The sequence below is a fragment of the Sinomonas sp. T428B genome (assembly GCF_056780155.1).
In genome coordinates this window covers 1,286,531-1,344,201 of record NZ_JBRAZR010000001.1, presented here as the reverse complement: position 1 = coordinate 1,344,201, position 57,671 = coordinate 1,286,531, and the positions used below count along the sequence as shown (strand labels likewise).

Here is a 57,671-nt window from a genome sequence, read left to right as displayed (position 1 = left end):
GAACCACTCGATGAGGGCGTCGGCGATGGTGGGGCCGACGCCGTCGACGTGGGAGAGCTGCTCGCGCGCGTCCGGGGCGTCGAGGACCTTCCGCAGGGCCTCCATCGAGCCGTACCGGGTCGCGAGCGCGCGCGACGCCGTCGGCCCGACGTGCCGGATCGAGAGGGCCACGAGCACGCGCCACAGCGGCTGCGACTTGGCCTTCTCGAGCTCCCTGAAGAGCCTCTCGGTGTTCGCGGTGGGCTTCGAGGGGGTCTTGGCCGTGGGTTTGGTCCAGAAGTACGGCACGAGCTCCCACTCGCCCGTGCCCACGCCCTTGGCGCGCTTCTCGCGGCGGATCATGACGTCGCGCAGGGACTCGGGCGTGAGGTCGAAGATGCCCGCCTCGTCCTGAAGCGGCGGCACCTCGGGGGCGGCCGGCCGGGTGAGGGCGATGGCGGCCTCCCAGCCGAGCGCCTCGATGTCGAAGGCGCCGCGGCCGGCGAGGTGGAAGACCCGCTCGCGCAGCTGCGACGGGCACGAGCGCGCGTTGGGGCAGCGGACGTCGACCTCGCCCTCCTTCGAGGGCGCGAGGGGGGTGCCGCACGAGGGGCACTCCGTGGGCATGACGAAGTCCCTCACGGGCGGGTCCTGCTGATCGCGCAGGGCGAGGACGGGCCCGACGATCTCGGGGATGACGTCCCCGGCCTTGCGCAGCACGACGACGTCGCCGATCTTCACGCCCTTGGCCTTGACGACGTCCTGGTTGTGCAGGGTGGCCATCTCCACTGTCGAGCCGGCCACCTTGACGGGGACCATGACGCCGTACGGGGTGACGCGTCCGGTGCGGCCGACGTTGACGCGGATATCGAGGAGCTTCGTGTGGACTTCCTCCGGCGGGTACTTGTACGCCACCGCCCAGCGGGGCACGCGGGACGTGTGTCCCAGGGCGCGCTGGGTCGCGAAGTCGTCGACCTTGACCACGATTCCGTCGATCTCGTGGATGAGGCTGTGCCGCTTCTCGCCGTACTTCTCGATGAACGCGAGCACCTCCTCGTAGGAGTCGAGGACCTCGACGTACGGGCTCGTGGGCAGGCCCCACTCCTTGAGCAGCCGGTAGGTCTCCTCCTGGCTCGCCGTCTCGAGCCCCTCGCGCGCTCCGATGCCGTGGACGAACATGCTCAGCGGGCGCTTGGCCGTCTCGGCCGGGTCCTTCTGCCGCAGCGAGCCCGCGGCCGCGTTGCGGGGGTTCGCGAGGGGGGCCTTGCCCTCGGCGATGAGGGCGTCGTTGAACTCGTTGAACGCCTTCGTCGGGATGTACACCTCGCCGCGGATCTCGACCTCCGCCGGGTGTCCGTCCCCCGCGAGGCGCCGGGGGATGTCCTTGATGGTCAGGACGTTGTGCGTCACGTCCTCGCCCGTGCGCCCGTCGCCCCGCGTTGCTGCCCGGACGAGCTCGCCGTTGCGGTAGAGCAGGTTGACGGCGAGGCCGTCGATCTTGAGCTCGGTGAGCCACTTGGCCGGCGGGAGCCCGGCCGCCGCGACGCTCGCCTCGGCTCGCCGGACCCAGGCCTCGAGCTCCTCGACAGAGAAGACGTCCTCGAGGCTGTACATGCGGGCCACGTGCTGGACGGGCGCGAATGCCGCCGTGGCCTCGCCGCCGACCTCCTGCGTGGGCGAGTCGTTGGAGACGAGCTCCGGGTGCAGCGCCTCCATCTCCTCGAGCCGGCGGAAGAGGGCATCGTACTCCGCGTCCGAGATGACCGGGGCGTCCTGGTTGTAGTACAGGGCGCGGTGGCGCCGGACCTCGTCCGCGAGGGCGTCGTACTCCTCGCGGAGGGACTCGGACGGGATGGTCTCGGACGGGGTCACGGGTTCTGCGCTCACAGGCTCTATCTTGCCCTACGCCTCCGACACCCCAAGGGCCCGCAGCACATGCCGGGAGGCCCTGCTCGGCGGCAGGCCGGTCGACGGCCCCACGGCACCTGCTCAAAGGAGGGCCGGTCGACGCCGCGCCGCCACGGGCCGTGGACTGCGTATCAGGCGACGGACGGCACAACAGGCGCTGGACGGCACAGCAGGCGCTGCCGCGGGCCTGTCCTGCCGCCCCGAGCCTGCCATGCCGCTCAGGGCCTGTGGTGTCACAGGCCTCGTGTTCCGGACCTGCCATGCCGGCTGGACGGTGACACGCGCAAGGGCCCCGCAGCGTGTGCTGCGGGGCCCTCGGGCTCGTCGAGTCGGGCTCAGTTGAGCGTGTTGGAGGTCTGCTCCTGGGCGGTGGCATTGGCGTTGATCTTCTTGGCCGCATCGCGCAGCTGGTCGATGAGCTTGGCGAGGGACTTCATGCTCTCGGACTGCCACTCGTTCTTGAACTGCTCGGCGTCGCGGCCGGCCCAGTTCGCCGGGATGTTGTTGTTGATCAGCCCGTTGAGGTTGTTCTTGATCTGCTCGACCTCGGAGGCCTTGCTGTTGAACTGCTTCGCGACCCCACGCAGCTCGTTGACATTGGCACCCTGCTGAATGGCCATGGCTCTTCCTTTCGATACGTCCCCGGCGTGTCCAGGAATCTGCGCTGCCCGGCCCTCCCAGCGGCCCGGACGCTTGCTCCAAGCTATCGGCCCGCGGGAAAGGGCGTCGATGGGGAGGACTCCCCTGACCCGCACCGTCGGCTAGCCCTGGGACGCCTGCCCCTGCCCGCCGAGGTCCTCGTACGCCGCCTGCACCTTGAACGCCCTCCCCCGGGCGATGTAGTAGCCGCGGCCCGGGACGTACTTGGGGTTCCGGATGCGGCCGAGGGACGTGTTCAGGAGGGAGTCGCCGTCGTGCTCGGCGGGGTTGAGCAGGAGGCCGCGGCGGCCGTTCTTGAACGGCTGCGACAGGCTCCACGCCGTGCCCCATGCCGAAGTCTCGGCCTCGCCCACGACCCACAGCCCCTCCCGGCCCATGGCCGTGATGAGCCCGGTCAGCGAGCTCTCCGCGAGGGACGAGTCGAACTCCGTGATCCCCTCGGCGAAGAGCGCGAACTCGCGCACGCCCACGTCGAGCTGGAGCTCCTCCGCGGCCTCCGAGACGGCGTCCTCCCCCGTGTAGCTCGCGTCCCACAGTGGCAGCGACGCGATCGCGGACTTGCGCGCCCCGACGTACACGCGCCGGACGCCGGGCCGCGCCCGCCGCAGCGCCGCCGCGAGGGCGACGATCGCCGTCGTCCGCCCCGATCCGGGCGGGCCGGAGAGCATGAAGGCGCCCGCCGGGTCCACGAAGAGCGGCTCGAGGGACGTGTCCTCGATGCCGATCGCGATGCGGCCGCTGTCGAGCGGCAGCGCGTCCCCGGACACGACGTCGGGCAGGCTCCGGATCCCCGGCGCCTGGGGCACGCTCTGGCGGCGCATGGCCGCGGCGAGGCGGCCGATCTCGCGCGCCTGAACGGCGACGTTCGCGTTGCCGCCGAGGATCGCGAGCTGCAGCTCGAGGCCGTCGACGACGCCGCGCCCCGGCGGCGACTGGGGCGTCACGACGTCCTTGGGCTGGTTGAACATCATGTAGTCGTCCTCGCCGGTCATGCGCAGGATGATGCGCTTCTGTACCGAGGAGGCGATCGAGGCCGGGATCGAGTTGGTGCGGTCGCCGGTCATGACGAGGTGGACGCCGACGGCGCGCCCGTCCGAGGCCAGCTGGGTGAGGATGTCGAAGACGTTGCTCTCCGAGGAGTACTCGTAGAGCTCGCGGAAGGCGCCCATGCCGTCGATGAGGACGATGATGCGCGGCTCGTCCGGCGCGTCCGCGAGGCGGCGGTACTCCCCGATCGTCCCGGCGCGGGCCGCGGCGTACCGGTCGGAGCGCTCCTCGACGAGGGCGCCGAGGTGCCGCATGAGCCGGCCGACCCGCTCGGCGTCGTCGGCATCGATCACGGCGCCCACGTGCGGGAGGTCGGCGAGCATGTGCAGGCCCTGCGAGCCCGCGTCGATGCCGTACACCTGCACGGGCCCGCCGCGCACGGTCACGGCCGAGGCGACGGCGACCGTGCGCAGCGCCGCCGACTTGCCCGAGCCGCCCGTGCCGTAGACGGCCATGTTACCGTCGCGGTCCGGCTCGTAGGAGAACGTGGGCTGCGACTGGCGCGCCGGGTTGTCGACGACGCCGAGCAGCAGCCGCTCGTCGGTGCGCGGGTTCGGCAGCTTCGTGAAGTCGTACGTCTGCGGGAGCTCCTCGAGCCACGGCTTGCGCGGCAGGCCGATCGCGAGCCGGTCCGCGGCGGTCGAGATCGTCCGGACCATGCGCGCGATGTCGTTGGGCCCCTCAGGCTCGGGCTCCGGCACCGCCCCGGACGCGGGGGCCGGCTGCTCCCAGGCCGGGCCCGAGCCGAAGTCCATCTCGACGATGTCGATGCGCGGCTTGGCCGGCCTGTCCGTGGTCCAGCCCGAGGCGTAGCCGGTCTGGAAGCCCTGGATCCGCCCCGGCCCGGTCTTCGCGGCGCCGCGGCCCGGGATGGCCGGGTCGAAGTACGCCGCGGTCTTATCCCCGAGGATGTCCTCGGAGTCGGCCTCGTCCGCCATGCGCAGCGCGATGCGCAGGTTCGTGTTGGCCCGGAGGTTGTCCTTGATGACGCCGGCGGGCCGCTGGGTCGCGAGGATGAGGTGCAGGCCGAGCGAGCGGCCGCGCGCGGCGACGTCCACGACCCCGTCGACGAACTCGGGCACCTCCGTCGCGAGGGCCGCGAACTCGTCGACGACGATGATGAGGTACGGCGGCGTGTCCGGGTCCGCGGCGCGCTCCATTGCTAGCAGGTCCTTGGCCTTCTTGCGGTTGAACAGCTGCTCGCGGTAGTGCAGCTCGGCGCGCAGCGAGGTCAGCGCCCGGCGCACGAGGTGCGGGGACAGGTCGGTCACGAGGCCCACCGTGTGCGGCAGGCTCACGCAGTCGGCGAAGGCCGCGCCGCCCTTGTAGTCCACGAACAGGAACGTGACCCGGTCCGGGCTGTAGGCGTTGGCCATGCCGAGCACCCAGGACTGGAGGAACTCGGACTTGCCCGCGCCGGTCGTTCCGCCGACGAGGGCGTGCGGGCCCTCGTTCTTGAGGTCGAGGAAGAACTGCTCGACGCCTTTCGAGCCGACGAGCGCGCGCAGCGTCCCCTTCGCCTTGGGATTGGCGACGGCGGAGACGCGCACCGAGTTCGACTGCTGCCAGCGCTCGGCGACGGTGCCGGGGTCGTCCGCGATCTCCCTGCCCGCGAGCGTCACGTAGCTTACCGCGCGCGGGAGGTCCGAGTCGTCGTCGACCGGCTTGCCGACGTCCACGATCGGCGTGAGCATGCGCCCGAGCTGGACCGCGAGGGCCTCGTCGACGCTCTCGCAGCTGACCGGGTACGTGTGCCGGCCGAGCCGGACGTGCCCGCTCGTTGCGCCGTGCTCGCCGTCGGCCACGACGAAGTCGCGGCAGCACTGCGGGAGCTGCTCGACCCGCGCCGCGACCCACACGACATGGATCCCCACGTCGGGCCCGAGCTCGGCGAGCCGGGTGATCCGGCCGCGGTCCACGGGCGCATCGTCCTCGACGATCACGACGACGGTGGGCACGATCGGCTCGCCCGCGCCGTCGTGCTCCCCGGCGACGGCGCCGCGGCGGCCCGAGGGCTTCTCGCTCGCGCCCGAGGTCCGCACGGCGAGGAGGTCCTCGAGCCGCGTGAGCAGGAGCGTCCCGGCCGCCGAGCCTGCGGCGAGGTGGTCCCCCGCGAGCGGGGAGTGCGGGGAGCCGACGTGCGGGAGCCACTGGAGCCAGTCCCAGCGTGCCTTGGACTCGTGCGAGGCGAGGCCCGCGATCGCGACCTCGGCGGGAGAGTGCAAGCCGGCGATCTGCAGGACCACGCCGCGGGCGATGTCCTCGACGAGGCCGCGCGGGCCGGCGATGCCGAGGCCGCCGCCCTGGCGCAGGCTCGCCGTGATCGGCACGGCGTCGAGGACGGCGAAGCGCTCGGCGGCCTCGTGGATGCGCCGCGTGAACTCGGGGAGGGTCTGGTTCTCCTTCGGCGTGGTGACCTTGACCCGGCTCGGGGCGGCACCGAGGCCGAGGCGCACCGTGAGGAACTCGCGGTGCTCGGGGGCGTGCGTCCACAGGAGCGGCCCGAGCCGGTAGATCGAGTCGACGGTCTCGGCGACCGACGGGGCCTCCTGGAGCCGCACGGCCCGCTCGACGGTCTGCAGCTCGGTGACCTGCCGGCCGAACTCGGCGAGGCGCTCCTCGAACAGGGCCGTCTCCTCGCGCAGCTCCTGCTTCGCGTGGCGCCGGAACGCAAGCCACATGCCGACCGCGAAGAGCGGCATCATCGCCATGAAGACGATCGAGAGCAGGTTCTGCAGCACCGCGAACATCACGGCGCCCATGACCATGGGCAGGAGCACCATGACGATCGGGAAGGGCTGGTTCTTGGGCCGCTGGGGGCCCTCGGGGACCTCGCGCTCCTGTGCCGGGAAGCGGGGCACGACGCGCGGGGACCGGTTGAACGGCACGAGCGGCGAGGTCCGGGCGCGGTCCGCACTGTGGCCGACGCCGACACCCAGCCCGACGACAGAGACCGTCGTCTCCCCGAGCGTGACCGTGTCGGAGGACGCGAGCACCGCGCGGGAGACCGTGTGGCCGTCCATGACGAGGCCGTTGGAGGAGTTGAGGTCGACGATCTCGATCGTCTCCCCCACCGTGATGCGCGCGTGCCGCTTCGACGCGAGCGGGTCCGTGAGCGGGACGTCCACCCCCGCGCCCCGGCCGATGAGGCTCGCCCCGACCGGGAGGGAGAACTCCGCGCCGGCGTCGGGGCCCGCGACGACGCGCAGGGTCGCCGCGGCCGGGCCCCGGTCCACTCCCCCGGCGCCGGGCCCGGCCGCTGGGTCCACGCGCGAGACCGAGACGGTCGAGCCCTGCCGCAGGCCGGACTCGAGCAGGTTGCCGGCCGGGTCGAGGATGCGCCCCCTCATGCCGCCGGCGAGCACGGACTCCTCGACGCGCAGCGTCAGGCCCTCGAGCGCAGCGCCCGCCGGGTCTGCTCCCTGGGTGCGGGCCGGATCGGCGAGATAGAGCTCGCGGGCCACGTCCCCCACGGTCGCGAGGCCGTCCACGGTCACGGCGAGGTCCGCTGCCGGCGCCGGGTCGCGCCGCAGCGTGAGTCTGATCCGCACTAGTCCCCCTCGGGTCCGGAAAGAAGCCGGGCGTCGAGCAGCGCGAGGTCGTCGGCTGTGACGAGATGGGAGCTCACGGCGTGCTCCACGAGCCGGGCCCGCCGGTTGGTCGCGAGCTTGCCGCCGCCCGCGCGCAGGCCTGCGACGCCCACGCGGTCGAGCTTGTCGCACACGTTGTCGAGCTTGCGGTTGAACTTGGTCAGCGCCCAGCCGAGGCGCTGCGCGGCCGCGGCCGAGGTCGGGATCGCGCTCAGGCCAGTGCCGTCGCGGCGGAGCATGGGCTCGGCCAGCGCGACGATGACGGCCTTCTGCGAGTCCGTGAACGTGATCGGGCCGATCGTGGTCTCGCCGACCTCGCCGCCGTCGTCGCTGTCGATGGCCATGCTCTGCCGGAACGCCGGGGTACGCACGTGCACGGCGAACTCGTAGGTCGTGGACCCGGCCGTGAAGATGACGTTCGTGTGGCCGAACACGAGCGGGATCCGCGCCCCCGGGACCACCCAGGCCTGGAGCCCGCCGCTCACGTCGGCCACGGTCGCGGAGAGCAGGGAGCCCACGTTGCTGAGCCACCAGATCCCCTCGACGTGCGAGATCTCGAGGAAGCGCCGGTGCAGGTACGGGTTGTCGTCGACCTCGAGGTCGCCCTCCCGGCCGATGCTGAAGACCGCTGCCGGGTCCGGCCTGTAGAGCTCGCCGCAGAAGTCGACGACGAGGTCCCCGCTCGCTCCGCCGCCCGCACCCCCATCCCGGGCTGCGCCCGGTGGTGCGTAGCCTGTGTTGTCGGTTGTCATGCCTTGCCCCTCCCGCTCGGCGTGTGGCGTCAGTGTGTGCAGCTGCGGGCGCCCCGTCACTTCGGGAAGCACGCGCTCGGCGCCGTCTCGTCCATCGCCCCCGCGGTGCCGTCGCTGCGCCGGACGACGACGCGCACGCACGTCGCGCCTGGGGCCTCCTTCGGGACGCTCACCTCGGTGGCCGTGACGGCCCTGGGCGGCTCCTGCCCCGCGACCCGGAGGACCGTGACCATGTAGGAGTCCCCGGGCCTCGGCTGCGGGTTGGTCCACGTGAACCTCACGTTCGCCCCGGCGTCGGCGCCCGCGAGGCCCTCGACGGCGGGGACCGCCCCCGTGTCGAGCGCGTCCACGGGGGGCGCGCTGTGGGTGGTCTGGTTCGGCGTGGGCCGCTGGGCGAGGCTCGGGGCCATGAGCACGCCGGCGACGACGGCGGCCACGAGGACCGCGCCGGCGGCGATGGACGCGATGAGCGTCCGACGGCGCCGTGCGTCCAGGTGCCCGTCCTCGCCTGCGCCAAGCCCGCCGTCGTGCTCCCCGTCGAGCTGGCCCTGGCCCGCCTGGCCGTGGCCCGACTGCCCCCGCAGGACCGTCGCGTCGCCGCGCAGGACCGTCGAGTCCCCGCCGGCGTTGCCGCGCAGGACGGTCGAGTCGCCGGCGTCGCCAAGGTCACCGGCGCCGCCGGTCGCGGGAGCGTGGAGGGCCGCCGGGGCGCCCGTCGATGCCAGCGCCTGCTGGGCCGCCGGGCGCGCCGTCCCCTGCCCGGGCCGCAGGACGGTCGCGTCGTCCACGACGCGCCCGCGCGTCGTGTCGCGGCCCGGCGCGAGGGCCCCGGGGCGGGCGGGTGCAGGGCGGGCGGGCGCGGGCCCTGCCGGAGGCGCCGGGCGCAGCGCGCGAGGCTCCCCAGACGTCCCCTCGGGGTTGATCGAGACGACCCCGCGCACGCGGGTCTCCTCGAAGCCCGCGTCCGGGTCGTCGTCGTCCGCGATCTCCTCGAGCACCTCGAACGGCGTCACCGACAGGCTCAGCTCGCTCTGGATCCGCTGGAGCGCGAGGGCGAACGTGTGGGCGGAGGAGTAGCGGCTCTCGGGCGCCTTGGACATCGCGGTCGAGAGCACGAGCTCGAGCGACTCGGGCACGTCCGGGCGCCCGATCGGCGGCACGGGCGCCGAGTGGATGCGCTGGATGAGGGCCCGCTGCGAGTTGTCCCCGCCGGGGATGACGAAGGGCGAGCGTCCCGCGAGGAGCGTGTAGAGGGTGGCGCCGAGCGCCCACACGTCCAGCCGCACGCCGTCGACCGCGCCGCCGCGGAAGGACTCGGGCGGCGACCACGGGATCGACATCCCCATGTCGCTGTCCCCGCTGCCCTCGACCGTGCCGGCGATGCCGAAGTCGGTCAGCGCGGGCCGGTTGTAGTCGGTCACGAGGATGTTGGCGGGCTTGATGTCGCGGTGCGCGATCCCTGCCCGGTGCGCCGTCTCGACCGCGGAGGCCACCTGGATGCCGATCGCGAGGACCTCGTCGACGCTCAGGCGCTCGCGCCGGTAGCGGATGTCGAGGCTCGGGCGCGAGCAGTACTCCATGGCCAGGTATGAATGCCCGTCGTCGGTGATCTCCGCCTGGTAGATCGTGACGATGTACGGGTGGGACGAGAGCTGGGCCATGAGGTTGGCCTCGGTCTCGAACTGGCGGCGTGCGCTCTCGGTGCGCAGGCCCGAGACGAGGACCTTGACCGCGACCTTCCGCCGCGGTCGGTCCTGCTCGTAGAGGAAGACGTCCGAGAAGCCGCCGGAGCCGAGCAGGCTCAGGTAGCGGAAGCCGCGCAGCTCGGGCGGCGGCGCGGGCGGGCGCTTCGAGCTCACGGCACCGCCTCGAAGGTCAGCGTCACGCCGTCGCCGAGGTCGGCGACGTCGCCGTCGAGCACGATCGACATCTCCCCCTGCGCGAGCCGCCGCGGCGACTGGCCGGGCCGCTCGAGCACCGTGCCGTTGGTCGCCTTGAGGTCGCGGACCATGACGTGCCAGCCCTCGAGGCGCACCTCGAGGTGGTTGCGCGAGATGTCCCCGGAGGGGCTCACGACCGTCACGAGGCGCGGCATGCCGCCGCTCGCGACCCGCGAGACGGAGGGCTGGCGGCCGACGACGAGCGGCTCCTCGAGCTCGATGACCTCGCCGCTCGAGAGGCGCACGCGGCCGAGGGCGGGGCGGGGCAGCTGCTGGGGCTCGCCGGTGATGGCCTCGCCGCACGTGGGGCACTGCGCGTACGACGGCGGGTTGGCGTGCCCGCGCGGGCAGCGGCGGCCCAGGACGAGGGGCCCCTCCCGGCGCGGGGCGGACGACGGCGGGGCGTCGCCGACGCTGCTGCCGGCATCGGCGCGACTCCCGTCCCCGACGTCCCCGCCCTCGCCGTCAGGTCCCGAGGGAGGCGGCACCGTGAGGCCGAGTTCGGCGGGAGCGCCCTCGCCCTCGAGCTGGCCACTGCCCTCGTCTGCAATACCGGCGAGCTCGCTGCGCATGACCGTTTCGCCGTCGTGGTCGCCGAAGAGCTCGGACGTGATCGAGCGGCCTTCGGCTCCCCGCTCGGGGGCCTCCGAGCCCTCCCGGTGCCCGCCGTCTCGATCCCTGCCGGCGCCGGCCGGCTCCGGGGCCTGCCGGCCCCACGGGACGGAGTCGATGAGGAGGCTCGGCGGCGTCCACCCGGCGGGGCGCTCGGCCGGTGCGGCAGGCCCCGCTGGCGTTGCCGGCTCAGCCGGTTCGGCAGGCTGGACCGTCCGGGCCACGGGCTCCGTGGTCTGCGTCGGCGGGAGCGGGTCGGTCGTCTGCTCGGTCCCGGGCCCGTCGTGCTCCTCGGCCTCGCTCGGGCGCACGGCGGCGTCCTCGACCGAGCGCACGACCGTGCTGCCCCACAGCTGGTCGTAGGAGGACGTGGTCGTCGTGGGGTGGTCCTCGGCCGGGGCGGCCGCGGGGACCTCCGGCCCGTCGGGCAGGGCGGGGGCCTGCTCGGCGACGGGCCCCTCGGCGGTGTCCTGCTCGGCCGCGGCGCTGCCAGCAGCGGGCTCCTCGACCTGAAGCCCTGCGGGCCGCTGGGTCTCGGCGGGCGGGAGGATCGTCGCGTCGAGGCCGCCCTGCTCCCCGGCGGCCGGTTCCCCGGCAGTGGACTCGACAGCAGCCGCCGGAGCGGCCGCGGGGGCCTCCGACTGGGCAGGGGCAGCCGGCGGCGCGGGTTCAGCCGCAGGCGCCGGTTCGGCCGCGGCCATCGCTTCGGCCCGGGTCATCGCTTCGGCCGCGACGCTCCCGGCGGTCACGCGCACGGAGGCGGCGCCCACGGCGCCGCCCTCGAGCGGGAGCGTCGGGCCGCCGTCGTCCTCGCCGAGGAGCTCGACGGCGGTCCAGCCGTCGACGCCGCGCTCGAGCCAGGTGCCGACGTCGGCGCCGCTCAGGCGCTCCCGACCGGCCGCCGTCGTGACCGCCGCGTCCACAGCGCCGCGCACGAGCAGTCGGAGCCGCTCGCGGTGCTCGGCGATGCCGAAGGCCGGCAGCCGGGCGAAGCCGAACTCGGCCGTGAGCGCGTCGAGGACGCCGTAGAGGTCGGCGCCGTCGCCCAGGAGGTCCCACAGCCGGGGCACGAGGGGCCGGGCCTGCTCCGCGGGCAGGAGCACCGCGAGGTGCCCGCGCGCGACGAGGGTCCAGCGGGCACCGGGGCAGTACTCACGCGTCGCCATGCTCGTCCCTCTCCCCCTGTCCGCTGTCCTTGCCGCTGTCCTTGCCGTCCTGCCCGCCGGGCGTCTCGCCGGGCTCCGGGCCGGGCCCGCTGTCCCGGTCGAGCGTGTCCTCGCCCGGGCTGAGCCGCGGCGCGGTCTCGGGCAGGCCGAGCGCGTCCGCGGCGTCCCGCACGTCCACGACGACGACAGTGACGTTGTCCCGCCCGCCCGAGCGGATCGCGGCGTCGATGAGCGCGTCCACGGCGTCCTGCGGGTGTCGGCGCGAAGTGAGGATGCGGTGGATCTCCTCGTCGCGCAGCTCGCTCGTGAGCCCGTCGGAGCACACGAGGAGCCGGTCCCCGTCCTCGACGGGCAGGAGCCAGAAGTCGGCCTCGGCATCCTCGCCGGTCCCGAGGGCGCGGGTCACGACGTGCCGCCGCGGGTGCACGAGCGCCTCCTCGGCCGTGATCTCGCCCGCCTCGATGAGCTCGCGGACCTCCGAGTGGTCCACGCTGATCTGCGTCAGGCCGCCGTTGCTGGTGAGCCGGTACGTGCGCGAGTCGCCGACGTTGGCCACGAGCCAGTACGGCACGGAGGAGATCTCGATGAGCACGGCCCCGGAAAGCGTCGTGCCGGCGCGCGCGCCCGTGGCCTGGCGGATGCGCCAGTCGGCCCGCTCGATGACCTGCTGGACCTGCCGAGCGGTGGCCCGGTGGGTGCCGTGCGCGAGGACGGGCGCCTCGCGCAGGGTCTGGATGCACAGCTGGCTCGCGACCTCCCCGGCCTCGTGCCCGCCCATCCCGTCCGCGACCATGAAGACCGGATCCTGGGCGAGGAACGCATCCTCGTTGAGCTCCCGCCGCAGGCCGCGGTCCGTGCCGAAGCCGACCGTGAGGGTCAGGCGCGGCTCGAGGTCGGCGAAGTGGATGTCTGTCACGCGCGGCCCCTGCCGATCGAGAAGAAGTGGTCTCCGAAGTGCACGACGTCCCCGGCGTCCACCTCGACGGGCTCGCCGGCTGGCGCGGGCGAGGTCCCGCCGTCGGCCCGCACGACGCGGGTGCCGTTGGTCGACTTGCGGTCCTGGACCCAGACGCGGCCGTGGGCGCTCCACACCGCGAGGTGCGTCTTGGACACGCTCTTGCCCGGGTCCTCGACGGCGAGCAGCTGCTGGACGGTCTCGTCCTCGTACGCGGCGGGGTTGCGCCCCACGAGCACCGGCCCGCGCAGGGCGATGCTGCGGCCGTCGCTGAAGCTCAGCACGACGTCCCCCGTTGCCCCGCGCTGGGCGGCGCGGCCGCCGGCGAGGCGGGTCGCGCCGAGGTCGTCGTCGGGATGGCTTCCGGGAGCGGGCGGCGGGCCGGCGTGCGCGACAGGGCCGGCGTATGCGAGAGGGCCGGTGGACGACGGCGGCGGGCCGGGCCGGGCGGCCGGCTGGAAGCCCTGCTGCGGGGCCGGCTGGAGGCCCTGCGGCGCGGGAGAGGCCACAGACGCCGCGACGGGCGAGGCGACCTGGGTCACGGGCGGGAGGTCGACGCGCGGGGCGAACGACGCGGGCCCGTTGATCCCTCCGCTCGTGAGCGGGTCCCTGCCCGCGCGGATATCGAAGACGAAGGTCCTCGCCGCCCTGTCATGCCAGCCCTGTCGCTTGGCATTGGCGTCGAAGACGTTCGAGACGAGGGCCAGGACGATGCCGGCGAACGGGATAAGGCACACGAGGCCGAAGACGAGGTTCCGCACGAAGACCCTGCCCCACCCGGGGGCCAGGCCGTCGGGGCCGCTCGTGCGGAGGCCGAGCATCACTTGGCCGGGCGTCTTCCCGGTCTTGGCCTCCCAGGCCCAGCAGAAGACCCACAGGGCGAGGCCGAGGATGGACCCGACCGTGAGCCACGTCGCGGCGGAGAGCAGCGCCCGCTGGTCGGCCGCCGTGGCGTACCGGCTGCCCGAGAGCCCCGCGAGCGAGGCGGCGGCGATCGTGTACGGGATGCCCTGGAGTATCCAGGCGATCCCGAGGTCGATGAGCTTCGCGCCGGCCCGCCTGCCGGTCGGGGCATTGGCCAGCTCGAGATTCACCATGGTCCCCACCATCCCCTGTCCTTCTCGTGCCGCAGGCGCGGCGCTGGCGCGAGCCGGCTGCCGCCGCTGCGCCGGGGCGCCGCAGACGGAGCAGTACAGCGCCCCCTGCCGGACCATACTCCCACAGGCCGCGCACACCCCCGACGGCGGGGTCACGAGGACTCCTCGTCGCGCCGGGAACCGGTCCAGGCCAGCCCCACGCGACCCTGGCCGGCAGAACCCTGCTGCCCGGAGCCCTGCCCGGTGACGCCACCTCTGACAGCGTCCCTGCCGACGAGGCGCCGCCGGGCGCCCTGCCTTGCTGTGCCCTGCGGGGAGCCCTCTGTGCCCTGCAGTGTCCTCGGCCTAGCGGCCAGAGCCCTCCGCGCGTCCAGCACGAGCGAGCGCGGCGAGAACCGGGCCCGCTGCCGGGCCCAGAACGTCAGCCCGCCGCGCAGCTGCTCGAGCGAATTGTCGACGTCGGCCCAGTAGGCGCTGACCTCGTCGGCGCTCGGGATCCCCGCGCCGAACACGACGGCATCCGCGCGCGCGGCGAGCGCCGTCGTCGTCCGCCTGCTCTCGGGGAAGGCCTCCCCGAGCGCCGCGGCGTTCTCGCGCCGCGTTCCGCGCGCGTCGAGGGTCGCGCCGAGGTCCGCCGCGAAGCTCGTGACCTCGCTCCAGCCCCCGCTCACGCGGTCGGCCGGGTGCTCGGCCTCGAAGCGGAGCCGGCGGCGGCGCAGCTTGAGCCAGGCGATGAGCAGCAGCGGCAGGGCCAGGACCGCGATCGGGATGAGCGCGATGCCGATGACCGCGAGGATCGGGCCGAGGATGAGCCAGAGGTCGTTCTTCTTCTGCTCCTCGTCCAGCACGTCCGGGCGCGAGTCCGGCGGCAGCTCGACGGGCGCCTGCGGCGGGGGCGGCGGCTGCAGGACCTGCGGGCGTGGCTTCGACTGCGCCTGCGGGTCCGGCGGGATGGGCACGTTGTTCTTCGGCGGCGTCGGGTCGAACGCGACCCAGCCGTGGCCGGCGAACGCGACCTCGACCCACGCGTGCACGTCCTTGCCCTTGATCTCCACGGGCTGACCCGCCGGGACCGGCTGCTCGGGGTAGAAGCCCATGACGACGCGGGCCGGGATCCCCAGGTGCCGGGCCATGAGGGCCATCGTGACGGCGTACTGCTCGTCGTCGCCGACCATCTGCTTGGCCGTGAGCATCGCGCGCAGGCGCCCGGCGCCGTGGCCGGAGAGGCTCGGGACCTGGCCCTCGGCGACGAGGCCGTTGCTGAAGGCGCCGAACTTCTGGAAGTAAGACTCGAGCGTGCGCACGCGCTCGATCGGCGTCTGGCTGTCGCCGAGGATGTCCCCGGCCTTGGCCTGGAGGACCTGCGGGACGGCGTCGACCGAGGGCATGCCGACCTGCGCGAACTCGGCCTGGGCGAGCTGCCCGTCGTCCGGGCGGGCGGGCTCCTGGACCTGGACGGTGTACGCGTCGCCCTCGGTCAGGCCCGCCGTCGTGATCGCCGTGTCGGTGAGCGAGTTGAAGTAGAGCCCCTCGCCCGCGGCGCCGTCGGCGTCCGCGAAGGCGATGCCCGTCGTCGTGCGCCCGCCGGGGACGAAGAAGCCCGTGTAGCCGCCCACCGTGACGCCGAGCGAGTACGCGGTGCCGCCCGCCTCGGCGCCGTCCCCGCGCGCGAGCGAGGCAGCGTTGCCGACCTTGGCGAAGCTGCCCGAGCCGCCCTGGTCGATGTTCGCGACCGTGCCGTCGTACGAGTCGAGCGCGGCGAGGCGCACGCGGCCGCCCTCGGGCAGGCCGGTGACGGTGAAGAGCGTCGTGTCGCGCTGGTCCTTGACGAGGCTGCGGAAGCTCGAGAGCGGGCTGATGTAGTTGCGCGGGTCGAACGGCGGCACGACGCGGTCCCGGAGGACCTCCCGCTCGGCCCCGGCCGTGAGCGCGGGCCCGAGCACGAGGGCCAGCGCCGCCGCCGCGGCGAGCACGACGGCGCCGAGCCCCACGTGCCGGATCCTCGCCGCCCGCGCGGAGGACGCGTCCGGGACCGTCGTCTCGCCCGAGACGATCTGGGCCGTCTCGACGCGCGCCGCACGCCGGCGGAAGGACGCCCACAGGACGGCGACGACGGCGAACGCGACGCCGCGCGGGAGGGCGAGGAAGGCCTCGTTCGTGCCGAAGGCGATGCCGAGCGCGAAAAGGGCGCCGAGCGGGACGAGCGGCCAGTACGGGCGGCGGAGCCGCCACGCCGTCAGGCCGGCGGCCAGGCAGCACACGAACGCGCCGAGGTAGGGCACGACGAGCATGCCCGCGCCCGTGCCGAGCGGCGCCGCGACCGTGAGGTTGTCCTTCCAGGCCACGACGATGCCCAGCAGGAGGGTGCGCAGGGACCCGAGCGTGGGCACGACGCCGGCGAGCGACTCGTCCGGCGTGGCCACGAGGCCTCCCGCGAGGAGGTACGCGAGGAAGGCCGCGGCGGCGGTGACGAGGACGCCGAGCCGCAGCGTGCTCGAGGCGTAGGCGACCGCGAGGCCCAGGGCCGCGCCCACGAGCCCGGCCGCGAGGTAGTGCAGGTCGCCGCCGTACGCGAGGTGGAACCCGGCCACAGAGAGGCCGGCGAGCGCGAGGACGGCGCCGGCGTCGAGCGTGTGCAGCCACGGGCTGCGGCCGGCCCAGAAGCCTGGCCGGACCGGGCGGCCCCCGGGACGGCCGGGGCCCCCTGCGGAGCTTCTGCCGGAGCGGGTGGGAGTGCCGCGTCCCGCGGCCGGGGCCGGGGCCGCCGCGCGGCGGGGTCTGATCCTGGTGGTCTCGCTCATGCTGCAGCCTTCCGCAGGACGGGGCCGAGGTCGTCGAGGGCGCCGACGGTCAGGACGGACAGGTCGGCGATCGAGGCGCGGGACGGGGCCGCGCCGGCCTCGCAGCGCACCGCGAGGGTGCGGATGCCGGCGGGGATCGCGGCGGCGGCCGCGCGGAGCCGGGTGGGGGTGACGTTCGCCCCGACCACGAGGAACACGACGGAGGCATTCGGGACGGCGTCGGCCGTCATGCGGGCGGCCTCGACCGTGCCCGGGCGGATGGGCGCGCCCGTCAGGCGCGTGAGGTCGTCGAGGAAGTGCCGCGCGCTCTCCGTGCGGAGCGGACCGCGCTGGGTCAGGGCGCTCAGCTCGCGCTGCTCGGCGAGGGCCTGGCGGCCGATCGAGCCGGCGACGGAGACCGCGAGCTCGAAGTCCTCCTCGCCGGTGTACTCGTCGAGGTTGGCCGAGAGGCACACGGCGAGGTGCGCCCTGCGGGTCTCCTCGAACTGGCGCACCATGAGGGTCCCGGTGCGCGCCGTCGTCTTCCAATGGATGTGCCGGCGGTCGTCGCCGGGCACGTACTCGCGCAGGGCGTGGAACGAGACGTCCGAGGTCGCGAGCTCGTTCGTGGGCATGCCCTCGAGGTCGCGGATGAACCCCGCCGCGGAGGTGCCGAGGGCCACCGTGCGCGGGTGGACGTAGAGGTCCTGCGGCTCGGTCCACGTGACCTGGCGGCGCAGGAGGCTCAGCGGGTCCGCGCGCACGGAGCGGACGGGGCCGACGACGATCACGGCCCGCCGGTGCGTCGGGATCGTGAACAGGTCCTCGTGCGGGACGTTCGGGCGCATGCGCGGCAGGTGGAAGACGGCGGTCACGGCCCCGACCGGGAGCTCGAGGCGCGCCGGGAGCACGGGCCTGGGCGCGGTGCTGACGACCTCGATGCTGCCCACTGCGCTGTCGCCGACGGCGACGCGCGTCCGGGCGAGGTCGAGGGTCACGGCGTAGGAGCTGCGTCCGAGGACGAAGGCGATGGACAGGACGAAGAGGATGGCGGCCAGGAGCGCGGCCGCGCTGGACTCCTGCCAGCCCCAGGCCGCGCCCGCGATGGCGAGCAGGGCGCCGGCGCCCGCGACGGTCCAGCCGAGCGGGCTCACGACGCCGAGGACGGGCGCGAGCCAGCGGCGGTAGAGCCCGGCGGCGCGGGCCGCAGCGGGGTGCAGGTACTCCTCGGCGAGCCCCCCGGCCTCCCGCCAGACGGAGGCCGCGTGCAGCCGGGGGCGATCCGCGGCATCCGCACGCGAGCGCATGACATCGCGCAGGGCACGGCTCAGGGCACGGTCCAGGAACGGGATCCGCATCGGTACGCGGGGCTCAGACGCCGGCGCGGGACTGCGGCGCGGCCACCTCGCCGAGGACGCGCTCGAGGACGCGCTCGGCCGTGACGCCGGCGAACTCGGCCTCGGGGTCCATGACGAACCGGTGCGTCCACACGACGGGGGCGAGCTCCTTGACATCGTCCGGGAGCACGAAATTCCGCCCGTCCGCGGCGGCCCACACCTTGGCGGCGCGGACCATCGCGATCGCGCCGCGCACGCTCACGCCGAGACGCGTCTCGGGGGCGTTGCGCGTCTCCTCGCACAGGCGCGAGATGTACTCGAGGATCGCCGGGTCGACATGGTTCTGGGCCGCGAGCTCGGCCATCTCGGCCACGGCCTGCGTCGTGATGATCGGCGCCAGCTCGCGCGAGCGGTCCTTGATGGAGGCCCCGCCGAGGAGCCGGACGGTCGAGGCGTGATCCGGGTAGCCGATGGACGTCTTGATGAGGAAGCGGTCCAGCTGCGCCTCGGGCAGGCGGTAGGTGCCGGCCTGCTCGATCGGGTTCTGGGTGGCCATGACCATGAAGGGCCGGCCGGCCTCGTAGGTCACGCCGTCCACGGTCACCCGGGACTCCTCCATGACCTCGAGGAGCGCGGACTGGGTCTTGGGCGAGGCGCGGTTGATCTCGTCGGCGAGGACGATGTTGGCGAAGATCGGGCCCCTGTGGAACTCGAACCGCTGCGACTTCTGGTCGTAGATGGTCACGCCCGTCACGTCGGAGGGCAGGAGGTCCGGCGTGAACTGGATCCGGGAGTTCGTGCCCTGGACGGTGGCCGCGAGCGCCCGGGCCAGCGACGTCTTGCCGGTCCCGGGGGCGTCCTCGAGGAGCACGTGCCCCTCGGCGAGCATGGCCGTGAAGGCCAGGCGCACGACGTGCGACTTGCCGAGCACGGCCTGCCCCACGTTGGCCACGAGCCTCTCGAACGTCTCCGCGAACCACGCGGCCTGTTCCGTCGTGAGCGTCATGTCTCCCCCTCTTGATTGTGCCGTGAGCGCTGCGCCACAGCGTGCGGCGCCTCGTGGGCGCCCAGTCCGCGGACAAGCCTAGCCGCACGCCACAGGGGTGTGCGATGGGGAGAGGTACCCGGCTCCGGCTCGTGCCCGGGCGTCAGTCCAGGACGATGCCCGGGCCTGTTCCGGGGCGCAGAAGCACGGGGTGGATCTCGCCGAAACCCCGGACCATCTCGGGCTCCCGCGGCTCGAGCACGAAGCGGTCGTCGCCCCGCAGAGCGTGCGCGGTGATGTCGTCGATGAGCACCTCGCCGGGCCCGGCGATCGCCGTCAGGCGCGCGGCGAGGTTCACGGTCGGACCGTAGATGTCGCCGAGGCGGCTCAGCACGCGCCCCCACACCATGGCGACCCGGCACTCCGGCAGGATCTCGTCCTCCGCGAACTCCTTCGCCATCGCGAGGGAGATCAGGGCCCCGGCGGCGGGCGTCTCGGCGATGTACAGGACCTCGTCGCCGATGGTCTTGACGAGCCGGCCGCCGCCGACCGAGATGATCTCGGCGCAGCGGTTCTCGAAGCGCTGGACGAGCTGGGCGAGCGTCTTCTCGTTCATGCGCCGCGAGAGCGACGTGTACGAGACGAGGTCGGCGAAGCCGACGGCGCGCGCGAGCGGCAGCGGCGCGTCGTCCTCCGAGCCGTCCCGGCCCTCCTGGCTCGACTCGAGCCCGGCCTTGGCCCGGAGGGCGAGCCGCTGCACGCCGGCCGTGAGCTGGCGCCGCCACGAGTAGACGAGCATCTCCTCGAGGGGCTCGATGAGCTCGGGGAGCATGTCGACGAGCGCGAGCCGGGCCTCGGCGTCGGAGAGGCCCTGCGTCGCGACGAGGTCCTCGACGAGCGCCTCGACCTGCCAGACCACCATGCGGTCGGTCATCTGGCCGATGGCGCGGGTCACCGAGATCGCCGCCTCCTCCGTCAGGAGGCCCTCGCGCACGAGCCGCGGCATGGCCTTGAGGTGCTCGAGGTCCGCCTGGGTGAAGGCGAGGTCGTCGTCGGTGAAGTTGGGCATGCCGAGGGCGCGCCACAGCTTGCGGGCCGAGTAGAGGGACAGGCCGACGCCCGCGGCGACCTCGCGCCGTTTGAGCGTGCGCTCCCCGCCGAGGAGGCGCAGCTCGAGCTCGCGGGACGAGGTGCGCCGGGACTCCCCGAGGGACGCCTGCGGAGGCTGCTGGGTCGGCGCGTGCCCGACTGCGTCGGTGTCTGCGACATCGTCGGCGTCGGTGTCTGCGACAGCGCCTGCGTCGGCGTCGGCGACAGCCTCGCCGGCCTGCTCGTCCATCAGTCCTCCCTCCGTTCCCACTGTGCCGCGTCGCCCGCGGCGGCGCCGCCGTCCCGCTCGGGGCCGGCGCCGGCCCCGCGCGCGGGCAGCTCATCGATGGCCTCCAGGACGAACTGCCGGAAGCGGCGCACCTCTGGGACGTCGGTGAGCGTCAGCTGGGCCGCCTGGCCCGACGCCAAGGTTATCGTCCCGGACCTGAGCATGCCCTGAAGCACGCCTTGGCTCACATGCACGTCCCGGATCATCGACAGCGGCATCTCCCGTCCGCCGCGGCGGAGCCCGCGCTCGGTGCACAGGACGCGGCGGCTCGTGAGGACGTAGACGAGCGAGCGGTACGCGATCAGTCTGGGCGCGCAGTACGCGAGCACGACCCACGCGGCGAGGGCCACGGGCACGAACGGCAGCCAGGCCCGCGTGGAGGGCGGGAGCCACGGCAGGAGCTGCTCGAGCCGGCCGCGCCAGAGCCAGCCGGCCGCGACTCCGGCGGCGCCGCACAGCACGATGAAGACGGCGGCCGGCAGCACGAGCATGCGCGGCTGGCGGCGTGTGGCGACGATGAGCTGCTCCCCCGGATCGAGGAGCCTACGCATAGCCGCCGTCGGCGGGGCGCAAGTGCACGACGTCGCCCGCCGCCACCGCGTGCCGCGAGCCGTCGTCCTCGAGGACGACGAGGGCGCCGTGCCTGTCCAGGCCCGTCGCGCGGCCCTCGAGCACCCGCCCGCCGGGGAGCTCGACGCGCACGCGTTTGCCGAGCGTGACCGTCGCGTCCTCGACCTGGCCCATGAGCCCGCGGAGGCCGGCCAGCGGCGCGTCCGGGTCGCCGTCGGCCGCGCAGAACTCGCGGTAGCGGCGCCCGAACGCGGCGAGGTACGCCGCGAGCAGCTCCTCGCGCGGGACCTCGCGGCCGGCCTCGATGCGCACGCTCGTCGCGGTGGGCACGGGGAGCTCCCCCTCGGCCTGGCTCACGTTGATCCCGGTCCCGAGCACGACGGCGGGCGGCTCACCCCGCGCGCCGGCGGCGAGCTGGGCGAGGATGCCGGAGATCTTGCGCCCGTCCACGACGACGTCGTTGGGCCACTTGACCGAGGCCTCGAGACCGGCCGTCTCCGCGAGGGCCTCGCGCAGGGCGAGCGCGGCCAGCGGGGAGAACCACGAGTAGCTCTGCGTGGGCAGGGGCCGGCCCGAGCGGTTGTGCGGGCGCAGGAGGAGGGAGACGGCGATCGAGGTCCCGAACGGGGACTCCCAGTGGCGGTGGAGGCGGCCGCGGCCGGCGGTCTGGTGGTCCGCCGCGAGGACGGCCAGGTCGGCCCACGCCTCGGGCTCGGCCTCGGCCCGGCGGGCGAGCTCGGTGTTGGTCGAGCCGACCTCGTCGACGATCTCAAGGCGGGACAGCCCCGCCGTCCGTGCGAACTCGGCGCCCAGGAACGCCCTGTCGAGCGGCCCCCGGGCCTGTCCTTGCTCCTGTCCCTGCCCCTGCCCCTGCGACTCCATGCGTGAATCCTACCGACGCGCCTGTGCACGGGCACCGTGGGGGCAGCGAGCGGGCACGGGGCGTGGAGTCAGAGGAAGATGTCCGGCACGAGCCGCTCCTCCGCCGCGCCGAGGCTGTACCCGGTAAAGTCGTCGACCCCGGCGGCCCGCAGGACCTCCTCGTCGGTGAAGAAGTTGCCCGTCACGGTCCGCGGATCCTGCGTCAGCACGGCGTGCGCGGCGTCCGCGACGATCCGCGGGCTGCGGCCGGCGCTCGCGAGCGCGTCGCCGTCGGGCATCGCGCGGATCGCGGCGGTGTCGATGAGCGTGGCCGGCCAGAGCGAGTTGACCCCGATCCCGTCGGCCCGCAGCTCGTGGGCGAGGCCGAGGGTCGTGAGGCTCATGCCGTACTTGGACATCGTGTAGGCCAGGTGCCGCCCGGCCCATCGCGGGTCAAGGTTGAGCGGGGGCGAGAGGGTGAGGATGTGCGGCCCCCGGCCCGCGGCGGCCGAGGCGCGGAGCGCGGGCAGGGCCGTCTTGGAGAGCAGGAACGCCCCGCGCACGTTGATGTCCTGCATGAGGTCGTAGCGCTTCATGTCGAGGGCGTCAGTGCGCGAGAGGTCGATGGCCGAGGCGTTGTTCACGACGGCGTCGATCCCGCCGAAGCGCTCGACGGCGTCGCGCACGGCCCGCGCGACGTCCTCGTCGCTGCGCACGTCCCCCACGATGGGAAGGGCGGTCCCGCCCGCGGCCTCGATCTGCTCGGCCGCCGTGAAGACCGTGCCGGCGAGCTTCGCGTGCGGCTCCCCCGTCTTCGCGAGGAGGGCGACGTTCGCGCCGTCCTCCGCGGCCCGCAGCGCGATGGCGAGCCCGATCCCGCGGCTGCCGCCGCTCATGAGCAGCGTGCGGCCGGCCAGGCTCCGGCCCGGTGTGATCCGTGTCATGCTGACAGTGTACGGCACTTGTTACCCGGGAGTAACAAGGGGTGCGTGGACGACGCCGGCCGCCTCCCGCCGTCGTCCGCCCGCCGGGCCCGCAAGACACCGCGGGGCACCGCACGGGCACCGCGGGGCACGGCAAGAAATTGTAGGGTTCCTACACACAGACGCCACTGGCCGCTGACTAGACTGGGGACATGTCTCCGCCGGTTGTGCGGAACCTACATGCCACCCGAGAGCTGGAGAGAGCGTGACCCACGACCTGACGACCACCGCGGGCAAGATTGCGGACTTCCGCGACCGGAGGGCAGCGTCCCTCGCGCCGTCCGGGCAGGACGCGATCGAGAAGCAGCACGCGCGCGGGAAGAACACGGCGCGGGAGCGTATCGACCTGCTCCTCGACGAGGGCTCGTTCGTCGAGTTCGACACGCTCCGCGTCCACCGCTCCACCGCCTTCGGCATGGAGAAGAAGAAGCCCCTCGGCGACGGCGTCGTGTCCGGCTATGGCACCGTGGACGGCCGGCTCGTGGCCGTGTACAGCCAGGACTTCTCCGTCTACGGCGGCTCGCTGAGCCAGGTCAACGGCGAGAAGATCGTCAAGGTCCAGGAGTTCGCCCTGCGCAACGGCTGCCCCGTCGTCGGCATCAACGACGGCGGCGGCGCGCGCATCCAGGAGGGCGTGGCCTCCCTCGCGATGTTCGCGGACATCTTCCGCAACAACGTCGCCGCCTCCGGCGTCGTCCCGCAGATCTCGCTCATCATGGGCCCGTGCGCGGGCGGCGCCGCCTACTCCCCCGCGCTCACCGACTACGTCGTCATGGTGGACAAGACGAGCCACATGTTCATCACCGGTCCCGACGTCATCAAGACGGTCACGGGCGAGGAGGTGGACATGGAGACGCTCGGCGGCGCCCGGCAGCACAACGCCACGACCGGCACCGCGACCTACCTCGCCGCCGACGAGAAGGACGCTGTCGAGTTCGTCCGCGAGCTGCTCGACTTCCTGCCCTCGAACAACCTCGTCGAGGCCCCCGTCGGGGACCACGACCAGGAGCTCGAGGTCGACGACGCCGACCTCGCCCTCGATACGCTCGTGCCCGACGCCGCCTCCCAGGGCTACGACATGCGCGCCGTCATCGAGGGCATCGTCGACGAGGGGCACTTCCTCGAGATGCAGTCGCTCTACGCCCCGAACGTCATCATCGGCTACGGGCGCATGGAGGGGCACACGGTCGGCATCGTCGCGAACCAGCCGATCCAGTTCGCCGGCACGCTCGACATCGCCGCGTCGGAGAAGGCCGCGCGGTTCGTGCGGCACTGCGACGCGTTCAACATCCCGATCGTCACGCTCGTGGACGTCCCCGGCTTCCTGCCGGGCAAGGACCAGGAGTTCCAGGGCATCATCCGCCGCGGCGCGAAGCTCCTGTACGCGTACGCCGAGGCGACCGTGCCCAAGCTCACCGTGATCTGCCGCAAGGCGTACGGCGGCGCCTACATCGTCATGGGCTCGAAGAAGCTCGGGGCGGACCTGAACCTCGCGTGGCCCACCGCGCAGATCGGCGTCATGGGAGCCCAGGGCGCGGTGAACATCCTCTACCGCCGCGAGCTCGCGGCGGTTGCCGAGCAGGGCGGGGACGTCGAGGCCAAGCGCGCCGAGCTCATCCGCCAGTACGAGGAGGAGCTGCTCAACCCGTACCAGGCCGCCGAGCTCGGCTACGTCGACGCCGTCATCGCGCCCTCCGAGACGCGCGTGCAGCTCCTGCGGGGCCTCCGCGCCCTGCGGGACAAGCACGCCTCGCTGCCGGCGAAGAAGCACGGGAACATCCCGCTGTGAGCGCGGCTGTGCTTCCGGCTGACGTGCACGACGGCGGGGACTCGCCCTCCGCTGAGGAGCCGCCGGTGCTGTTCTCGGTCACCAAGGGCAACCCGACGCCCGAGGAGCTCGCGGCCCTGACGGCGGTCATCGCCGCCGCGGGCGGGGCCGAGCCCGAGGAGGAGGCGCCCGCCGCCCCGACGCGGCGCGAGCGCATCCGCCAGGCGACCCTGCGCCCCCGGCACATGATCAGCCAGCGCCGCGGCCGCCTCTGACGCCTGGTAAGGGGCGGGTCAGTCGGCGCCGGGGTTCCTCTGCTCCTTGCGCCCGGCGAGGACCTCGGAGGCCTCCACGTCGCGGACGGGCACCGTCGTCGGGCTCTCGAGGTGCACGGCGTACGAGGGCAGGATCCCGGCCCCGCCGTAGCGCTCCATGACCCGCCACTGGGCCACGACGTCCTCACCCGCGTGTTCCGTGGGCAGCTCGGTCCAGAACGAGAAGCCGCCGCACTCGACGAGGGCCTCGCGCCGGTAGAGGACGCACCCGCCGACCCACGCGATGCGGTACGGGACCCACCCCCGCCGGCCGAGTCCGCCCTCCCGCGCCACGGCCTCGGCGAGGTGCGCGGGGTTCGCGGCGTTGTGCAGCCGCCAGCGCTCGAACTCCGCGGAGTCGCGGTCGAGCCGCTCCGGCAGCACGCCGCCGTCCCACAGCTCGAAGGGCTCGAGCTCTCCGGGCCGGCGGTCCTCCAGGAACGAGAGGCCCTGCACGGCCATGCCCACGAATCCGCAGCCGAGCGTGTCGAGCGCCTCGGCCAGGACCCCGAGGGCGCCGGGGGCGAGCCAGACGTCGTCGTCCAGGAAGAGGACGCGCGGCGCCGAGGACTGGTCGAGGAGGAACTGGCGGTGCTCGGCGAGCCCCCGGCGGGGCAGATGCCGCACGAGATCCACGGTCCGGCCCTGGGCACGGAGCACGCGCATCATGGCCTTCGCGGCGGGGTGCTCCCACGAGGCCGGCCCGAGGCTCTGGTCGCTCACGAGGATCCGGCAGCCCTCGAGGTCCTGCGCCGCGAGGCCGGCGAGGACGGTCGCGAGCTCGGCGGGGCGGTCGCAGGTCGGGACGAGGATGTCCAGGCCCGCCTCGTCCGCCGGGACGTGCGGCGCCGCCCACTCCTCGGGCCCGCGCGCGCTGCGCCGGCGCCGCGGGCCGTGGGGTTCTGGATCGGGAGGCGGCTCAGCCGGCATCGAACCGCTCGCCGCCGCGCTCGTCGTCGTCCTTCGCCGGCTTGCCCCCGCCCCCGCCGGCGGGGCCGCCGGAGACCGCCTCGCTGACCTCCGTGGGCTTGCCGTAGGAGCGCTCGGGGAGCCCGCGGAGGGCGTTCAAGACGTTCTCGTCGGCCTGGTGCTGCTCGGCCGCCCGGAGGAGGGCCTCCTTGTCGGCGGGGTAGTCCACGCCCTCGAGGAACTTCTGGATCTGGATCGGGTTCGGGGTCTCGGCCACGGCAGCTCTCCTGACGTCCGGCGGGGCCCGAACGGCCGCCCGGCAGGGGCAGCGCGCTCGGGAGGTCACCGGCGTTCGTACCCGTCCCGCCGTGGTGCAAACGGCCTCCGGAGGACGGAATCTGGAGGATGTCCTTCAGAGCCCCGGGGCGGCGGGATAGGCTCGTCCGGTGACCCAGAACACGACCGACGCCGCCTCCGCCCGCGGCCTCCGCACCCCCACCGCCGTCGACGCCGTCGCGGAATCGTTCACGGCACGGCTCCTCGAGCTCAACCCGTCGCTCGCCACCGAGCTCGGTTTCCCCGGGCACGAGACGGAGTACCCGGACTTCTCCCCCGCCGGCCACGAGGCCCACGCCGTCGCCGTCCGGGACGCGCTCGCCCGGCTCGACGGCGTCGAGCCCCTCGACGCGACGGACGAGGTCACGCTCGACGCGATGCGCGAGCGCCTCGGCCTCGCGCTCGAGCGGCACGAGAGCGGCTGGGAGCTCGCCGAGCTGAACAACATCGCGTCCCCGGCCCAGACGATCCGCTCGATCTTCGACCTCATGCCCACCGAGACCCCGGAGCAGTGGGGCCACATCGCGGGCCGCGCCGCGAACGTCCCGGCCGCCCTCGAGGGCTACCTCGCCGCGCTGCGTGCCGCCGCCGCGGACGGGAGGGTCGCCGCCGCGCGCCAGGTGCGGATCGTCGTCGAGCAGACGCGCAAGTACGCCGAGGCGGGCACGGGCTTCTTCGCCCAGCTCGCGGCGAACGCGCGGCTCGCCGGCGGGGAGGCCGGCGGGCTGGGCGCGGACGACGCCGGCGCCCCCCTCCCGGACGACGTCGCGGCGGCCCTCGCGGAGGGCTGCGCGGCCGCCGCCGCGGCCTACAGCCGCTTCGCGGACGAACTCGAGGCCGAGCTCCTGCCGCTCGCCCCGGAGAAGGACGCCGTGGGCCGCGAGCGCTACGCCCTCGCCTCGCGCGAGTTCCTCGGCGCGACGGTGGACCTCGAGGAGACCTACGCGTGGGGCGTCGAGGAGCTCGACCGGCTCATCGCGGCCCAGGAGGCCGTCGCCGAGCAGATCCGCCCGGGTGCGACCGTCGCGGAGGCCAAGGCCGTCCTGAACGCGGACCCCGCCCGCCAGCTGAAGGGGACCGACGCGCTCAAGGCCTGGATGCAGCGCCTCTCGGACGAGGCCATCGCGGACCTCGCCGACACGCACTTCGACATCCCCGAGCCGCTGCGCCGCCTCGAGTGCCTCATCGCCCCGACCCAGGAGGGCGGCATCTACTACACGGGTCCCTCGGACGACTTCTCCCGGCCGGGCCGCATGTGGTGGTCCGTCCCGGAGGGCGAGGACACCTTCACGACCTGGGCCGAGACGACCACCGTCTACCACGAGGGCGTCCCGGGCCATCACCTCCAGGTCGCCACAGCGGTCTACCGCCGGGACGCGCTCAACTCGTGGCGCCGGAACATCTGCTGGGTCTCGGGCCACGGCGAGGGCTGGGCCCTGTACGCCGAGCGGCTCATGGAGGAGCTCGGCTACCTCTCCGACCCCGGCGACCTCATGGGCATGCTCGACATGCAGCGCATGCGCGCGGCCCGGGTCGTGTTCGACATCGGCGTGCACCTCGAGCTCGAGGTCCCCGCGCGCTGGGGCTCCGGCACGTGGACCCCGGAGAAGGGCTACACGTTCCTGCGCGAGAACCTGCCGATTTCGGAGGGCCAGCTGAGCTTCGAGTTCACGCGCTACCTCGGCTGGCCGGGCCAGGCCCCCTCCTACAAGGTCGGCCAGCGGCTCTGGGAGCAGATCCGCGCGGACCTCTCGGCTCGGGCCGCCGCGGAGGGCCGGCCCTTCGACGTCAAGGAGTTCCACAGCCAGGCGCTGGGCCTCGGCTCGGTCGGCCTCGACACCCTCCGGAGGGCCCTGCTCGGGTGAGACATACCCCATACTCGGGCGGGGAATAATGTAACAAACGGCCGTGGCGGCGCCGATTTCCGGGGTACTCCCCCGAACGGCGCCGTCACAGTCGCCGTCACACTTCTCAACATTCGCTTTGTCTGCTACGGCGCCCGTCCCTACGGTATACCGGTGACCACTTCCACCAGCACCCAGCGGGCCGCGCGTCGGCTCCCGGCGTGGGCCACGTCCTTCGGCCCCCAGATCATCGCCGCGCTCGTCGTCGGCGTCGCCCTCGGCCTCCTGGCCAAGTACACGGGGCACACCGCGAAGGCCCCGAACGCCCTCGGGGACACCCTCAAGACCATCGGCAGCAGCTACGTCTCGCTCCTGCAGACCGCCGTCGTGCCGCTCATCTTCACGGCCGTCGTGAGCTCGATCGCGAACCTCCGGCAGGTCTCCAACGCCGCCCGCCTCGCGTGGAACACGCTCCTGTGGTTCGGCATCACGGCCGGCGTCTCCGTGCTCATCGGGATCGGCCTCGGCGTCGTCTTCCAGCCCGGCGCCAACACGGGCATCACCCAGGAGGCCTCGTACTCCGGCAAGACGGGCGACTGGTGGGCGTTCCTCACGGGCCTGTTCCCGAAGAACTTCCTCGGCCTCGGCGCGAGCACCACGGTCACCGACACGGCCGCGACGACGTCCGTCAGCTTCAACGTCCTGCAGATCCTCGTGATCGCGATCGCCGTCGGCGTCGCGGCCCTCAAGGTCGGCAAGAAGGCCGAGCCCTTCCTCGACCTCAACGCCTCGGCCCTGGCCGTGATCCAGAAGGTCCTCTGGTGGATCATCCGCGTCGCCCCGATCGGCACCGTCGGCCTCATCGGCAACGCCGTCGCGGTGTACGGCTGGGACACCATCGGCGCGCTCGGCAAGTTCACCGGCGCAATCTACGTGGGCCTCGCCCTCGTCCTCTTCGTGGTCTACCCGGTCCTCGTGAAGTCCCACGGCCTCTCGGTCAAGCAGTACTTCTCGGGCGCGTGGCCGGCGATCCAGCTCGCCTTCGTCTCGCGCTCCTCGATCGGCACGCTCCCGCTGACCCAGCGGGTCACCGAGCGCAACCTCGGCGTCCCCTCGGGCTACGCGTCCTTCGCGGTGCCCCTCGGCGCGACGACCAAGATGGACGGCTGCGCCGCGATCTACCCCGCGGTCGCCGCGATCTTCGTCGCCCAGTTCTTCGGGATCAACCTCGACCTGAGCCAGTACCTGCTCATCGTCCTCGTCTCGGTCCTCGGCTCGGCGGCGACGGCAGGCACCACGGGCGCCGTCGTCATGCTCACCCTCACGCTCTCGACCCTCGGCCTGCCGCTGGCCGGCGTCGGCCTGCTCCTCGCGATCGACCCGATCCTGGACATGGGCCGCACCGCGGTCAACGTGGCCGGGCAGGCCCTCGTCCCGACGATCGTCGCGAAGCGCCAGGGCATCCTCGACGAGGAGCTCTACAACGCCCCGCGCCACGGCGACCCGTTCAGGGACGAGTCCGGCGAGGACGCGCAGCCGGTCAAGCAGGACAACAACGCGCACGACGGCGAGCTGGCCGCCTCCCGCTCCTAGCCCACCGCCCGCAGGGCGCCCTCTCAACGCCGCATCGCGGCACGCTGTCATCCGTCCCGGATTCCAGCGTGTCGCGATGCGGCGTTCTGGCGTGGGCTGGAGCGGGTGCGTGGCTAGGCTGAGCCCATGCTCATCGTCACGACGAACGACATCCCCGGGCACCGCATCGACGCCGTCTTCGGCGAGGTCATGGGCCTCACCGTCCGCGCCCGCGACATCGGCGCGCAGTTCATGGCCAACTTCCGCTCGATCGGCGGCGGCGAGCTGCCCGAGATGACCAAGGCGCTCTACGAGAGCCGCCAGCAGGTCATGCACCGCATGGTCGCCGAGGCCCAGCACCGCGGTGCGAACGCGATCGTCGGCATGCGCTTCGACACCTCCGAGCTCGGCCCGAACTGGACCGAGGTGTGCTGCTACGGCACCGCGGTGTGGGTCATCCCGCTCGCCAGGGGCGAGGCCGGGGCGACGGGCCAGTCGGCATACCTCGTGGATCAGGCGAGCCGCCTGCCCCATCCTCCCCAGGGCCAGGAGGGCCCCTACGGCCCGCAGGGCTGAGACTCCGGCGCGGGCTTTCTTGCACTGAGTGCAAACTTGCACTTAGTGTAGTCACGTGACCCCCGAAACCCTCTCCCGCCGTGAGCAGAACAAGGCCGCGACGCGCGAGTCCATCGTGGCCGCTGCCCTCGGGCTGGCCCGCGAGCGCGGCCTCGGCGCCTTCACCGTCGAGGACATCGCCGAGTCCGCCGGCGTCTCCCGGCGCACCTTCTTCAACTACTTCACGAGCCCCGAGGAGGCCATCGCGGCCCCGACCTTCGGGTTCCTCGACCGCGCCCTCGAGCGGCTCCGCGACCGCCCGGCGGACGAGCCCCTCCTCGAGTCCGCCCTCACCGTGATCTATGGGCTCGCGGACAACGACCTCATCGCCCCCATGGCCGAGTCCTTCCTCGTGGCCCACGGCCACGAGCCCGTGGCGCGCTTCCAGCTCCAGGCCTTCGAGGAGTGCCGGGAGAAGATCGTCGCCGCCATCCGCGGCCGCGACGGGGCCGAGAGCCTCGACGGCCTCTACGTCCACGCCCTCGCCGCGTGCGTCATCTCGTGCGGGAAGTCCGCGCTCGAGGTCTGGATGGCCGAGCGCGGCGGCGACCTCGCGCCGTCGTCCCTCGCCCGCCTCCGCGAGCTGCTCACCGCCTCGATCACCCACCTCAAGTCCGGCTTCGCGGGCTGACGCCCGACCACCGCGCCTGCTGCCCCACCCACCCGCCCTAGGAAGGCTCCCATGGCCACCCTCCTCTACCGCCTCGGCCGGTTCTCCTACGACCGCCGCTGGCTCGTGCTCGCCCTCTGGCTCGTGCTCGTCGCCGCCGTCGGCGGATCCGCCGCGGCGTTCCACGGCACCATGACCAACAACTTCCAGATTCCCGGCACCGAGACGCAGCGCATGGCGGACAAGCTCAGGGCTGACCTCCCCTCGGCCTCGGGCGGGAACGCGTCGATCGTCTTCGAGTCCCCCGGCGCCGCCTTCACCGACGCCCAGAAGCGCCAGCTGGGCGACGCCCTCAACGAAATCAAGGGCCTCGACGGCGTCCGCGGCGTCACCGACCCCTTCGCCACGCAGGCCCAGCTCGACGGCGCGACGGCCCGGATCGCGGCCGGGCGGCAGGAGATCGAGGCGAACGAGGCCAGGCTCGCCGCCGGGGAGCCCGAGCTGGCCGCCGGCAAGGCCCAGCTCGACGCGGGCCGCGCCCAGCTTGAGGCCGGTCAGGCTCAGCTCGACGCCCAGAGGCAGGCGCTGGCGGCCCAGGGCCTCCCCGAGGCCGCCATCGCCCAGGCCACCGCCTCTGCCCAGGCGCAGCTCGACGCGGGCCGCGCACAGCTCGACGCCAGCCAGGCCCAGTACGACGCCGGCCGGAAGCAGGCCGACGAGGGCGCCGCGAAGATCGCCGAGGCCAAGGCCCAGCTCGCCCTCGCCGAGCGGCAGTCCCAGGCAGCCGGGGACCTCCGCTTCGTCTCGGCCGACGGCAGGGCCGCCATCGCGGCACTGCAGCTCACCCAGTCCACCGACGGCCTCCCCGTGTCCCTGCGCGAGGACATCCAGCGGATCGCAGCCGGCGTGCCCGGCGTCGAGGCGCACGCGAGCAAGGAGCTGACCCAGGACATCTCCTCGATCTTCGGGGCCGCGGAGGCCATCGGCGTCGGCGTCGCCGCCGTCGTCCTCATCGTCATGCTCGGCACGCTCGTCGCCGCGGGCCTGCCGCTCGTCATGGCCCTCGTCGGGGTCGCCGTCGGCGTGGGCGGCACCTTCGCCCTGACCGGCGTCGTGCAGATGAGCTCGGTGACCCCCATGCTCGGGCTCATGCTCGGCCTCGCCGTCGGCATCGACTACTCGCTCTTCATCGTCAACCGGCACCGGAACCAGCTCCTGGGCGGCATGGACCCGCGCGAGTCCGTCGCACTCGCCACGGGGACGTCCGGCAACGCCGTCGTCTTCGCGGGCCTCACCGTGATCATCGCGCTCGCCGCGCTCGTCGTCCCGGGGCTGCCGTTCCTCGCCGTCATGGGCCTCTCGGCTGCCGCGACCGTCGCCGTGGCCGTGCTCGTGGCGGTCACTCTCCTGCCCGCCGTCCTCGGGTTCGCCGGGCGGCGGATCGTCTCGAGGCGCCGCTGGGCGAGGGCCGAGGCGGAGAACGCCCGCGCCGGCCACGAGGAGGAGGCGGCCCGCGAGGACCTCGCGGCCTCCCACCGCGGCTGGGGCGCATGGGTCACGCGGCACCCCTGGCTCTCGGTCGTGGCGTCCGTGGCCCTGCTCGGCGCCCTCGCGCTGCCGGCGGCGCAGCTCCGCCTGGCCCTGCCAGACGGCGGGTCCGAGCCGGTCGCCTCGAGCGCCTTCAAGGCGTACGAGGCCACGGGGACATACTTCGGCCAGGGCATGACCGGCCCGATCATCGTGGTCGGCGAGCTCCCCGCGGGGCTCGACGAGAACGCCGCGAAGACCGTCCAGTTCGACGTCGCGGACCGGCTCCGCACCGTCCCGGGCGTGGTGGCCGCGGTCCCCGGGACCCTCAGCGAGGACCGCCGCACGTCGGTCTTCCAGGTCATCCCGACCGAGGGCCCCGCGAGCGCGAGCACGGTCCAGGTCGTGCATGACCTGCGCGAGAAGGGCGCCGAGATCAAGGCCGACACGGGCGTGGCTGTCGGGCTCACGGGCCAGACGGCGGCGAACGTGGACATCTCCGCCAAGCTCGCCGACGCGCTCCCGCCGTACCTCGCGATCGTCGTCGGACTCTCGCTCCTGCTGCTCATGCTCGTCTTCCGCTCGCTGCTCGTCCCGCTCCTGGCCACGGGAGGGTTCCTCCTCTCGCTCGGCGCAGCGTTCGGCGCGATCGTCGCCGTCTACCAGTGGGGCTGGCTCGGCCCGGTCTTCGACGTCACGCACCCGGGGGCAGTGCTGAGCTTCCTGCCGATCCTGCTCATCGGCATCCTGTTCGGCCTCGCGATGGACTACCAGGTGTTCATCACCTCGGGCATGCGCGAGTCCTTCGCCCACGGCCAGGAGGCCCACCTCGCGGTCCGGACCGGCTTCCACCACGCGGCCCGGGTCATCACGGCCGCGGCGATCATCATGGTCAGCGTCTTCGCGGGCTTCATCTTCAGCCACCTGACGATGGTCCGCCCGCTCGGCTTCGGCCTCGCGCTCGGCGTGCTCCTCGACGCGTTCGTCGTGCGCATGACCCTCGTGCCCGCCGTCATGCGCCTGCTCGGCAGGGCCGCGTGGTGGCTCCCGGCCTGGCTGGACCGGATCCTGCCGGACCTCGACATCGAGGGCGCCAGGCTCGAGCGCACGACGGCGGCCCCCGCCCGGGCGGCCGAGCCCGCCGTCCGCTGAGCCCTGCTGGGGCCGGCACCGGCGTCTCCGTGGCCTAGGAACCCCGGCGGCCCGGGGCTATCCTGACGCACACAGAGCCGGCCGCGACCCGCGCGGCAGGCGAGCAGCCCCGGGAACCGACCGTGCCGACGTCGACCGCCGCAGACCTCGGGCGCACGGCGTACGCCGAGCGCCGGTGGCAGGACGCCTTCGAGCAGCTCGCGCGGGCGGAGCAGGAGAGCGGGCTGGCCGCCGACGACCTCCAACGGCTCGGGACGGCGGCACTGCTCGTGGGCCGCTTCGAGGAGGGCATCGACCGTCTCGGGCGCTCCCACGAGGACTACGTCCTGCTCGGCGACCTCCGCGCCGCGGCGCGGTGCGCCGCCTGGCTGGGAATGCACCTCATGTCGGCGGGCGAGCGTGCGGCGAGCTCCGGATGGTTCGGGCGCGTCCGGAGCCTCCTCGACGAACTCGGCGAACCGTCCGCCGAGGAGGCCTTCCTCCTGATCCCCCAAGCCCTCCGCGCCCTGTTCCACGGCGAGCCGGCCACGGCCCTGACCCTGTTCACGCAGTGCTCCGAGACGGCCGCCGCCTTCAGGGACCGGGAGCTGCAGACCCTCGCCCTCCTCGGCCGGGGCCAGGCCACGGTCCGGCTCGGCGAGACCGAGGAGGGCATGCGGCTGCTCGACGAGGCGCTCGTGTCGATGATGTCGGGGACGGTGGGCACCGTGGCCTCGGGCATCGTCTACTGCTCGGTCATCGAAAGCTGCCACGCGGCGTTCGACCTCGCGCGGGCGCAGGAGTGGACCGCCGCCCTGGACCGGTGGCGCGCCGGCCAGGGCGGGCTCGTGAGGTTCAGCGGGCAGTGCCAGATGCACCGGGCCGAGCTCTTCTGCCTGCACGGCGCCTGGGACGAGGCCCTCGAGGCCGCCCGGACGGCGCAGGCGCTCTACGAGGCCGGGGACCGCAACGCCGGCTGGGGCGCCTTCTACCAGGAGGGCGAGGTCCAGCGGCTGCGCGGCGAGTTCGAGGCCGCCGAGGCCGCCTACCTGCGGGCCCGCCGCTCGGGCTTCGAGCCGGAGCCCGGGCTCGCGCTCCTGCGCCTCGCGCAGGGCCAGCCGGAGGCGGCGTACGCGCTCCTGCGGCACGCCGCGGAGCAGGACGACGCCGTCACTCGCCGCGCGCTGCTGCCCGCCCTCGTCGAGGCGGGGCTCGCGGCAGGCGACGTCGCCGCGGCCCGCGAGGCCGCCGACGAGCTGGCAGCCGCGGCCCGCGAGCGCCCGATGCCCTGGGTGCAGGCCCTGGCCGCCTACGGCGCGGCCTCCGTGCTGCTCGCCGAGGGCCGGCCGGAGACGGCGCTCGAGGAGGCGACGGACGCGTGGCGCCTCTGGTGCGAGGTCGACTCCCCCTACGAGGCCGCCCGCTCCCTCGTGCTCAAGGCCCGCGCGCTGCTCGCGCTCGGGGAGGACGAGGTCGCCCGGCTCGAGCTGTCCACGGCCGGCGCGATGTTCGAGGAGCTCGGCGCGGCCCCGGCGCTCGAGGCGCTCCGGCGGGTCGCGCCGTCGTCCGCCGCGTCCGGGCCGCCGGCGGCCCTGGAGGAGGCACCGGGCCCGCTCAGCCCCCGCGAGCGCGAGGTGCTCGCCCTCGTCGCGAGCGGCCGGCCGAACCGCGCCATCGCCGGGGAGCTCTTCCTGAGCGAGAAGACTGTGGCGCGGCACGTGAGCAACATCCTGCTCAAGCTCGGGCTGCCGTCGCGGACGGCCGCCGCGGCCTACGCCTTCGAGCATGGGCTCGCGGGGCGGTCGGCGTCCTAGCCGTTCCCCCGCTTCTTGGGCTGCGCACACGTCCTGGACTGCGCACAATTGCCCACGCCGTGGCCGGCGCCCCTTTTGCACAGTTCTCCCGACGCGCCGGGCACCCCTGCCTCCGTAGCGTGAAGGCATGGAACTCCCGATCCCGGAACCCCCGGTTCGGGGCCCAGTACACCTCGCCCAGTCCACCACACCGCAAGGAGCTCGCCATGAACGGCACCGAGACCGTCGTCGACACGGTCGTCATCGGGGGCGGCCAGTCCGGCCTCGCCCTGGGCCACTACCTCGCCCGCCAGGGCCGCGACTTCGTGATCCTCGACGCCAAGCCCCGCCCCGGCGACGGCTGGCGCGACAGGTGGGACTCGCTGCGCCTCTTCACGCCCAGCTACGTCAACTGCCTTCCCGGTCGGGACTTTCCGGGCGATCGGCTCGGCTTCCCCACGAAGGACGAGGTGGCGGACTTCCTCGAGGCCTACGCGAGGGACTTCGCCCTGCCCCTGCAGAACGGCATCCGCGTGGAGCGCGTCCATCGCGACGGACAGGACCTCGTCGTGACCGCCGGGACGAGGATCTGGCGAGCCGCGAACGTCGTCGTCGCCACGGGCGGCGAGCAGACCCCGCGGACCCCGGGGTTCGCCGGCGAGCTCGATCCCTCGATCGTCCAGATGCACTCGTCCGACTACCGCTCGCCGGCCCAGCTGGCGGACGGCCCCGTGCTCATCGTGGGCCGCGGCAACTCCGGGGCCGAGATCGCCAAGGAGCTGTGCGCCAGCCACGAGACGACCGTGGCCGGGCGGGCCACTCCCGAGCTCCCGTTCCGGCACGGGCGCAGGGCGGCGCGGTTCGCCTTCCCGCTCATCGCCTTCGCCGGCCGACACGTCCTCACCCTCTCCAACCCGCTCGGGCGTCGGGTCATCCCCAAGATCAAGGAGGGCGGCGCGCCCCTCATCCGGACCAAGTCCGCGGAGCTCGCGGCCGCCGGGGTCGCGTTCGCGCCGCGGATCGTGGGCGTGGACCACGGCCGGCCGGTCGACGCCGAGGGCACCGTCCACGAGCCCGCCAACGTCATCTGGTGCACGGGCTTCCGCACGGACTTCAGCTGGATCGACCTGCCCTCGGTGCACGAGGGCGCCCTGCCGGAGCAGGACCGCGGCGTCGTCGCCGGCGAGCCCGGGCTCTACTTCCTCGGCCAGCCGTTCCAGCGCGGGCCGGCCTCGGGCACCTTCGGCACCACGTCCCTCGACGCCCGCTACCTCGCCCGGCGGATCGCCGAGCGGTCCGGCGCGCGTTCCAGGACGCTGGCGTCGGCATGACCGCGGCCTGAACGGCACCCGGCCGGCGCGCAGGCCGCAGGGCAGCGCCGAGCGGAGGCCCGGGCTGGTCAGGACAGCTAGGCTGGGCGGCGTGACCCACCACGCCGCCCCGCTGTCCCCGCCGGAGCTCATCCTCGCCTCCAAGTCCCCCGCCCGGACCAAGCTGCTCGACGAGGCCGGGATCCCGCACCGCGTCCTCGTCTCCGACGTCGACGAGGACGCGGTCGCCGCCGCCCACCCCGGCGCGTCCCCCGCGGAGACGGCGCTCCTGCTCGCGCGCGCCAAGGCCGAGGCCGTCGCCGCGCTCCCTGCCTCCGCGGGCGCGCTCGTGCTCGGCTGCGACTCGGTCTTCGAGTTCGGCGGCCGCGCCCACGGCAAGCCCTACACTCCCGAGGTCGCGCGGGAGCGCCTCGCCGAGATGAGCGGCCGGGCCGGAATCCTGCACACGGGTCACTGGCTCGTGGACCGGCGCGCGGGCGGCGCACCCCTGTCCGCGGGCGAGGGGCAGGCCGCGGACGACGGCGGCGGCCCCGGGGCGGGACGGCTCGCCTCGGCGGGGGTCGAGTTCACGCCCATGTCGGAGGAGGAGATCGCGGCCTACGTCGCCACGGGCGAGCCCCTGCACTGCGCGGGGTCGTTCACGATCGACGGCCTCGGCGGGGCCTTCCTGGCCCGCGTCGACGGCGACCCGCACGCCGTCGTCGGCCTCTCCGTCTCGGCCCTGCGCGCCCTCCTGGCCGAGGCCGGGGTGCGGCTCACGGACTGGTGGGCGGCCGCCGTCGTGCGCTGACGCGCGCCCCGGCACCCGATCCCGGCGATTTGTAGGCACCCTACAAAGGATCGGGGCCCCACGCACCGAATCCGCCACCAACATGGGCGAATCCACCAAGAGGGCGCTAGGCTTCCCGCTGTACAGAACGGAGTAGCCTTGTCCCCCATTGCTGCAAGCAGGCCCATTTCGAAGGTGCTCATCGCCAACCGAGGCGAGATCGCCGTCCGCATCATCCGCGCCGCCCGCGACGAGGGAATCGCCTCGGTCGCCGTCTACGCGGACCCGGACCGCGACGCACTGCACGTCCGGCTGGCCGACGAGGCCTTCGCGCTCGGCGGCACGACCGCCGCGGAGTCCTACCTCGTCATGGACAAGATCCTCGACGCCGCGCGCACCGCCGGCGCCGACGCCGTGCACCCCGGCTACGGCTTCCTCGCCGAGAACGCGGAGTTCGCCCAGGCCGTCATCGATGCGGGTCTGACTTGGATCGGCCCCTCGCCCGAGGCCATCGCCGCGCTCGGCGACAAGGTCCGCGCCCGGCACATTGCCGAGAAGGTCGGCGCGCCGCTCGTCCCCGGCACCGCCGACCCGGTGGGCTCCGCGGACGAGGTCCTCCACTTCGCCCGCGAGTTCGGCCTGCCCGTCGCGATCAAGGCCGCGTACGGCGGCGGCGGGCGCGGCATCAAGGTCGCCCGCACCCTCGAGGAGATCCCCGAGCTGTACGAGTCCGCCGTGCGCGAGGCGACCGCCGCGTTCGGCCGCGGCGAGTGCTTCATCGAGCGCTTCCTGGACGCCCCGCGGCACGTCGAGACCCAGTGCCTCGCGGACGCGTTCGGCAACGTCGTCGTCGTCTCGACCCGCGACTGCTCGCTCCAGCGCCGCAACCAGAAGCTCGTCGAGGAGGCGCCCGCGCCGTTCCTGACCGAGGAGCAGAACAAGCGCCTCTACGAGTCGTCCAAGGCCATCCTCAAGGAGGCCGGGTACCTCGGCGCCGGCACGTGCGAGTTCCTCGTCGGCCAGGACGGCACGATCAGCTTCCTCGAGGTCAACACGCGACTCCAGGTCGAGCACTGCGTCTCCGAGGAGGTCACGGGCATCGACCTCGTGCGCGAGCAGTTCCGGCTCGCCCGGGGCGAGGCCCTCGGCTACGAGGACCCCGAGGTCCGCGGCCACTCGTTCGAGTTCCGCATCAACGGCGAGGACCCGGGCCGTGGCTTCATGCCGGCCCCCGGCACGGTCGAGACCCTCCGGTACCCGACGGGCCCGGGGGTCCGCGTCGACTCCGGCGTCGAGGCCGGCGAGGTCATCTCGGGCAACTTCGACTCGATGCTCGCCAAGCTCATCGTCACGGGCTCGACCCGCACCCAGGCCCTCGAGCGCTCCCGCCGGGCCCTCGACGAGCTCGAGATCACCGGCATGCCGACCGTCGTGCCGTTCCACGCCAAGGTCGTGCGCGACCCTGCGTTCGCCCCGGCCGATGGCCCCTTCTCCGTGCACACGCGCTGGATCGAGACGGCCTTCGTCAACGACCTCGCCCCCTACGCGGGCGCCCATGGCGCCGACGCGGCGGACGACGCCGACGCGCGCCAGAGCGTCGTCGTCGAGGTCGGCGGGCGGCGGCTCGAGGTGACGATCCCCGGCGGCCTCGCCCTCGGCGGCGGCAAGCCCGCCAAGGCCAAGAAGAAGGTGCGCGGCTCGCGGAGCGCCTCGGGCGCCGGTGCGGCCGCGGCGGGCGGCGACGCGCTGACGGCGCCGATGCAGGGCACGATCGTGAAGGTGGCCGTCGCCGACGGCGACACGGTCGCCGAGGGGGATCTCGTCGTTGTCCTCGAGGCGATGAAGATGGAGCAGCCGCTCACGGCCCACAAGTCCGGCACGGTGCGCGGCCTCGTGGCCGAGGCGGGCCAGACGGTCTCGGCGGGCGCGCTCATCGCGACGATCGAGGACTGACCCCGCATCGCAGGGACGTGACCCCGCAAGCTTGGGACCTGACCCCGCATTGACGGAAAGGTGACCCCGCGTTGGAATTCCAATGCAGGGTCACCTTTCAGCGTTCCGGGGTCACCTCTCAACGTTGCGGGGTCACGTCTCAACGTTGCGGGGTCACCTTTCAGCGTTCCGGGGTCCATTGGCCGGTCAAGCGAGAAGAGGTGGCCACTCAACCCTTCCGGTTGAGTGGCCACCTCAGTCACGCTGAATGGCCGGATTCGGCCCTTCTAGGCGACGTTCTCCTCGAATGCGCGGTCCTTGGTCTCCTTGGTGAGCCAGAGTGCCACGAAAGTGAGCAGTGCGGCGGCGGCGAGGTAGACGCCGACCAGCGTCGTGCTGCCCTTGCCCGCCTGCCAGAGGGCGATCGCGACGAACGAGGCCGGGGCCGCGCCGATCACCGAGGACAGGTTGTAGGCGACGGCGGAGCCCGTGTAGCGGACGTTCGCGGGGAACAGCTCGGGAAGGATCGCGGCCATCGGGCCGAAGGTCAGGCCCATGAGCGTGAAGCCGACGATGAGGCCGACCAGGGCCGCGCCCTTGCCCGGGCCGAACATGAGGCCCCACGTGAGGCCGAAGACGAGGATCCCCGCCGTGACCCACAGGAGGAACTTCCGGCGCCCGTACTTCTCGGCGAGCGGGCCGGAGACGACCGTGAAGATGCCGAAGAACACCACGCCGAGGATGAGCATCCAGAGGAACTCGCTGCGCTCGATCCCGAGGCCGGGGACGAAGGCCGCCTCGTTGAACGGCTTGCCGGCCTTCTCGGCAGCGGCTCGGGCCACCTCGACCTTGTCCGTCGCCGTGCCGTAGGTGAGCGTGAAGCTCGTCGTCAGGTAGAAGAGGACGTAGGTCGCGAGCATGATGAACGTGCCCGCGATGACCGCCCGCCAGTGGTGCTTGAACGTCGCCGCGAGCGGGACCTTGGCGACCTTCTCCTCCAGCACGACCTTCTGGAAGGAGACGCTCTCAACGAGCTTGAGGCGGACGTAGAGGCCGATCGCGACCATGACGATGCTCGCGAGGAACGGGATGCGCCAGCCGTACGCCATGAACTGCTCGTCCGTCATGAGGGCGTCGAGGAGCACGAACAGGACGTTGGCGAGGATGAAGCCGATCGGCGCGCCGAGCTGGGGGAAGGTGCCCCACACCGCGCGGCGGTTGGCCGGTGCGTTCTCGGTGGCCAGGAGCGCGGCGCCGGACCATTCGCCGCCGAGGGCGAGGCCCTGGGCGAAGCGCAGGAGGACGAGCAGGAGGGGGGCAAGCACGACCCAGCCTGCCGTCGTCGCCGGCGGCAGGAGGCCGATGAAGAAGGTCGCGAGGCCCATGGTCAGCAGGGACGCGACGAGGGTCCCCTTGCGCCCGAGCCTGTCGCCGAAGTGTCCGAACAGGACGGAGCCGACGGGGCGGGCCACGAAGGCGACGCCGAAGATCGCGAACGAGCTCAGGATCGCGTTGATGTCGCTCGCGTTGGGGAAGAAGAGCTTCGGGAACACGAGCACGGACGCGGTCGCGTACGCGTAGAAGTCGAAGAACTCGATCGTCGTCCCGATGAGGCTCGAGAAGATGACGCGACCTCGCGTGTTCGACTGGGTGGGCTCTGTCACCGCAGATGAGGTGGACATTCACGTTCACTTTCGCAGGCCGGGCCGTCAGACAGACAGCCTCGGCGGGAATTCAGGACGGGACATCCTACCCTGGAGTAGTCCGCTGATCGGACATCAGGGCCAGCATGTGAGACGACCCTAGAGGGCGCGCCGACCTCTCCTCCGCACTCACGCGGGCGGCCCGGAGCGGAGAGGGAGATGTCACAGCGTGTTAACACCCCGCGCGGTCGGGTGAAACGCGGGCTTCTTAGTTTTGATGACAAGCCCGATGCCCCTCTTCCCCCCGTAAGGAGGACCCCATGAGCACCGAACCGCGCACCGCACCGGCCGCCCCGGAGGCCGCCGCCCCGCCGTCGTCCGGCCTCCGGCTCGACGTCCGCAAGGGCCGCTGGATCGAGCACTGGAACCCCGAGGACACCGTCCAGTGGGAGCGAGAAGGCCGCGCAATCGCCGGCCGCAACCTCCGCTGGTCCATCTTCGCCGAGTTCCTCGGCTTCGTCGTGTGGCAGCTGTGGTCGATCGTCGTCGTCCAGCTCCCCGGCGCCGGCTTCCAGCTCAGCACGTCCGAGACGTTCTGGCTCATCTCGATGCCGAGCCTCGTCGGCGCGACCCTCAGGATCCCGTACACGTTCATGGTCCCCAAGTTCGGCGGCCGGAACTGGACGATCGTCTCCGCGCTCCTGCTCCTCATCCCGTCGATCGGCCTAGCCGTGTGCGTGTCCGACCCGACGACGCCGTTCCTGACCATGCTCCTCTTCGCGGGCCTCGCCGGCTTCGGCGGCGGCAACTTCGCGAGCTCCATGGCCAACATCACCTTCTTCTACCCCGCGAGGGAGAAGGGCTGGGCCCTCGGCCTCAACGCCGCCGGCGGCAACCTCGGCGCAGCTGTCGCGCAGCTCGTCGTCCCGATCGCCGTCTCCCTCACCGCCCTCGTCGCCTCCGGCGCCAAGCTGAGCGTCGCCGGCCTCTTCTGGGTCCCGCTCATCCTCCTCGCGGCCTTCGGCGCGTGGAAGAACATGGACAACCTCTCCAACGCCAAGGGTGACCTGGCCGGCTCGATCGCCGCGCTCAAGGAACCCCACCTGTGGATCATGGCGTTCCTCTACATCGGCACCTTCGGCTCGTTCATCGGCTTCTCGGGCGTCTTCCCGAAGCTCATCAAGGACTACTTCCCCGAGTTCTCCTCCTTCGCCGTCGGCGCCGCCGCGATCTCCCTCGCCTTCCTCGGCCCGCTCGTCGGCTCCCTGGCCCGCCCCTACGGTGGCAAGCTCGCCGACCGCTTCGGCGGGGCCCGCATGACCGTCACGTCGTTCGGCGTCATGGCCGTCATCACGCTCCTCGTCATCGCGACCCTGCCGCTGGCCAACTTCTGGCTCTTCCTCGTTCTCTTCCTGGCGCTGTTCACCGCGAGCGGGTTCGGCAACGGCGCGACGTACCGAATGATCCCGGTCATCTTCGCCCGCGCCAGCCGCGCCGCGCAGCGCGGCGCCCCCGCCACGGAGACCGCCCGGCTCGCCTCCGCGGCCCTCGGCCTCATCTCGGCGATCGGCGCCTACGGCGGCTTCATGATCCCGCAGCTGCTCGGCGCCTCGAGCACCGCGACGGGCTCCTACATCCCGGCGTTCTTCGGCTTCGTCGGCGCCTACGTCCTCATGCTGGCCGTGACCGCGGTCTGCTACGTCCGCAAGGGCAGCCTCGTCGCCGGAGCCAAGGTCTGACCTCCATGAGCACTGCCACCCACTGCCCCTACTGCGCCCTGCAGTGCGCGATGTCGCTCGCCCCCGCCTCCCCGGCGGGGGCGGGCGGCGCCGCCGCGCCGGGAGCAACCGCGCTGCCTCCCCTGGAGGTCGACGGCCGGGACTTCCCGACCAACCGCGGCGGCCTCTGCCGCAAGGGCTGGACCTCGGCCGAGCTGCTGCGCCACCCCGAGCGGGTCACCGAGCCGCTGCTGCGCGGCGAGGACGGCCAGTTCCGGCCGGTCCCGTGGGAGCAGGCCCTCGAGCGCGTCGCGCACGAGGTCCGCGCCGCCCAGGCCGCCCACGGGCGGGACGCGGTGGGGGTGTTCGGCGGTGGCGGGCTCACGAACGAGAAGGCCTACCTGCTGGGCAAGTTCGCCCGGCTGGCCCTGGGCACCTCGCGCATCGACTACAACGGCCGGTTCTGCATGTCCTCGGCGGCGGCCGCCGGCAACCGGGCGTTCGGCATCGACCGCGGGCTCCCGTTCCCGGTCGAGGACCTCGACACGGCGGACACGATCCTCCTGCTCGGCTCGAACGTCGCCGAGACCATGCCGCCGTTCGTCGCGCACCTCGCCGCCGCCCGTGCGGCGGGCGGCCTCGTCGTCGTCGACCCCCGCCGCTCGGCGACCGCCGCGCTCACGGCCGACGGCGCCGGAACGCACCTGCAGCCCGCCCCGCACACGGACCTCATCCTCCTGCTGGGGCTCGCGCACGTCGTCATCAACGACGGGCTCCTCGACCACGGCTACGTCGCCGAGCGCACCGTCGGCTTCGAATCCGTGATCCGCTCGGTCGCCCCGTGGTGGCCCGAGCGGGTCCAGGCCGCCACCGGGGTCCCGGCAGCGCTCGTCCGGGAGACGGCCGCACGGCTGGCCCGCTCGGCGCGTACGGGCTCGTGCTACATCCTCACGGGCCGCGGCATCGAGCAGCACGCGGACGGCACGGACACCGTGACCGCCGCGATCAACCTCGCCCTCCTGCTCGGCCTGCCGGGCTCCGAGCGCGGCGGCTACGGCACGCTCACCGGCCAGGGCAACGGCCAGGGCGGGCGCGAGCACGGGCAGAAGTCGGACCAGCTCCCCGGCTACCGCAAGATCACCGACCCCGCCGCCCGCGAGCACGTCGCGCGCGTGTGGGGCGTCCCCGCCGAGTCCATCCCCGGCCCGGGGCTGCCCGCGGTGCAGCTGCTCGCCTCGCTCGGGAAGGACGACGGCGTGCGCTGCCTCTTCGTGCACGGCGCCAACGTCGTGGTCTCCGCGCCGGACGTCTCCGCGGTGCGCGAGGGGCTGCGCGCCCTCGACTTCCTCGTGGTCTGCGACTTCTTCATGTCCGAGACCGCGCGCGAGGCGGACCTCGTCCTCCCAGTCCTGCAGTGGGCCGAGGAGGAGGGGACCATGACGAACCTCGAGGGCCGAATCCTGCGCCGTCGTCGCGCCCTCGAGCCCCCCGCCGGCGCCCGCAGCGAGCTGTGGATCATGAACCGGCTCGCGGAGCTCCTCGACGCGCCCTCGGAGTTCTCCGCCGACCCCCGCACCGTCTTCGAGGAGCTGCGGGCCGCCTCCGCCGGCGGGCTCGCGGACTACTCCGGCGTGACCTACGAGCGCCTCGACGCCGGCGAGGCCCTGCACTGGCCCTGCCCCGAGGGCTCGGACGGGACGCCGCGTCTCTTCGCCAACGGCTTCGCCCACCCCGACGGGCGGGCCAGGCTCGTGGCCGTCCGCGCGTCCTCCCCGCTGCCGGGCGCAGGCCCCGAGGCCGGGGCCTTCCAGCTCGCGACCGGGCGCCTCCTCGAGCACTACCAGTCCGGCGCCCAGACCCGCCGCGTCCAGGCCCTCTCCGCGGCCCAGCCCGAGGTGCGCCTGTCCCTGCACCCGGCCCCCGCCGCGCGGCTCGGGATCGCCGACGGCACGTGGGTGCGCGTGCGCCGCCAGCAGGCCGCCGCGGCGGCGACGGCGCAGGGCCGGGACGCGCAGCCCGAGCCCGTCGTCCTGGCGCGCGCCGAGCTGAGCACGGACCTCCGCCCTGACACGGTGTTCCTGCCGTTCCACTTTCCGGGCCTCGCCGCGGCGAACCAGGTCACGGAGCAGCGCACGGACCCGGTCTCGGGCATGCCCGAGTTCAAGACCACCCGCGTGCTCGTCGAGCTGGCCGTCGTCGACCCGGACGTCGCCCCCGACGCCGCCGCGACGGCCGGCGAGCGCGACCTCCTGGCCACCAGCAGCCTTGTCCCCGCCCCTCGTAAGGAGCGTCCATGACCGCCACGACCCCGCAGCCCGCCGCAGCCCTGACCCGGCCGCGCATCGTCGTCGTCGGCTTCGGCCCCGTCGCCGCACGGTTCGTCGACGAGCTCCGCCCGGCCGCCGCGGCCGGCGCGGTCGAGCTCACGGTCGTGGGCGAGGAGGAGCACGCCGCCTACAACCGCGTGCTCGTCGCGGACCTCGGCGTGGGCCGCACGAGCCTCGCCGCCATGAGCCTCGCCGACGCCGACGAGCTCGCCGCCGACGGGGTCCGCGTGATCACGGGCACGCGCGTCGCGCGGCTCGACCGCTCGCGCCGCCGGGTCCTTCTCTCGGACGGGACGGCCCTGGCATATGACCGTGTGGTCCTCGCGACCGGCGCCCGCGCCGTCGTGCCGAACCTCACGGGCCTCAACCCGGACCCCTTCCACCCTGTGCTCCCCGACGGCGTCACGGCCATGCGGGACGTCTCCGACGCCGCCCGCCTCGCCGAGGCGGTCCGGGGCCGGCACCACGTCGTCGTCCTCGGCGGCGGCGTGCTCGGCCTCGAAGCGGCCCTCGCGGCGAGCGAGGAAGGCGCGACCGTGACCGTCGTGCACCACGGCGACCGCCCGCTCGGCCGCTCGATCGACCGGATCGGCGGCGGAACGCTCGCCGCGGCCCTGCGCCGGCAGGGCGTGCGCGTCGCGGGCAACGCCCGCTCGACCGGCATCGAGACCGGGCCCGACGGCGCCTTCCGGGCTCTGCTGCTCGAGGACGGCTCCGCGGTCGACGGCGACCTCCTCCTCCTCGCGTGCGGCGCCCGGCCGCGGCGCGAGCTCGCTGAGGGCGGCGGGCTCGCCGTCGACGCCGGCATCCTCGTGGACCACACGCTTCGCGCCCTGCACACCGAGCACGTGTTCGCGATCGGCGACTGCGCCCAGGTGCGCTGCACGGACGCGGGCTGCGCCGAGTGCACGGCCGACGGCCGCGGCGGCGCGCCGAGCGGCCTCATCGCCCCCGGCTGGCGCCAGGCCGACTGGCTCGCGGCCCAGTTCCGCCACGACCTGCTCGGCGAGGCCCAGCCGGCGCCCCTCGCGCCCGAGAAGCCGGGCGTCATCCTGCTCAAGGCCCGCGGCGTGAACCTCGCCGTCGCCGGGCGCGTCGCGGCGGAGCCGTGGGACCTGGACCCGCTCGAGGACGCATGCTCGCCGGCCCCGCTCAGGGTCGCCGTCTGGGCGGACCCGGAGCACGGCGCGTACGTCAAGATGGCCACGCGGGGCGGGGTCCTCGAAGGATTCGTCGCGCTCGGCATGCCCCGTGCCGCCGCCGAGCTCACGCTCCTCTTCGAGTCGGGGGCCGAGCTCCCGGCCGACCGCTCGGTGATCCTCCGGCTCGACGGGCCGGAGGCCGCATTGGGGGCGGCCTCGGGCGCGTCCGCGGGGCCCGATGCCGTGCTGTGCCGCTGCGCGGGCGTGACCCACGGCGAGGTCGGCGAGGCCGTCGCGGGCGGCTGCTCGACGGTCCAGGAGGTCTCCAAGGCCACGCGCGCCGGGACCGGCTGCGGCAGCTGCCACGACGGCGTTCGCGAGCTCATCGAGCGGCACTTCGCCTCCGTCGCCGCGTAAGCGGCCGAGCGGTCGCCCCTCTTCGGTCGGCACGCGTCCCCAGGAGGCCGGCTTGCCCGCGGGGCGGACCGTGCCGTAGGAGTGGGGCATGCCTTCCCACCCCGCCCAGCCCGAGGCCGTGCTCGAGGCCGCCGCTGCAGCAGCGTCGGCCCTCCTCGTGAACGGGGCGGCCGCGAGCGAGGCCTCGGCGGCGGCGTCCCACGTGGCCGCGGCGGGCGGCCTGGCGAAGGTCACCGCCTCCGCCGCCTACTCCGAGGTCGCCGTCTACTGGCGGGACCCCGGGGAGCGCACCCTCGTGGCCGTCCGCGAGGTCCCGCCGCGGGCGTTCGACTACGGCAGGCTCGCCGCCGTCATGGAGCTCGTCGACCGGGTGCGCACGGGGGCGCTGGGGCCCGCCCACGTGGCCGCGACCGTCCGCCGGATCCAGGAGCGGCCCGGGCGCTACCCATGGTGGGCCACCCGGCTCGCCATCGGCGCGGCCGGCGGCATGGCGGCGGTGCTGTTCGGCGGCGGGCCCGTCGTCGCCGGCGCTGCGTTCGCCGCCAACCTCGTGGTGGACTGGCTCGTCGTCACGCTCCTGCGCCGGGGCTGGCCGTGGTTCTTCATCCAGGCCGCCATCGGCCTCCTCGGCGTCGCGATCGCCGCCGCCGTCCAGGCGCTCTCGCCCGGGAGCTCGCCCGCGGTCGTCGTGGTCGCCGTCATCCTCGTGGCGCTCGCCGGCATGACGAGCATGGGCGCGATCCACGACGCGATCACGGGGTGGTACGTGAACGCCGCGGGGCGGATCCTCGAGGGCGTCACGAACACCCTGGGCCTCGTCGCCGGGGTCCAGCTGGGCCTCCTCGGCGTCCACTCGCTCGGTATCGCCCTCGACGTGACCCAGGGCGTGGCCCTGGGGGCGCTCCCCCTCGTAATCGTGCTTGTCGCCGCCGCGCTCGTCGCGGCGAGCTTCGGCGTCGCGACCCAAACCCCGCCCGCCGCGCTCGCGCCCGCGGCCCTGCTCGCCTCCGGGGCGTTCGCCGCCTACGCCGGCAGCGCCCCGCACGTGGGGCCCGTGTGGGCGGCCGCCGCCGCGGCGTTCGCGGCCGGGGTGGCCGGCGTCGCCGTCGCGCACCGGCTCCGGCTGCCGCTCACCGCCCTCGCGACGTGCGCGATCCTGCCCCTCCTGCCGGGCCTCCAGCTCTACCAGGGGCTGCTCGAGGTCGGCGGGCTCGCGCCGGGCGGCGGCGGCTCGCTCGTGGGCGCGGCGGCGACGGCGCTCGCCCTCGCCGCGGGCATGTCCTTCGGCGAGTACTGCGGCGTCCTCGTGTGGCGGTCGCTGCGCGTCGTCGTCGGGCGCGCCTTCGTGCCGCTCTTCGCGCGGCCCGGCCGGGGCGGGCAGTAGCGGGCTAGGGGCCTACGAGGGTTTCGAGCCCCCGGCTCGCCTCGGCGAGCGAGAGCTCCTGGCTCCCGGCGATGAGCGGGTACAGGAGGGCGTCCTCCTTCGCCCGGTGCAGCTCGAAGGCGCGCGCGATCGCGGCGGCGATCGCCGCGGCCCGCAGCCCCTCGGCGGCGCGCAGCTCCTCGACGTAGCCCGCGATCGCCTCGTGGTCCAGCAGGAGGCCCTCCACGAGGAGGCGGCCCTCGCCGGTGGCCCGGGCGCCGGAGTAGAGCGAGCCTTCCTCGGCCTGAATGTGCGGGACGAGCTCGTCCTCGCACCAGGACAGGAGGGCGCCCTTCTCCTCGTGCGCGAGGGGCGCGTCCCCCGCCTCGACCGCGGCGAGGATGGCCCCGGCCAGCGCCGAGGCCCGCTCGAGCATCCGCCCGTGGTGCCTCGCGATGTCGGCGAGCGCCCCGTCGTCGGCCCCTGACCCGGTGCCGGTTCCGTCCATTCCCTCGGTGAATGCCATGGCGCCATCTTCCGCGCCCCGCGCGCCCCGCTCAAGGGTCCGCGGCCCTCGGCATCCAAGACCGAAGGCAGACCAGCCGGCCTTGAAGAGCCCCGCCAGGGCGGCAGGAAGTCCCCGAAGGCGGCCCTGCCGGCCGAGCGGGGCAGGCCGCCGTGGTTCACAGTTCACGTTTCGCCGTGAAGTGCGCTTGAAGAGCGCTTCACGGCGAAACGCGCACTGCCGAAGGCGCTGAAGGGCGCGGAGATCCATACCCGAAAGAGGAAAGGCGCGGCGCCGTCGTCCGCCGGAGGATCCCCTAGAGGTGCACGTGCAGGCGGCGCGCGGCCTCGGCGAGCGAGCCGGACAGCGAGGGGTAGACGGCGTAGGTGTTGGCCACGTCGTCCACGTGCAGCTTCTGCTCGACGGCCAGGGCGAGGCCGAAGATGAGCTCGGACGCGTTCGAGCCCATGACGACGGCGCCGATCACCGTGCCGGAGCCCTTGCGGGAGATGATCTTGACGAAGCCGTCCGTCGTGTTGCGCATCTTGGCCCGGGCGTTGCTCTTGAGCCGCAGGGTCACGACGTCGCCGGAGATCCTCCCGCTCGTCACGTCCTCCTCGGAGACGCCCACCGAGGCGATCTCGGGGGACGTGAAGATGTTGGAGGCGACGTGCCCGAGGTTCAGCGGCGTGAGCTGGTCGCCGAGGATGTGCGCGACGGCGATCCGCCCCTGCATCGCGGCCACGGACGCGAGCGCGAGCACGCCCGTGCAGTCGCCGGCCGCGTAGACGTTCGGCGCCGTGGTGCGGGAGACGCCGTCGACCTTGATGTGCCCGCCCTCGCCGAGGGTCACACCGGCCTCCTCGAGGCCGATCCCGGCGGTGTTGGGGATCGAGCCGACGCACACGAGGCAGTGCGAGCCGGTCACCTTCGTGCCGTCGCTGAGCGTGACGGCGACGCCGTCCCCCGTGCGTTCCACCGCCTCTGCGCGGGAGCGGGAGAGCACGCGCACGCCGCGGCGCTCGAAGACCTTCTCGAGCAGCTCGGCGCCGTCCGGGTCGGAGCCCGGCAGGACGCGGTCGCGCGAGGAGATGAGGGTCACGTTCGAGCCGAGGCCGTTGTAGGCGGAGGCGAACTCGGCGCCGGTCACGCCGGAGCCGACGACGATGAGGTCCTCGGGCAGCTCGTCGAGGCTGTAGATCTGGGCCCAGTTGAGGATGCGCTCCCCGTCCGGGCGCGCGGTCGGCAGCTCGCGCGGGTGGGCCCCGACGGCGAGGATGACGGCGTCTGCCTCGATCCGCTCCGTCCCGGCGACGGTCTCGACCTCGAGGGTCCGGGTGTCGGCGAGGCGGCCGGAGCCCATGACGATGCGAACGCCCTGGGCCTCGAGGCCCGCGCGGATGTCCGCCGACTGCTGGCGCGCGAGCCCGAGGAGGCGCTCGTTGACGACGCCGAGGTCGGCGCGCAGCTTGTCCCGGGTGAGCGGCTCGCCGCTCGTGTCCCCAAAGCGCAGCCCGAGCGCCGAGGAGGCCTCCTCGACGCGGGTCATAAGGTCCGACGTCGCGATGAGGGTCTTGGACGGGACGACGTCGGTGAGCACCGCGGAGCCGCCCAGCCCCGCCCGCTCGACGATCGTCACCTGGGCCCCGAGGGACGAGGCGACGGACGCGGCCTCGTAGCCGCCGGGTCCTCCGCCGAGGATTGCGATGTGGGGGGCCGAGAAGTCAGGGTTCATCGTCACGGAAGACCATTCTGCCTGCCCCCGTCGGTGCGTGCCACGTGAGGCATTGGTAGGTTCTTCCTGTGACGACTTCCGAGCCCTTCGAGCTGGCCCAGGCCGCCGCAGACCACATCGCCCAGGCCACGGGGGTCGCCCGGCACGACATCGCCCTCGTCCTCGGATCCGGCTGGGCGGGCGCGGCGGACCTCATCGGCGAGACCACCGCGACGCTGCCGGCCCACGAGGTCCCGGGCTTCACGGCCCCCGCTGTCGAGGGGCACGTGGGGACGATCCGCTCGATCCGCGCGGCCGACGGCAAGAACGCCCTCGTGCTCGGGGCCCGCACGCACTACTACGAGGGCCGCGGCGTCCGCGCCGTCGTCCACGGGGTGCGGACGGCGGCGGCGGCGGGCTGCCGCACGCTCGTGCTGACCAACGGCTGCGGGGGCCTCAACGTGGACTGGGCGCCCGGCACTCCCGTGCTCATCCGCGACCACATCAACCTCACCGCCACGTCGCCGCTCGAGGGCCCCACCTTCGTGGACCTCACGGACCTCTACTCGGCGCGGCTGCGCGGCGTGGCCCGCTCGGTCGACCCGAGCCTCGCCGAGGGCGTCTACGCCCAGTTCGCGGGCCCGCACTACGAGACCCCGGCCGAGGTGCAGTACGCGAAGCGGATCGGCGCGGACCTCGTGGGCATGTCCACGGCGCTCGAGGCCATCGCGGCCCGGCACGCCGGGCTCGAGGTGTTCGGCATCTCGCTCGTGACGAACCTCGCGGCGGGCATCAGCCCCGAGCCGCTGAGCCACGAGGAGGTCCTCGAGGCCGGCCGCGCCGCCGGGCCACGGATCTCCCGCCTGCTTGCCGACGTCATCGCCGCGATCTGAAGGACTCCCCCACCATGAGCGCAACCCCCACCGGCGTGGACGGCCTCGACGAGCTGCGGGCCCGGGCCGAGGCCTGGGCCGCCGCGGACCCGGACCCCGAGACGGCGGCGCGCCTCCGCGAGACCCTCGCCCAGGCCGCCGAGGGCCAGCCGGCCGCGGTGCAGGAGCTGACCGACGCGTTCGGCGGGACGCTCCAGTTCGGCACCGCGGGGCTGCGGGCGGCGCTCGGCCCCGGCCCGAACCGCATGAACCGGGTCGTCGTGCGCCGCGCCGCGGCCGGGCTTGCCGCCTTCCTCGGACAGCGCGTCCCCGCGGACGATGGCGGCGCCCGGTCGGCCGGGCACGGCGCCGGGGGCGCTGGTGCGGGCGACGGCGACCCTGCGAACCCGAGCCGGCCGCGCGCCGTCGTCGGCTACGACGCGCGGACGAACTCCGACGTCTTCGCACGCGAGACGGCCGCGGTGTTCACCGCCGCCGGCATCGAGACGTTCCTCCTGCCCTCGCCGCTGCCCACCCCGGTGCTCGCGTACGCGCTGCGGGCGCTCGGCTGCGACGGCGGGGTCATGGTCACCGCGAGCCACAACCCGCCCCAGGACAACGGCTACAAGGTGTACCTCGGGGGCCGGGCGACCGACGACACGGGGCGCGGGGCGCAGATCGTCGCCCCGACCGACGCTGAGATCGCCGCGCTCATCGACGCCGCCGGCCCCGTGGGGGACATCCCGCTCGCCGCGGACGGCTGGACGGTGCTCGGGGAGGACGTCGCGGACGGCTACCGCGACGCCGTCGTGGGCCTCGCGCGGCCAGAGGCATTCCCCGCCCGCGACCTCAGGATCGTGCACACCCCGCTGCACGGCGTGGGCGGCGGCACCGCGCTCGAGGTGCTGCGCGGCGCGGGCTTCACCGACATCACGCCGGTGGCGGCCCAGGCCGAGCCGGACCCGGCCTTCCCGACGGTGGCGTTCCCGAACCCCGAGGAGTCCGGCGCGCTCGACCTCGCGCTCGAGACGGCGCGGGCTGCGGGGGCAGACATCGTCATCGCGAACGACCCGGACGCCGACCGCTGCGCCGTCGCCGTCCCGGACCCGGAGACGGGCGAGTGGCGCATGCTGACGGGCGACGAGCTCGGGGCGCTGCTCGGGGCGCATGTTGTGCGCCGGGCGGCGGGCGAGCCCGCCGAACACGCCGTGCACCCCGAGCCCGCCGGGGTGTTCGCCAACTCGATCGTGTCCTCGCGGCTGCTTTCCCGGATCGCGGGGGCGGCGGGCTTCGAGCACCGCGAGACGCTCACCGGGTTCAAGTGGATCGCGCGCGTGCCGGGGCTCGTCTACGGGTACGAGGAGGCGATCGGCTACTGCGTCGCGCCGGAGCTCGTCAAGGACAAGGACGGCATCTCGGCGGCGCTGCTCGTCGCCGAGGCCGCGGCGGCGGCGAAGGCCGAGGGCTCCAGCCTCCTCCGTCGGCTCGACGAGCTCGCCCTCCGGCACGGCCTGCACCTGACGGACCAGCTCAGCGTGCGCGTGGCGGACCTCGGGCTGCTCGGGGCGATGATGACGCGCCTGCGCCAGGACCCGCCGGAGTCGTTCGCCGACTCGCCGGTCGAGAGCGCGGTGGACCTCGCGGCCGGGTCGGAGGACCTGCCGCCGACCGACGGGCTCATGTGGACCACGCGCGACTCGACGCGCGTGATCATCCGCCCGAGCGGCACCGAGCCGAAGCTCAAGTGCTACCTCGAGGTGGTCCGGGCGGTGGACAGTGTCCTCGAGCTCCCCGAGGTGCGGGCAGCGGCCCGGCAGGCCCTGGACGCCGCCCTCGAGGACGTGCGCGAGGCGCTGGGACTCTGAGCCCTCAGGCTCTCGTGCCAGCGCCCGGCGCGGTGGCCGCCATGAGGGCGGCCGGGTGGTGGATCCGCTGGATCAGACGGCGACCTGGACGATCCCGTTGACCACGCGGACCTCGAACGCGGCGAGGCCGGAGCCCGGGCCGTCGAGGCGCTCGCCGGTGCGGAGGTCGTAGACCTGCTTGTGCAGGGGCGAGGCGATGGTCGGGCGGTCGCCGCGCGAGCCCACGATGCCGCGGGCCATGACATGGGCGTCGGTGGCGGGGTCGCGCTGCTCGACGGCGAAGACCTCGTCCGTGGCGAGGCGGAACAGGGCGATCTGCCGGCCCTCGACGAGCGCTGCCTCGCCCCAGTTCGGCTCGAGGTCCTCCAGGCTGCAGACGCTGTGCCAGGAACGGAGTCCGTCCGTGACGGAGCGCTCGAGCTCGGCGGAGTCAACGGGTGCAGGTGCTGTGATCGTCATGCTTCAACGCTACGGAGGGGCTCGTTTCGCAGGGGTTGACCTTGTGTCACGGCCACGTAAAACCGCCCTCACCGACGGCGAAACACGCCCGTGACAGGGAAGTTAATCGGCCGTTACACCCGGGCAACTGGTGCGAAATCGCCCCTTCCTAGGCTGGAGTAAACCCTTCGCCGGCATGCCCGGCGGCCAGTTCTACGGAAGGCACCGCCCGTGAGCAACCCCAGCCAGAGCACCCCGGCCCCCGACTCTGCCTCTGCTTCCTCTGATTCCGCACCTGCGGTGCGGCGCGTCGTCGTCGTCGGCGGCGGCCCCGCGGCCCACCGCTTCGTCGAGGCGATGGCCGCGCGCGGCCTGGAGGGCTTCGAGGTCACCACGCTGACGGAGGAGGCCCACCTCCCCTACGACCGCGTCGCCCTCTCCAAGGCGCTCCTGTCGGATGTCGACCTCACCCTCGGCGAGCCGTCCCTGTGGGACGTCCCCGGCGTGACGCTCCGCACCGGGGCCCGCGCCGTGCGCATCGACGCCGCCGCGAAGACCGTCTACACGGTCTCCGGCGAGGGCCAGGAGCCCGAGGCCCACCCGTACGACGAGCTCGTCCTCGCGACCGGCTCGAATGCCGCGCGCCTGCCGATCCCCGGCGCAGACAAGACGTACGTCTACCGAACGCTCGAGGACGTCTGGTTCCTCCGTGCCGAGATCGCCCGGCTCGCCGAGAGCCTGGGCCGCCAGCCCGTCGTCGCCGTCATCGGCGGTGGCCTCCTCGGCATCGAGGCCGCGGCGGGCGCGCAGTCGCTGGGCGCCGATTCGCTCATCATCGACGGCTCACCGTGGCCCATGAACAGGCAGCTTGACGAGGGCGCGGGGCAGGCGCTCACGCGGCTCATCGCGGCCAAGGGCTTCACCGTCCACGGCGGTGTGTTCCCGTCCGAGGTCCTGACGGACGACGACGGCGTGGTCACCGGCGTGCTCATGGCCGACGAGCGGGTCATCGCCGCGGACCTCGTCGTCGTCGCCATCGGCGTGCGCCCGCGCGACGAGCTCATCCGCGACGCGGTCAGCGCCGTTGAGGAGGCCGGCGAGGGCGCCGCCGCGGGGACGTTCGAGGTCGGCCCGCGCGGCGGCGTCGTGATCGACGAGTCATGCGCGACCGGCGTCGACGGCGTGTGGGCCATCGGCGAGGTCGCGAGCTTCGGCGGCATGTGCCTGGGCCTCGTCGCCCCCGCGAACACGATGGCCGAGATCGTCGCTGACCGCCTGCACGGCGGCGAGGCCACCTTCCCGGGCTTCGACACCGCGACCAAGCTCAAGCTCTCGGGCGTGGACGTCGCGAGCTTCGGCGACGCGTTCGCCCAGGAGCCCGGCGCGCTCGAGATCGTCTACGCCGACCCGGCCCGGGGCGTGTACCAGAAGATCGTCACGACCGACGACGCGCGCACGCTCCTCGGCGGCATCTTCGTGGGCGACGCGACCCCCTACCTGAGCCTCCGCCCGCTCCTCGGCCGCGAGCTGCCCGCCGAGCCCGGCGCGTTCCTGTCCGCGGCAGGCGGCGGCGACGCCCCCGAGACCGAGCTCCCGGACGACGCCATCCTGTGCTCCTGCAACAACGTGGCCGCCGGAACGCTGCGCGACGCCGTGAACGCGTGCGGCGCGTGCGAGGGCAAGGATCCGGTCCAGGACGTCGCAGGCCTCAAGGCCTGCACGCGCGCCGGCACCCAGTGCGGCTCGTGCGTGCCGATGATCAAGAAGCTCCTCGAGGCCGAGCTGACCAAGTCCGGCGTGACCGTCTCCAAGGCGCTCTGCGAGCACATCGCGCTCTCCCGCCAGGAGCTCTTCGACGTCATCCGGGTGCACCAGCTGACCTCCTTCGAGGACATCATGGCGACCTACGGCACGGGCGCGGGCTGCGACATCTGCAAGCCGACCATCGCCTCGATCCTCGCCTCGCAGCACTCGGCCTACGTCCTCGACGCCGGCCGCGGCACGCTCCAGGACACGAACGACCGGGCGCTGGCGAACATGCAGAAGGACGGCACCTACTCCGTGGTCCCGCGCATCCCCGGCGGCGAGATCACCCCGGAGAAGCTCGGCGTCATCGCCGCGGTCGCGCAGAAGTACAACCTGTACACGAAGATCACGGGCGGCCAGCGCATCGACATGTTCGGCGCGCGCCTCGAGCAGCTCCCGGAGATCTGGAAGGAGCTCATCGACGCGGGCATGGAGTCCGGGCAGGCGTACGGCAAGAGCCTGCGCACCGTGAAGAGCTGCGTCGGCTCGACCTGGTGCCGCTACGGCCAGCAGGACTCCGTCGGCATGGCCATCCAGCTCGAGCTGCGCTACCGCGGCCTCCGCAGCCCGCACAAGCTCAAGCTCGGCGTCTCTGGCTGCGCCCGCGAGTGCGCCGAGGCCCGCGGCAAGGACGTCGGCGTCATCGCGACGGCTGACGGCTGGAACCTCTACGTCGGCGGCAACGGCGGCGCGACCCCCGCGCACGCCCAGCTCCTCGCCAAGGACCTCGACGACGAGACGCTCATCAAGTACATCGACCGCTACTTCATGTACTACATCCGCACCGCCGACCGCCTCCAGCGCACCGCGCGCTGGCAGGAGGAGCTCGACGGCGGGCTCGAGCACGTGCGCCAGGTCGTCGTCGAGGACTCGCTCGGCATCGCCGAGGACCTCGAGGCTGCCATGGCCAAGCACGTCGAGAACTACGAGGACGAGTGGGCCGCGACGCTCGCCGACCCGGAGCGCCTGCGCCGCTTCCGCTCGTTCGTCAACGCCCCCGACGCCCTCGACGACTCGATCGTCCACGTGTCCGAGCGCGACCAGATCCGCCCGGCCACCGAGGGCGAGAAGGTCTCGCTCGGCGTGAGCATCCCGGTCCGCCCGAGCGCCGTGCCCTCCGAGGAGGTCTGACCATGAAGGTGAGCCTGAATCTTGAGGGGCTGCCCGTCGTCGTCCTCGGCAGCGCCGACGACGCCCGCCAGGCCCTCGCCCGCTACCGGCGGGCCGGCGCGGCGGTAGCGCACTTCGACTCCCCCGCCGCGTATCGCGCCGCCGTCGCCCTGCCGTCCCGCCCGGCGCTCCTCGCCGTCGTGGGCGGCGGCCGGGCGCACGACGCCGACTGGGCACCCGTGCTCGAGCACTACCGCGTGCTCGGGGTGCCGCGGGTGGACGAGCCCGCGGCGGGGCCGCGCGGCCACGTGACCCTCGTGGGCGGCGGGCCCGGCTCGCGCGGGCTGCTCACGGTCGACGCCGTCGAGGCCCTCCGCGACGCGGACGTCGTCCTCTTCGACCGGCTCGCGCCCTGGCGCGAGCTCGCCGAGCTCACCACCGCCCAGCTCGTCGACGTCGGCAAGCTCCCGGGCCACCACAAGGTGCCGCAGGAGGAGATCAACCGGCTCATCGTGGAGCACGCCCAGGCCGGCGCCAACGTCGTGCGGCTCAAGGGCGGCGACCCGTTCGTGTTCGGCCGCGGCGGCGAGGAGGCCGCGGCCTGCGCCGAGGCCGGAATCCCCGTCCGGGTCGTGTCCGGGATCTCGAGCTCGATCGCCGTCCCCGCGGCGGCCGGCATCCCCGTCACGCACCGCAACGTGAGCCACTCCTTCACGGTCGTCTCCGGGCACGCTCCCCTGACCGACGACGAGCACCGGCACCTCGCCGGGCTCGGCACGGCGGGCGGCACGATCGTCGTCCTCATGGGCATCGCGAACCTCCCGCACCTCGCCGCCGGCCTGCGGCGGGCGGGGATGCCCGCGACGATGCCGCTCGCCGTCGTCGAGCGCGGCCACCAGGCCGGCCAGACGACCACGCTCACGGAGCTCGGGCGGGCCGAGGCGGACACGGCGCGGTGCGCGAACCCTGCCGTGATCGTCATCGGCGAGGTCGTGCGGCTCGCGGGCACGGGCTCGCGGGCCGCGGCCGAGGACGAACTGCGCGGACTCGCCGCGTCCTTCATGATGGAAGCTGAAGGAACCCGCACGTGAGCGAGTCGAATGGAGCAGCACTCATGACGCGAGCGCCCGAGGCGGCCCCCGAGATCGCGACCGCGCTCAAGGGCTTCCGCGTGGGCGTCACGTCCCACCGCCGGTCCGAGGACCTCATCGAGGCCCTCGAGCGGCGCGGCGCGGAGGTGATCCACGCTCCCGTGCTCACGATCGCCCCCGTCGACCAGGACCTCGGGGTGCTCGAGGACACGCGCCGGACCATCGGGTCCCGCCCCGACGTGTGCATCGTCACGACCGCCTACGGCATGCGCCGCTGGCTTGAGGTCGCGGACGCGGCCGGGCTCGGCGACAGCCTCACGGCCGCCCTCAGCGCGTCGTCGCTCTACGTGCGCGGGCCCAAGGCCCGCGGCGCGGTCCGGGCTGCCGGGCTGGCCGACGTCGGCATCTCCAACGACGAGACGACGGCGACGCTCGTCGACCTCGTCCTGCGGGACGCCGGCGGGCGGCTCGACGGCAAGCGCGTCGTCATGCAGCTGCACGGCTACACCGACCGGGTCCAGCTCGACCGGCTGCGCGACGCGGGCGCGGAGCTCATCACGGTGACCCCGTACCGCTGGGTGCGCCCCGAGGGCGGCGACCGGCTCGAGG

41 protein-coding genes (2 of these 41 running past the window's edge) are annotated in these 57,671 nt (G+C 73.7%); 20 read left to right on the top strand and 21 right to left on the bottom strand.

The features are described 5' to 3' along the window. From ligA to ACUYMY_RS06110, 15 genes are all read right to left on the bottom strand, one after another. Window positions 1-1,875: the 5' portion of an NAD-dependent DNA ligase LigA gene (gene ligA / locus ACUYMY_RS06180; RefSeq protein WP_481704977.1), read on the bottom strand. It extends 471 nt beyond the left edge of the window; the window shows 1,875 of its 2,346 coding nt (coding positions 1-1,875); its start codon is at window positions 1,873-1,875; the stop codon falls past the left edge of the window. Window positions 1,876-2,222: 347 nt separating this feature from the next. Then, entirely contained in the window at window positions 2,223-2,507 is a 285-nt protein-coding gene (locus tag ACUYMY_RS06175; RefSeq protein WP_481702737.1) for a WXG100 family type VII secretion target, read from the bottom strand. A 141-nt stretch (window positions 2,508-2,648) separates the two neighbouring features. Continuing rightward, on the bottom strand, window positions 2,649-7,145 hold the full coding sequence (locus ACUYMY_RS06170) for an FtsK/SpoIIIE domain-containing protein (protein ID WP_481702736.1): 4,497 nt from the start codon (window positions 7,143-7,145) through the stop codon (window positions 2,649-2,651). After that, the gene (locus ACUYMY_RS06165; protein WP_481702735.1) at window positions 7,145-7,936 is read right to left on the bottom strand and encodes a hypothetical protein; all 792 of its coding nucleotides are present in this window, start codon (window positions 7,934-7,936) and stop codon (window positions 7,145-7,147) included. Before ACUYMY_RS06165 ends, ACUYMY_RS06170 begins: the two co-directional genes overlap by 1 nt. Window positions 7,937-7,992: 56 nt before the next feature. Beyond that, the gene (locus tag ACUYMY_RS06160; protein ID WP_481702734.1) at window positions 7,993-9,795 is read right to left on the bottom strand and encodes a serine/threonine-protein kinase; all 1,803 of its coding nucleotides are present in this window, start codon (window positions 9,793-9,795) and stop codon (window positions 7,993-7,995) included. After that, window positions 9,792-11,654, bottom strand: coding sequence for an FHA domain-containing protein (locus tag ACUYMY_RS06155; RefSeq protein ID WP_481702733.1), 1,863 nt, complete (start codon window positions 11,652-11,654; stop codon window positions 9,792-9,794). Before ACUYMY_RS06155 ends, ACUYMY_RS06160 begins: the two co-directional genes overlap by 4 nt. Beyond that, window positions 11,641-12,570 carry a PP2C family protein-serine/threonine phosphatase gene (locus ACUYMY_RS06150; protein WP_481702732.1) on the bottom strand — a complete coding sequence of 310 codons (930 nt, stop codon included), beginning with the start codon at window positions 12,568-12,570 and terminating at the stop codon, window positions 11,641-11,643. The genes ACUYMY_RS06155 and ACUYMY_RS06150 overlap by 14 nt, the downstream gene beginning before the upstream one ends. Further along, the gene (locus ACUYMY_RS06145; RefSeq protein ID WP_481702731.1) at window positions 12,567-13,706 is read right to left on the bottom strand and encodes an RDD family protein; all 1,140 of its coding nucleotides are present in this window, start codon (window positions 13,704-13,706) and stop codon (window positions 12,567-12,569) included. The genes ACUYMY_RS06150 and ACUYMY_RS06145 overlap by 4 nt, the downstream gene beginning before the upstream one ends. Window positions 13,707-13,858: 152 nt before the next feature. Next, window positions 13,859-16,507 (bottom strand): transglutaminaseTgpA domain-containing protein, encoded by a 2,649-nt coding sequence (locus tag ACUYMY_RS06140; protein ID WP_481702730.1) that lies wholly within the window; start codon window positions 16,505-16,507, stop codon window positions 13,859-13,861. After that, window positions 16,504-17,793, bottom strand: a complete 1,290-nt coding sequence (locus ACUYMY_RS06135; RefSeq protein ID WP_481704976.1) for a DUF58 domain-containing protein — start codon at window positions 17,791-17,793, stop codon at window positions 16,504-16,506. Before ACUYMY_RS06135 ends, ACUYMY_RS06140 begins: the two co-directional genes overlap by 4 nt. Before the next feature lie 64 nt (window positions 17,794-17,857). Next, entirely contained in the window at window positions 17,858-18,829 is a 972-nt protein-coding gene (locus ACUYMY_RS06130) for an AAA family ATPase (protein WP_481702729.1), read from the bottom strand. A gap of 142 nt (window positions 18,830-18,971) precedes the next feature. Continuing rightward, window positions 18,972-20,147 carry an adenylate/guanylate cyclase domain-containing protein gene (locus ACUYMY_RS06125; protein WP_481702728.1) on the bottom strand — a complete coding sequence of 392 codons (1,176 nt, stop codon included), beginning with the start codon at window positions 20,145-20,147 and terminating at the stop codon, window positions 18,972-18,974. Further along, on the bottom strand, window positions 20,147-20,737 hold the full coding sequence (locus tag ACUYMY_RS06120) for a PH domain-containing protein (protein ID WP_481702727.1): 591 nt from the start codon (window positions 20,735-20,737) through the stop codon (window positions 20,147-20,149). Before ACUYMY_RS06120 ends, ACUYMY_RS06125 begins: the two co-directional genes overlap by 1 nt. Further along, entirely contained in the window at window positions 20,730-21,638 is a 909-nt protein-coding gene (locus tag ACUYMY_RS06115; protein WP_481702726.1) for a biotin--[acetyl-CoA-carboxylase] ligase, read from the bottom strand. Before ACUYMY_RS06115 ends, ACUYMY_RS06120 begins: the two co-directional genes overlap by 8 nt. Window positions 21,639-21,706: 68 nt before the next feature. After that, window positions 21,707-22,561 carry an SDR family oxidoreductase gene (locus ACUYMY_RS06110; RefSeq protein ID WP_481702725.1) on the bottom strand — a complete coding sequence of 285 codons (855 nt, stop codon included), beginning with the start codon at window positions 22,559-22,561 and terminating at the stop codon, window positions 21,707-21,709. A gap of 244 nt (window positions 22,562-22,805) precedes the next feature. Here ACUYMY_RS06110 and ACUYMY_RS06105 point away from each other — a divergent pair, with 244 nt between their 5' ends. Together ACUYMY_RS06105 and ACUYMY_RS06100 are read left to right on the top strand one after the other, a co-directional pair. Further along, a complete protein-coding gene (locus tag ACUYMY_RS06105) occupies window positions 22,806-24,389 on the top strand; it encodes an acyl-CoA carboxylase subunit beta (protein ID WP_481702724.1) in 1,584 nt (527 codons plus the stop codon). Next, window positions 24,386-24,643, top strand: coding sequence for an acyl-CoA carboxylase epsilon subunit (locus tag ACUYMY_RS06100; RefSeq protein WP_481702723.1), 258 nt, complete (start codon window positions 24,386-24,388; stop codon window positions 24,641-24,643). Before ACUYMY_RS06105 ends, ACUYMY_RS06100 begins: the two co-directional genes overlap by 4 nt. An 18-nt stretch (window positions 24,644-24,661) precedes the next feature. Here ACUYMY_RS06100 and ACUYMY_RS06095 read toward each other — a convergent pair whose 3' ends face one another. Continuing rightward, on the bottom strand, window positions 24,662-25,612 hold the full coding sequence (locus ACUYMY_RS06095; protein ID WP_481702722.1) for a glycosyltransferase: 951 nt from the start codon (window positions 25,610-25,612) through the stop codon (window positions 24,662-24,664). After that, window positions 25,602-25,868 carry a DUF2795 domain-containing protein gene (locus tag ACUYMY_RS06090; protein ID WP_481702721.1) on the bottom strand — a complete coding sequence of 89 codons (267 nt, stop codon included), beginning with the start codon at window positions 25,866-25,868 and terminating at the stop codon, window positions 25,602-25,604. The genes ACUYMY_RS06095 and ACUYMY_RS06090 overlap by 11 nt, the downstream gene beginning before the upstream one ends. Window positions 25,869-26,037: 169 nt before the next feature. On the opposite strand from ACUYMY_RS06090, the gene ACUYMY_RS06085 reads away from it, so the two are divergent. The 9 genes from ACUYMY_RS06085 (at window position 26,038) to ACUYMY_RS06045 (ending at window position 39,072) form a co-directional block, all read left to right on the top strand. Then, window positions 26,038-27,792, top strand: a complete 1,755-nt coding sequence (locus ACUYMY_RS06085) for a DUF885 domain-containing protein (protein WP_481702720.1) — start codon at window positions 26,038-26,040, stop codon at window positions 27,790-27,792. A 153-nt stretch (window positions 27,793-27,945) separates the two neighbouring features. Further along, the gene (locus tag ACUYMY_RS06080; protein ID WP_481702719.1) at window positions 27,946-29,364 is read left to right on the top strand and encodes a dicarboxylate/amino acid:cation symporter; all 1,419 of its coding nucleotides are present in this window, start codon (window positions 27,946-27,948) and stop codon (window positions 29,362-29,364) included. A 126-nt stretch (window positions 29,365-29,490) separates the two neighbouring features. Beyond that, a complete protein-coding gene (locus ACUYMY_RS06075) occupies window positions 29,491-29,919 on the top strand; it encodes a YbjQ family protein (protein ID WP_481702718.1) in 429 nt (142 codons plus the stop codon). Window positions 29,920-29,974: 55 nt separating this feature from the next. Next, entirely contained in the window at window positions 29,975-30,589 is a 615-nt protein-coding gene (locus ACUYMY_RS06070) for a TetR/AcrR family transcriptional regulator (protein WP_481702717.1), read from the top strand. 51 nt (window positions 30,590-30,640) lie between these two features. Beyond that, window positions 30,641-33,247: an MMPL family transporter gene (locus ACUYMY_RS06065; RefSeq protein ID WP_481702716.1), complete on the top strand. Its 2,607-nt coding sequence runs from the start codon at window positions 30,641-30,643 to the stop codon at window positions 33,245-33,247. A gap of 122 nt (window positions 33,248-33,369) precedes the next feature. Beyond that, window positions 33,370-35,040: a LuxR C-terminal-related transcriptional regulator gene (locus ACUYMY_RS06060; protein WP_481702715.1), complete on the top strand. Its 1,671-nt coding sequence runs from the start codon at window positions 33,370-33,372 to the stop codon at window positions 35,038-35,040. A 206-nt stretch (window positions 35,041-35,246) separates the two neighbouring features. Then, a complete protein-coding gene (locus tag ACUYMY_RS06055; RefSeq protein ID WP_481702714.1) occupies window positions 35,247-36,350 on the top strand; it encodes a flavin-containing monooxygenase in 1,104 nt (367 codons plus the stop codon). A 91-nt stretch (window positions 36,351-36,441) separates the two neighbouring features. Further along, a complete protein-coding gene (locus ACUYMY_RS06050; protein ID WP_481702713.1) occupies window positions 36,442-37,140 on the top strand; it encodes a Maf family protein in 699 nt (232 codons plus the stop codon). A 174-nt stretch (window positions 37,141-37,314) separates the two neighbouring features. Then, a complete protein-coding gene (locus tag ACUYMY_RS06045) occupies window positions 37,315-39,072 on the top strand; it encodes an acetyl/propionyl/methylcrotonyl-CoA carboxylase subunit alpha (RefSeq protein WP_481702712.1) in 1,758 nt (585 codons plus the stop codon). Window positions 39,073-39,338: 266 nt separating this feature from the next. Here ACUYMY_RS06045 and ACUYMY_RS06040 read toward each other — a convergent pair whose 3' ends face one another. After that, window positions 39,339-40,733 (bottom strand): MFS transporter, encoded by a 1,395-nt coding sequence (locus ACUYMY_RS06040; protein WP_481702711.1) that lies wholly within the window; start codon window positions 40,731-40,733, stop codon window positions 39,339-39,341. 281 nt (window positions 40,734-41,014) lie between these two features. Here ACUYMY_RS06040 and ACUYMY_RS06035 point away from each other — a divergent pair, with 281 nt between their 5' ends. The 4 genes from ACUYMY_RS06035 (at window position 41,015) to ACUYMY_RS06020 (ending at window position 47,682) form a co-directional block, all read left to right on the top strand. After that, a complete protein-coding gene (locus ACUYMY_RS06035; RefSeq protein WP_481702710.1) occupies window positions 41,015-42,433 on the top strand; it encodes an MFS transporter in 1,419 nt (472 codons plus the stop codon). Window positions 42,434-42,438: 5 nt separating this feature from the next. Next, window positions 42,439-44,709, top strand: coding sequence for a molybdopterin oxidoreductase family protein (locus ACUYMY_RS06030; protein WP_481702709.1), 2,271 nt, complete (start codon window positions 42,439-42,441; stop codon window positions 44,707-44,709). Continuing rightward, window positions 44,706-46,298 (top strand): FAD-dependent oxidoreductase, encoded by a 1,593-nt coding sequence (locus ACUYMY_RS06025; protein ID WP_481702708.1) that lies wholly within the window; start codon window positions 44,706-44,708, stop codon window positions 46,296-46,298. Before ACUYMY_RS06030 ends, ACUYMY_RS06025 begins: the two co-directional genes overlap by 4 nt. Before the next feature lie 88 nt (window positions 46,299-46,386). Further along, window positions 46,387-47,682 (top strand): threonine/serine exporter family protein, encoded by a 1,296-nt coding sequence (locus ACUYMY_RS06020; RefSeq protein ID WP_481702707.1) that lies wholly within the window; start codon window positions 46,387-46,389, stop codon window positions 47,680-47,682. A gap of 4 nt (window positions 47,683-47,686) precedes the next feature. Here ACUYMY_RS06020 and ACUYMY_RS06015 read toward each other — a convergent pair whose 3' ends face one another. Further along, the gene (locus ACUYMY_RS06015) at window positions 47,687-48,187 is read right to left on the bottom strand and encodes a hemerythrin domain-containing protein (RefSeq protein ID WP_481702706.1); all 501 of its coding nucleotides are present in this window, start codon (window positions 48,185-48,187) and stop codon (window positions 47,687-47,689) included. 295 nt (window positions 48,188-48,482) lie between these two features. Further along, complete coding sequence (locus tag ACUYMY_RS06010) at window positions 48,483-49,907, bottom strand: NAD(P)H-quinone dehydrogenase (RefSeq protein WP_481702705.1); 1,425 nt, start codon at window positions 49,905-49,907, stop codon at window positions 48,483-48,485. Window positions 49,908-49,969: 62 nt separating this feature from the next. Here ACUYMY_RS06010 and ACUYMY_RS06005 point away from each other — a divergent pair, with 62 nt between their 5' ends. Then, window positions 49,970-50,773, top strand: a complete 804-nt coding sequence (locus ACUYMY_RS06005; protein WP_481702704.1) for a purine-nucleoside phosphorylase — start codon at window positions 49,970-49,972, stop codon at window positions 50,771-50,773. A gap of 14 nt (window positions 50,774-50,787) precedes the next feature. Then, window positions 50,788-52,617: a phospho-sugar mutase gene (locus ACUYMY_RS06000; RefSeq protein WP_481702703.1), complete on the top strand. Its 1,830-nt coding sequence runs from the start codon at window positions 50,788-50,790 to the stop codon at window positions 52,615-52,617. Window positions 52,618-52,689: 72 nt separating this feature from the next. Here the strand turns inward: ACUYMY_RS06000 and nirD are convergent, their stop codons facing one another. After that, complete coding sequence (gene nirD, locus ACUYMY_RS05995; protein WP_481702702.1) at window positions 52,690-53,076, bottom strand: nitrite reductase small subunit NirD; 387 nt, start codon at window positions 53,074-53,076, stop codon at window positions 52,690-52,692. Window positions 53,077-53,355: 279 nt separating this feature from the next. On the opposite strand from nirD, the gene nirB reads away from it, so the two are divergent. The 3 genes in view from nirB to ACUYMY_RS05980 are tightly spaced (at most 23 nt apart) and all read left to right on the top strand, a layout consistent with a single transcriptional unit that may run on beyond the window. Continuing rightward, window positions 53,356-55,992 (top strand): nitrite reductase large subunit NirB, encoded by a 2,637-nt coding sequence (gene nirB, locus ACUYMY_RS05990; RefSeq protein WP_481704974.1) that lies wholly within the window; start codon window positions 53,356-53,358, stop codon window positions 55,990-55,992. Between the two features lie 2 nt (window positions 55,993-55,994). Beyond that, window positions 55,995-57,062, top strand: a complete 1,068-nt coding sequence (gene cobA / locus ACUYMY_RS05985; protein ID WP_481702701.1) for a uroporphyrinogen-III C-methyltransferase — start codon at window positions 55,995-55,997, stop codon at window positions 57,060-57,062. Between the two features lie 23 nt (window positions 57,063-57,085). Next, window positions 57,086-57,671: the 5' portion of a uroporphyrinogen-III synthase gene (locus ACUYMY_RS05980; protein ID WP_481704973.1), read on the top strand. Its footprint extends 551 nt past the window's final position; 586 of the gene's 1,137 nt are visible here — the first part of the coding sequence; it begins with the start codon at window positions 57,086-57,088; the stop codon falls past the right edge of the window.

Bases quoted from the DNA above. Each gene is read 5' to 3' on its own strand.
- ACUYMY_RS06095 (WP_481702722.1), bottom strand. From the start codon at position 25,612: ATGCCGGCTGAGCCGCCTCCCGATCCAGAACCCCACGGCCCGCGGCGC.
- ACUYMY_RS06115 (WP_481702726.1), bottom strand. From the start codon at position 21,638: ATGGAGTCGCAGGGGCAGGGGCAGGGACAGGAGCAAGGACAGGCCCGG.
- ACUYMY_RS06030 (WP_481702709.1), top strand. From the start codon at position 42,439: ATGAGCACTGCCACCCACTGCCCCTACTGCGCCCTGCAGTGCGCGATG.
- ACUYMY_RS06065 (WP_481702716.1), top strand. From the start codon at position 30,641: ATGGCCACCCTCCTCTACCGCCTCGGCCGGTTCTCCTACGACCGCCGC.
- ACUYMY_RS06110 (WP_481702725.1), bottom strand. From the start codon at position 22,561: ATGACACGGATCACACCGGGCCGGAGCCTGGCCGGCCGCACGCTGCTC.
- ACUYMY_RS06025 (WP_481702708.1), top strand. From the start codon at position 44,706: ATGACCGCCACGACCCCGCAGCCCGCCGCAGCCCTGACCCGGCCGCGC.
- ACUYMY_RS06015 (WP_481702706.1), bottom strand. From the start codon at position 48,187: ATGGCATTCACCGAGGGAATGGACGGAACCGGCACCGGGTCAGGGGCC.
- ACUYMY_RS06125 (WP_481702728.1), bottom strand. From the start codon at position 20,147: ATGGACGAGCAGGCCGGCGAGGCTGTCGCCGACGCCGACGCAGGCGCT.
- ACUYMY_RS06000 (WP_481702703.1), top strand. From the start codon at position 50,788: ATGAGCGCAACCCCCACCGGCGTGGACGGCCTCGACGAGCTGCGGGCC.
- ACUYMY_RS06035 (WP_481702710.1), top strand. From the start codon at position 41,015: ATGAGCACCGAACCGCGCACCGCACCGGCCGCCCCGGAGGCCGCCGCC.
- ACUYMY_RS06020 (WP_481702707.1), top strand. From the start codon at position 46,387: ATGCCTTCCCACCCCGCCCAGCCCGAGGCCGTGCTCGAGGCCGCCGCT.
- ACUYMY_RS06140 (WP_481702730.1), bottom strand. From the start codon at position 16,507: ATGAGCGAGACCACCAGGATCAGACCCCGCCGCGCGGCGGCCCCGGCC.
- cobA (WP_481702701.1), top strand. From the start codon at position 55,995: ATGAAGGTGAGCCTGAATCTTGAGGGGCTGCCCGTCGTCGTCCTCGGC.
- ACUYMY_RS06130 (WP_481702729.1), bottom strand. From the start codon at position 18,829: ATGACGCTCACGACGGAACAGGCCGCGTGGTTCGCGGAGACGTTCGAG.
- ACUYMY_RS06175 (WP_481702737.1), bottom strand. From the start codon at position 2,507: ATGGCCATTCAGCAGGGTGCCAATGTCAACGAGCTGCGTGGGGTCGCG.
- ACUYMY_RS06135 (WP_481704976.1), bottom strand. From the start codon at position 17,793: ATGCGCTCGCGTGCGGATGCCGCGGATCGCCCCCGGCTGCACGCGGCC.
- ACUYMY_RS06055 (WP_481702714.1), top strand. From the start codon at position 35,247: ATGAACGGCACCGAGACCGTCGTCGACACGGTCGTCATCGGGGGCGGC.
- ACUYMY_RS06075 (WP_481702718.1), top strand. From the start codon at position 29,491: ATGCTCATCGTCACGACGAACGACATCCCCGGGCACCGCATCGACGCC.
- ACUYMY_RS06120 (WP_481702727.1), bottom strand. From the start codon at position 20,737: ATGCGTAGGCTCCTCGATCCGGGGGAGCAGCTCATCGTCGCCACACGC.
- ACUYMY_RS06145 (WP_481702731.1), bottom strand. From the start codon at position 13,706: ATGGTGAATCTCGAGCTGGCCAATGCCCCGACCGGCAGGCGGGCCGGC.
- nirD (WP_481702702.1), bottom strand. From the start codon at position 53,076: ATGACGATCACAGCACCTGCACCCGTTGACTCCGCCGAGCTCGAGCGC.
- ACUYMY_RS06040 (WP_481702711.1), bottom strand. From the start codon at position 40,733: ATGTCCACCTCATCTGCGGTGACAGAGCCCACCCAGTCGAACACGCGA.
- ACUYMY_RS06155 (WP_481702733.1), bottom strand. From the start codon at position 11,654: ATGGCGACGCGTGAGTACTGCCCCGGTGCCCGCTGGACCCTCGTCGCG.
- ACUYMY_RS06165 (WP_481702735.1), bottom strand. From the start codon at position 7,936: ATGACAACCGACAACACAGGCTACGCACCACCGGGCGCAGCCCGGGAT.